The sequence below is a fragment of the Parcubacteria group bacterium genome (assembly GCA_016181765.1).
Classification (GTDB): Bacteria; Patescibacteriota; Patescibacteriia; order UBA2169; family UBA2169; genus CG10-46-32.
The window spans coordinates 1-55,726 of sequence record JACOYR010000005.1; the positions used below are offsets into that span (position 1 = coordinate 1).

Below are 55,726 nucleotides of genomic sequence, written 5' to 3' on the forward strand. Positions count from 1 at the left end.
TGTGACACGGATATGATAATGTCCTAGTTGAGGGAAATAGAAATGTCCTACCTGGTGTAGGATGATACTGTTAATCAGTAGCAGTATCATCATATGGCATGTCTACTCCCCATGAGCAAAAAAGAAGTAAATCGCTACGATGTAATGAAACGGCTTTTGCGCAAAGAGATGAATGGTTCCGAAGCCGCCCAGTTGCTCAAGCTCACCTCCCGCCAAGTCAGGAGGCTCAAGAGCCGCATCAAGGCATTGGGCGCCACAGGACTCATCCATAAAGCGCGCGGCCGGAAAGGCAACCGCGCCCTGCCGGAGAACGAGCGCGCCAGGATTGCCTCGCTGCTCCACAAGCGGTACGCGGACTTCAAGCCGACCTTTGCCTCGGAGAAGCTCGGCGAGCTCCACAACATCCACCACGACCCCAAGACCATACGAAGCATCATGATAGCCGAAGGCTTGTGGAAGCCAAAACAGAAGCGCGCAAACGACGCGCACCGCCAGTGGCGGGAGCGCAAAGCTCGTTTCGGCGAAATGGAGCAGTTTGACGGCTCCTACGAGCATTGGTTTGAAGACCGTGGTCCTGAATGCTGTTTACTCGCCGCCATAGACGATGCCACCGGAACGATCACCCGGGCGCAGTTTGACTGCCACGAGGGTGTCCTGCCGGTGTTTGGCTTCTGGAAAGGGTATGTAGCCGATCATGGCAAGCCACGCTCCATTTACCTTGATAAATTGAGCACCTACAAGCAATCCAGCGACATTGCCAAGCAGAACCATGATGCCCTATCCCAGTTTGAGCGGGCCATGACTGACGTGGGTATTGAGCCCATACCCGCCGGAAGCCCGCAGGCCAAGGGGCGGATTGAGCGCCTGTTCGGCACCCTGCAGGACCGGCTCGTCAAAGAGCTACGCTTGGCCAACATCAGCTCCATTGAAGCGGCCAACGAATTCCTGGCCGCCGTGTTCATCCCGAAGTTCAACCAGCGGTTCGGCGTTGCTCCGCGGTCAACGGGCAACCTGCACGCGTCCCTCTCCCCAAAGGAGCGGGCGCGCCTTGACCGCACCTTCTCCCGGCACACGTCCCGCATTGTCAGAAGCGACTTCACCGTGAGCTATCACAACCAATGGTATCAGCTGGCCGAGCATCAGCCGGTTACGGTCTGCAAGAAGGATTCCGTCATCATAGAGGAGCACACCACCGGCGAGATCAAAATCAGGCGCCGCGATGCCTGTCTCTCCTACGCCATCATTCCCAAGGGAGCGCCGAAACAGAAAGCCCCGTTATGGGTGCTGGCCGCGTCTGCGCCTAAGTCAGTGAGCAGGAGAACCCCGGTCAAGCCAGCCCCGGACCATCCATGGAGACGATTCACCTTTGCAAACCAATCATCATTATCACACCGTGCCAAACTGCCCGACTAGGACATTTCTAAATCCTTCAAAGTAGGACATTTCTATTTCCCGTTGACATGCTGTCTTTTTGTTTTGTAAAATTAATACGATTTGCTACACTTAGGTTCCATGGAGTACATTACTGACATGCACCTGCACTCGCGGTACTCGCGCGCCACGAGCAGGGATTTGAACATTGAGGGATTGTATAAAGGCGCGAGGCTGAAGGGCATTGATATTATCGGCACCGGTGATTTTACGTTCCCGGCGTATATACAGGAAATGGAAAAAGAGCTTGAGCCCGTGGGCGGGGGGCTGTACTCGTTCAAGCGCAAGAGCCAAGTCGGGAGCGTGCCCGTCAAAAATGACCGTGACCCGAAGTTTATCATCACCACGGAAATTTCCAACATCTACAAGCGGCACGGCAAAGTCCGGCGCATCCATACGGTCATAGTCGCTCCAGGTTTGGACGAAGTTAAAAAATTAAATAAGCAGCTGGATAAAATCGGCAATATCAAATCAGACGGCAGGCCCATCCTGGGCATGGACGTGGCGGACATGGCAAAGATCATCTGGGGCGTGTCAGAAGATTTCATCATCATTCCGGCGCATGCGTGGACTCCATGGTTTGCGATCTTCGGGTCCAAGTCCGGGTTTGATTCCATAGAAGAATGTTTCGGCGATTTAACGCCGAAGATATACGCCATTGAAACTGGTTTGTCATCTGACCCGGCCATGAACTGGCGGCTCTCGCAGTTGGACAACATCTCAATCGTTTCAAATTCAGATGCGCATTCCCTGCCGAACCTGGGGCGCGAAGCTACGGTGTTTGAGCTTGAAGCGGCGTCAATCGCAAACATAAAAACCGCCCTGCGCAAAGGCGCATCAACAAAAAACAGGCTCGCGTATACCATTGAGTTCTATCCGCAGGAAGGCAAGTACCACTACGACGGACACCGCGACTGCAAGTTCGTGTGCGATCCCAAAGAAACCAAACGCCTAAAAGGCATCTGCCCAAAGTGCAAAAAGCCCCTTACTGTTGGCGTTGACTACCGCGTTTCCGAATTGGCGGACCGCGAGGAACCCAAAAAGTTTGGTGAATTCAAATACATTGTGCCCTTGCAGGAAATTATCGCGGACGCGTTTGCGCAGAAAAAGGGAACCAAGCGGGTGCAAGAAACGTACGGCGCGCTGATTGCTTCCGTTGCTGACGAATTTACACTGCTGCTGAAAACGCCGCTTGCGGACATAGAAGCGTTCGGCATTTCCGAAATTGCGGAAGGCGTGCGCAGAGTCCGGGAGGGCGAGGTGCACATAGAGCCGGGTTACGACGGGGAGTACGGCGTGGTTTCGGTCTTTCGTCCGGACGAGCAGATATCTGCAAAAAGCAAGCAAAAAACCCTTTTTTAGGCCCAACATAAAAATGAAAAACCCGTCTACTATTTTTGCAGGCGGGTTTTTCATTTTTGTTTTAGCGCTTCTTTCGGCGATGGGTCGTCTTTCGCTTTGCAGTGCTGCGGCGCTTGGTGCTCTTGCGCTTTGTCGTTCTGCGCTTTGCAGTCTTGCGCTTGGCCGTTGATTTGCGGCGTTTTCGTGCTGCCATATTTTTATCTTCGGTTTATGTTTGTTTGCTGCGCGGTACGACTACACCGCGCAAGTTGTTATTTGCATTATACCACGCACGGAAATAAAGCAATACTCCTTTTTTGTAAAGCTGTGGACAACTTTTATTGCGAAGTTGTTTGTTATTATTGTTGCAGCTGTTTTTTGATCGCCTCTCCCCTTTGAATGCCGGCCTCCACCTCCTGTTTAATCTGCGCGAGCGCCGCGTCCGGAATGTTGAAGTCAGTCGGCATGTTGACACTGCCGATGTCCGGAGTCATATCAGGAATCATGGAGCTGATGTCCGGCGCGCCCGGCGGCATTTTGATAATCGGGTTAATGCCGGTAGGCAGGCCGATTTCGTTTAAGGTAATGTCCAACACTACATCCGGTCCTCCGGTGCCGGTCGGGTACGGAAAGGCAATCGGCATAACCGGCAAATCAATGCGGGCAGACAAAACCATAGTGAGCATGTCTGGCGTTTTGTTGAACGATTTAATGGTGACGAACGGCGGCAGGTACGGGGCTATCATGCTTTTGTCCAAGTACTTTACAACCTCGTTTCCGATTTTTTGTTTTATTTCCTCGTCACTCGGGATTTGGCTTAGCGCTTCAGCCGGAAGGTCGGCCGGAATGAGGGAGGCGTACTGGCTCTTAAAGCTGTCGTATACCAGGTCAATTTCTTTTTTTAGGTCCACAGTAACGTCCACTTCAATATTTTTAACGCCCATTCTGCCCGACGTGTACGTACCGGCCGGAATATTAAGCTGGCCCAGGTTGACGATGTTTTTCCCGGGGTACAGTGTTTTTACGCCGCTTGAGGGCAGCACCACTATTGCCTTGCCTTCGTTGTTGGTGAACACGAGGTCATCAAGCTCCACCCGCACCTCAGGCACGCTTACCGATGGCCGAAGGTTAGGCGGATCCATAAGAAAGACGTTGACTTTGCCAAACAGAAATTGGAAATACGGCGAGAGCAGTATGCCGACAACAATCGCGCCGGCGACGAACTTTGGTAGTTTAACCGTTGCAACCCCAATAATGGCAATGGCCAAAGCAACCGCCCCCATTATCGCTAGCTGCGAGCCGCTGGCAAAGGTGCCATAGTACTTTTCGGTTGCAAACGAAGCAAGATATCCAAGAACCGGAACAAGGATTGCCCCCAATGGAATTGACCAGTATTTTTTCATAGTCATTTTGTAAATGATATAACGATATTATTATAGCATTATTTAAACAAAAATCCATCCGCTCCCGAGCGGATGGATTTTTGGTGGACCTGAGGAGACTCGAACTCCTGACCTTCGCCTTGCAAAGGCGTTGCTCTACCAACTGAGCTACAGGCCCCCGCGACGCAGTCGCGGCGTGCACACGACTGGTTTTTGGTCTGTTTTAGATTCCCGGACTCAAGAGCCTGCCCACAGTTCCTTCCAGGAATCCCTGGTGCAGATTCGTAATGGCGAGCATGCCCGCAAAAATAATCCCCAAGCCGATGAGCTTGTACAAAAGCCGGGTGCCGCCCATGGTGCCGAGCTTTGATTCGGCCCAGTTGCTGTATCCCGCAAACTGGACCACTGCTTCCGTTTTCCAGATGAGCAGGAATCCCAGGAGCACCAGGATGATTCCAATTATTATTCTCATATGTTTGTATTTTTGTCTTAGATGGCTCCTGGTGGACGGTGAGGGGATCGAACCCCCGGCCTTCTCGGTGTAAACGAGACGCTCTAACCAGCTGAGCTAACCGTCCTGGTGCCCGTACGGAAAGCCCGGCATGCGCCGGGCTTAGAGTCAGATGCTTACGCTTTGATTTCTCTCAGCCGCTTTTTTGTTGTCCGCAAATAGTAAGGCTTTGCCTGCCGCGTGCGGTACGTCCGCACCAGCTCAAACTTCGTGAGCGAGGGCATTTTTAGAGGAAAGATTTTTTCAACGCCGATGCCCCCGGAGACCTTGCGCACCGTAATGGTTGCGCCGGCTTCGGTGCCGTGCTTGTGCGCGAGCACCATGCCTTGAAACACCTGGGTGCGCTCTTTTTCCTCGCCTTTCGGGTTTATGTCAACAATTTTCTGGTGCACCCGGACCAGCATGCCGGGCGCGATGTCCTGTGGGTTGATTTCCTCGTAGTCTAATTTCCCCTTTTTAACTTTGGGCTTTTCAGCTTCGGAAACCACTTCTTCCAGAGCGGTTTTCTCTTCTTTAGATTCCTCTGCAGGCGCCCCTTGCGGGGTTTCAAGGGTATTTTCTTGTTTTATCTCATCTGCCATATGATTTGCCTCAATAAGTAGAACCATTACAGATTAGCGCTTTTCGCGGGATTTGTCAATAATCGCGCTCTTGAAGCGATGTGGTTCAAACGGCTTAAGCCTTTTTACCCGGACAGAGAGTCCCCGCTTTTGCAGAGCCTCTTTCAGGCCTTTGGTGTAGGATGTTTGGTCATACCCCAGGGCAATGATGTCCGGCTTGAGCGATGCCACAAAATCGTACACCTCGGCAGGGTCCCCATCAATGCCTAAAAATACTCGGTCAATTTCTTGGCACTGCTTTATCAATTGTACGCGTTTTTTTTCGGATCTGCGCGGCCGCTTTCCTTTAATGCGCGCAACAACAACGTCCCTGCCAACAATGCAGATCAGCCTATGCCCGAGTGCTCGCGCCTGTTGGAAGTAGTTTTTGTGCCCGGGATGCACGCCGTCAAACGTGCCTGACACAAGTATGGTTTTTAATGGGATGAGATAATTGAGTACGCCATCATTGATTTCTGCGGCGTCTTTTAATTGAAAATCGCCAATTGCAGTGCGTTTTAATTCTTCAACATAGGCCCCTGTTTTGAGCTTTTTTCCGATATCAGCGGCAAGCGTGCGTATAAAGGTGCCGGATGAAACGTGGCAGCAGATTTTTAGAAGATCACCTTTCAAAGATAAAAACTTGATGTCGTGCACCTCAATTTCAACCGGCTTTCGTTTCACTTCTTTGCCCTGCCGCGCCAGCTTGTACAAACGAACGCCGCCTATTTTTTTTGCTGAATGCATCGGCGGCACCTGTGTTTGTTTGCCAATGAACGAATGCAAGACTGATTCAATATCATTTTTCGCGATGGACACTTTCCGCACGTTTGATAGTGTGCCGGTCCGGTCCTGCGTATCTGACGTAGCGCCCAGCTTCAATGTCGCCTCATACGTCTTATCCAGCCCCACATAATGCCGCAATAACTTGGTCGCTTCGCCAATGCCAACCAAAAGCAGGCCGTTAGCAAAGGGATCCAAGGTGCCTGCATGGCCGATCTGTTTGATGCTAGTAATCCGCCGGAGCTGGTAAATCACATCATGGGAAGTCGGGCCAGGGGGCTTGTTGATGAGTAAAAAACCGCTAATCATAGCTCACCCTTTTCCTTTCGTGCGTTTCCGAATCTCTGTAATCTGGTCCCGAATGGAGGCGGCTTTTTCAAAGTCAAAATTACGGGCCGCAAGCTCCATCTTTGCCTCAAGCTCTTTTATCAAAACAGGAATCTCCTCGTCAGACATCTTTTTCAGATCAATGCCAAGGTCCCCTGGTTTTTCTTTTTTGCGCTGGCCTTTGAGGTACACGTCTTTCACCGCTTTCCGGATGCTCTGCGGGGTAATCCCGTGCTTCCGGTTGTACGCTTCCTGAATGCTCCGGCGGCGCGAGACCTCGGAAATGGCGCGCTTCATAGAACCAGTAACCGAATCAGCGTACATAATCACGTGCCCTTCGCTGTGGCGCGCCGCCCGGCCCATGGTTTGGATTAAAGAAGTGTCGCTGCGCAAAAATCCTTCTTTGTCCGCATCCAGAATCACGACCAAAGAGACTTCGGGCAAGTCCAAGCCTTCGCGCAAAAGATTGATGCCAACCACCACGTCGTACACGCCGAGCCGCAAGTCGCGCAGAATGTCCAGCCGTTCAAGCGTTTCCACCTCGGAGTGCAAATAGTGCACCTTGATGCCCATTTCCGCGAGATACTCCGCCAGTTCTTCAGCGAGCCTTTTCGTCAAAGTCGTCACCAGGACTCTCTGGCGCTTGTCGGTCCGCTTTTTGATTTGCTCCAGCAAATCATCAATCTGGTTTTTGGTTGGCTTTATCTCAACCAGAGGATCAAGCAATCCGGTCGGCCTAATCAGTTGCTCTGCAACCCGGTTTTGGTCCGAGTAATTGATGTGGCCTTTTGCGTCCATCTTGACTTGTTTGGCCGAGCGCGCAAGCTCGAATGGACGCGGGGTCGCGGAAACGTAAATCATCTGGTTTGTCCGCCCAACAAATTCATCAAACTTCAATGGCCGGTTATCCAAGGCCGAAGGCAGGCGGAACCCGTAATCAACCAATGTCTGCTTGCGCGCCCTATCGCCGTTGTACATGCCCCCGATTTGGGGAACCGTGATGTGGGATTCGTCTATAAACAAAAGATAGTCCTTGGGGAAATAATCCAAGAGCGTTGAAGGCGGCTCCCCGGGCTTTCGGAAGTCCAAATGGCGCGAATAGTTTTCTATGCCGTTGCAGTAGCCGATTTGGTCCATCATTTCCAGATCAAACGCGGTGCGCTCCTGGATGCGTTGTGCCTCAATCAACTTGTCCGCTTTCTTAAAATACGCAATCCTATCCCGCAGCTCATCGCGGATATTTCCCTGCGCTGCTTTAAGCTCTTCGCGCTCAATCACATAGTGTTTTGCCGGGTAGATGCGCACTTCTCCTGTACGGGCGCCCTCATCAAACACCGCATCTCCGGTCAACGGGTCAAACGCTTTGATGGCATCAATTTCATCACCGAAAAAGTCAATGCGGTACGCGAATTCCTCGTACCCGGGCTGCACTTCAAGGACATCTCCTTTTACGCGATAAGTGCCGCGCTTCAGGTCATAGTCGCTGCGTTCATACTGCAGGCTCGCGAGGAGCCGGAGCGCATCATTCCTGTTGATGGATTCGCCCGCCTTAAATTCAGCGCGCATATTTTCATATGAATCCGGCCTGCCCAAGCCGTAGATGCACGAAACAGACGCCACAATCACCACGTCTGTGCGCGTCAAAAGCGCGGTGGTGGATGCCAGGCGCAAGCGGTCAATCTCCTCATTGATTTGTGTTTCCTTTTCAATGTACGTGTCGCTTTTTGGCACGTACGCCTCGGGCTGGTAGTAGTCATAGTACGAGACAAAGTAGTGCACCGCGTTTTTCGGGAAAAATTCCTGGAACTCGCTCGCGAGCTGTGCGGCTAATGTTTTATTGTGGCTGATGATGAGCGTGGGTTTTTGAACGTTTTGGATGACGCACGCCATTGAGTAGGTTTTACCGGATCCGGTCACCCCCAAGAGCGTCTGGTCGCGGAAGCCCTTTGCAACGCCGCCCGAAAGATCCGCAATGGCTTGCGGCTGGTCCCCTGTTGGCTTGAATGATGACTGGATTTTGAACTTCATGAGTGTGTTGCCTGAAGACACTAAACCATTAAATGTCGCTTTAGTCAAAGCTTTCAGAAAGCGTTTATTAGAGCTATACTATTCTATATGATTGCATCCATTTCAGGAAAAATTATCAAGAAAACAGGCGCTACGGCCATTGTGGATGTGCACGGCGTGGGATACAAGGTGAGCGTCCCGGCCAGTGAACTGGCGGAGCTCAAAACCGGCTCTGAAGCCGCGTTTTTTACGCACCTCGCGGTTAAAGAAGATGCCCTGGATTTGTACGCAAGCCGCGACCCCAGAGTCATTGAGTGGTTTGTGATGCTCTTGAACGTGAAAGGAATCGGCCCCAAGTCAGCGCTTTCCGTGATGTCCGTGGCGCGTCCGCAGGATCTTTCCGCGGCCTTGCAGGCCGAGTCTCCGGACGCATTGGTGAACTGCGGGGTGAGCAAGAAAGTCAGCGAGCGCATTGTGCTGGAGCTCAAGGCGAAGGCAAAAGATTTGATAGACGTGCAGGATGCGGCCACCAAGGAGTCCATCATTCTTGGCGGGGAAGCCTTGCAGGCTTTGGAGGCCCTGGGCTACTCCCGCGAGCACGCACGCGAGGCGCTCAAAGATGCGGAAGGCGATGATGTGGGCGCCAAAGTGAGGAGCGCGCTGAAAGTCTTGGGCAGGTAGTATGTGGCGGGAAGTTGATGATAAAGTCACATGGAATGATGCGGTCAGCGTCCAGCCAAACGCGCGGTTTTTGCAGTCATGGGAATGGGGCGAGTTCCAGGAATCACTCGGCCGCGCTGTTAAGCGCCTTTCCTGGAATGATGAAGTCCTCGTGCAGGCGATTAAGATGCCTTTGCCTCTGTCAAACCACTACTGGTACATCCCGCACGGGCCGCTTTTATCCAAAAGCGCGCCAGGCTGGCAGGATGAGCTCAAAGAAACTCTAAATGACGGAGCGCTGTTCGTGCGCGTGGATCCGGTTAATGATTTTGTGATTAAAGGCGCGCGAATTATGCGCGCAACCCAGCCGCAGTGCACGCGGATTCTGGATTTGTCGCAATCCGAGGATGCCCTGAAGAACCGCATGCGCCAGAAGACGCGGTACAACATCCGTTTGGCGGAAAAACGCGGGGTTAACATCAGCACAGGTTCAATCAGCGATTTTTTGCGGCTCAACGCCGAAACCAAAACACGGGACAAGTTCGCTTCACATCCGGACGAGTACTATCAAAACATGGTCGCGTCACTGCCGAAAGATTTCATCAAAATTTACCAGGCGTCATATCAAAACACAATCATCGCCAGCAATATAATCATACTGTACGGAGATACGGCAACCTACACGCACGGCGCTTCATCAAATGAACACCGGGAGACAATGGCTCCGTATCTTTTGCACTGGCGCATCATCCAAGAACTTAAAAAACAGGGGATCAGGCATTATGATCTCTGGGGCATCAATCCTGCAGATGAGTCGCACCGCGCATACAAAAAATCCTGGCAGGGCATTTCCAGGTTTAAGGAAGGGTTTGGCGGCGCGGCCGCGTGCTATCCGAATTCGTTTGACGTAATCTACAACTCGTGGTTGTATACTATGTATACATTCTTAAGAAAATTCCGTTAGTATGATCAGAAAAATCGTCATTCCCGCGGCAGGCAAAGGCACGCGCATGCTGGACCTTGCAAAGGACCGCCCAAAACATTTGATTGATGTGCTTGATAAGCCGTTCCTCTATTACGTGCTTAACAATATCCAGAACGCGGGGTACGAAGAAATTGTTCTGGTGGTGGGCAACCACGCGGAAAAAATGGTTGAGTTTAGCCAAGGCATCGGCAAAGAGTTTCCCTTAACGCTCATTGACCAGTTCAAGGCGATGGGCGCCGAGCGCTATGGGACTGCGATTCCGGTACTTGCCGCAGCCGAAGCGGTTGGGGACGAGAATTTCGTATGCATCTATGGAGATAATTTGTACAGCCCGCGCGATTTGGCTGCCATCCGGGAGCTGGATGATGAGTACGCCTGGCTTTCTCTGCTGGAAGTTCCGAATCCGGAAAAGTACGGCGTGCCTATTGTAGAGGGTGATGTGGTGCGCGATTTTGTGGAGAAGCCTAAAACATTCATCTCAAACTGGGTGTCAATCGGATGCTATAAGTTTACGCCCGCCATTTTCGCGGAGGCGGCCAAGGTGGGCAAGTCCGAGCGCGGGGAGTATGAGCTCACGGACGCCATTTCATCATTGGCGAAACAAGGAAAAGTGCGCGCGCGGAAGATGCTGGATTACTGGATGGATTTCGGCAATCCGGATGATATCAAAAAGGTGGGTGATTTTTTACAGCAGAAAAAATAATTCCCCCTCCTTTATTAAGGAGGGGGCGAGGGGGTGGTTCTTATTTACAGTATTTGCAAAATTTCCCTTGGGCTTGCGTACTCGCAAGTTAAGGGAAATTTTGAAAGGAAGAGGCGGGCGGAGGGTGGAGCGGACTGGCGATAGCCAGTACGCGTAACCCACAGTCCCGACTCTGACGCCGCGCTCCCGTCGTTCAACGGATAGGACACAAGATTCCGGATCTTGTAATAGAGGTTCGATTCCTCTCGGGAGCACCAGTGGTCTACGAAGATACTTTTTTGCCTACTATAATAGTTTTATGAAGTTCGGCATCATCCTGCAATCCAACAAACCCGAACACGCCTGGAATACGTTCCGTTTCGGCATCACCGCGCTCAAAGCCAACCACCAGGTGGAGATTTTCTTGATGAGCGAAGGCTCGGAATTGGACGCCATCCAGGACACCAAAGATTTTGACATCTCTGCAAAAGTGGCGGAATTCAGAGAATTGAAAGGCGTAATATATGCGTGCGGTTCCTGCCTCAAGGTTCGCGGAAAGGAAGCGGGCAGCGTGTGCCCGGTTTCCACGATGTCCGATTTGCTCAACATGGTTGAGGATTCGGACAAAGTCTTGGTGTTTGGTTAAATGTATGATTAAGATCGTTTTTATCGCAGGTCCTTACATAGGAGACGGAACAGTTGAGGCTATTGAGCGCAATATCCGCGAAGCGGAAAAATATCAGATTGCGCTCGCCAACAGAGAAGTCGGCTTTTTCTGCCCCCACAACCACACCGAACATTTTAGCAGCAAGAAAGGCGCTACTCCGCCCGAGAAGTTTTACTATGATCTGGATTTTCAATTTCTTATGCGCGCGGCAGATGCAGTTTTAGCCATGCCGAATTGGGAAAAATCGCGGGGCGCAAAAAGAGAAGTGGAGTGGGGGTTGGAAAAAGGAATGAAGGTATTTTACCCGAAGGACCCAACAGATATTGAGGAGATTGTACAATGGGCAAAACCGAATGAAAGTATTACTTGCTACAAATAACCAAGGCAAAGCCGCCCGGTTTAAGCGCCTGCTGGAACAGGCGGATGCAGGCATTGAGCTGTGCACGCCAAAAGAACTGCACATTGACGGCATTGACGTTGACGAAACCGGCGCCACGCTTGCCGAAAACGCGGAACGCAAAGCCCGGGCATATGCCGGAATGGCGGACATGCCCATTCTTGCCAATGATATCGGCCTGTATGTTGCGGGCGAGGGCTTTATGGACGCCCCTAAAAGGACGGCTCTGGGAGGGGTACAAGAACACTACTTAACACAAGAAGAGATAGCCCGCAAACTTTTGAATTTTTGGAAAGGCATTGCCCAAAAACACGGCGGGAGCGTGGATGCGGCCTGGGTTGAGGCGTTCGTGGCCGTGTATCCCGACGGAAGCGTAAAAAGAGCCAGTTCCCGCAGGGAGATCATCCTCACTGACCGGGAGCTCGGAGAAGTGCCCCTGCACTTGCCGATTCGCGCTTTGTACTATTCAAAAGCAACAAACAAACCCGCCATTCAGCACACAGAAGAAGAGGAGTGGTTAGAGATGCAGCCGGTAATTGATGCGTTGATTGCGGTTTTGGCTAAGTAGGGATAAAAAGACAACGAGGACACGGGTCCAGTATCATTTCTTGTTTTTACTGCGGTTTCGTGGTACTATGGCGCATATGCAGGCCGTAACCACAACCACGGTGCGCATCCCGGAATCAGCCCTCAAAAAAGGAGTGGTGCTTTTGGATTTGGATGAGTACAACCAGCTTCGCGAACAAGCGGTGCCCACCTATTATTTGACCGGCAAGGCGGCCGAGGATTTAGATCGTGAAGTTGAGAAAGCATTGCAGGAAGACCGGGAAGGGAAAACCAGGCGGATTAAGTCGTTGCGGGATTTGCGTTGATATGAATTGTTATGGAAATTTTTACCACGCCGAAATTTGACAGGCGGTATAAGAAGCTCCCGATTCACATACAATTGAAAGCTGAACAAAGGGAAGATATATTCGCGCAAAACGTGCATGATCCGCGCCTGGAGACACATAAATTGCACGGCAAAGACAAGGATTGCTGGGCGTATTCAATTGACCGAAATTACAGAATAAAATTTTTATTTAAAGACGGGGGGAATATTTTGTATATAAATGTCGGTACCCACGACGAAGTCTATTGATAATTAAAGGGCGCGTTTCGGCGCTTTTTATGTTGAAGCAATGTGTCAAAAAATTTATCCCGCGATTGTTCCTCTCCGCGTACCACAAGGCGCTCGCCATCGCCGCGAACATCATCTATTGGTTTCCCTCGCACCAGCTCATCACCATTGGGGTCACGGGCACCAAGGGAAAATCCTCAACCGTCATCATGATCACCCGCATTTTGGAGGAAGCGGGGTTTGCGGTCGGGTCCATGAATACCGTGTTTTTTAAGATCGGCGGCAAGGAGTGGCAGAATAATAAAAAGCAGGGCATGCTCGGCCGTTTTGCCCTGCAAAAAATGCTCCGCGCTATGGTGCGCAAAAAGTGCACGCACGCAGTGATAGAGGTTACGAGCGAGGGCGTTGCCCAGCACCGGCACTGGGGTATTGCGTTTGACGTACTGGTGTTCACCAACCTAACGCCCGAGCACATTGAGTCGCACGGGTCGTACGAGCGCTACCGCGCGGCCAAGCAGCTCGTTTTCAGGAACCTCTCAAAAACGCGGCGCAAAACCATAGGTGGAAGCCAGGTCAAAAAAGTGATTATTGCGAACGCAGAGGATGCGGAAGCTTCGCAGTTCCTCAAGTTCAAGGCGGATGAGAAATGGTCAGTGAGCTCGGACCCAGCCTGCCTTCCCGTGCTCAAGAACAATTTTGAAGCGCACCTGTGCGCCGATGAGGTGAAGGATACAGAACAGGGGGCGTCCCTCTCATTGGAGGGGCGCTACATCCAGCTCCCGTTCCACGGAGCGTTCATGGCGCGCAACGCTTTGCTCGCCATTGCCGCAAGCCGCTCGCTCGGGGTAGCGCTTTCCGCGTGCGAGCAGGCGCTTGAGAACATGGGGCCCATCCCCGGCCGCGTGGAAATGCTCAAAACAAAATCCAACGCCACCGTGATTATTGATTACGCACACGAACCGCAGTCTTTTGAGGCTATTTTCAAGCTCGGCCGATCGCTTGCGGGAGCGCACCGCGTCATCAGCGTGTTCGGCGCAACCGGCGGAGGCCGCGACGCCGCAAAGCGGCCGGTTATGGGCGCGCTCGCCGGCTGCCACTCGGATATAATCATCCTCACCACGGATGATCCCTACGACGACGACCCGCAGGCTATCATCAACGACATTTTGCCGGGCATCGCGCAATCGCCAAAGAAGTGGAACCAAGGGAAAAATCTGTGGAGTATTGTTGACCGCGCCCAGGCCATCAAGCGCAGCCTCGCGCTCGCCCAATCCGGGGACATTGTCCTGCTTCTAGGCAAGGGGTCAGAGCCGGTCATGGCAGTCGCGCACGGGAAGCACGTACCCTGGAGCGACCGCAGCGTGGTGGAATCATTAACATCGTAGGCTATGCCGTGGTTCAGGGCACGCTATATCCGGTCTCACAAGCTCAAACTCGCCATATGCTTTTGGGCGTTCGCGTTTTTCGTGTGGCTTTTGTTTTATGTTGGGGCATCCTTTCAGTCTGTTCTTGGTTCTCCGGAAGCTGCGCGCGCATGGGTGCTTGGGTTCGGCCGCGCGGCGCCGCTCGCCTTTTTCGTGCTGCAGGTTCTGCAGGTTGTGGTGGCTCCGCTCAACGATTTCGTCATTAACGTTACCGGCGGATTTCTGTTCGGCCCGTGGCTCGGGTTTGCCATAAACTACACCGGCTGGATACTCGGGGCCGTGGTTGTTTTTTTTCTCGCCCGCAGAGTCGGCATTCCGTTTGTCCGCCTGTTTATCCGCGAAGATAAGATTGAGCGATACAACCGGATTGTCGCACAGGGGCAGTACCTCATATTTGTGCTGTTCCTTTTGCCCGGTCCGCCGGATGACCTCTTGGTGTATGTAGCCGGGCTCTCGCGGTCCTTTAAGTTCCGGACATTTTTGTGGATGATTGTTGTTTCCAAGGTTCCCGGAAAACTAGTGACGAGCTTCATTGGTTCAGATGTTGCCGGGCTTGATGTCAGCGCGTTTTCGGTTTTTCTGTACGCTCTTTTTGTTGTAGGCAGTTTGCTTGTCGTGGCGCGGCATAGGTCAGAACTGCGCCAGCTCTGGCCCCGTACTAAGGGCAATCCGATAAATTTGTCAAAATAGAAATGCTGTGCTAAAGTGAGGACTCTTTGAGTTATCCACAGATGCTGTAACATTTTGGCCATAGCCTCCTTGACAGGTATTGTCAAAATAGATACAATATCCTCTGTCATGCATCAACTATTCCTCGTTTTTGTGAAACAGTGTTTTTGTTTCCCAAAACAGACTTTGCTGTCAAGCACAGCATGCCGGTAAAAGCCTTATTTTAGCCAAAATAAGGGATTTTTTATATTATGACCCAAAAAAGCCAGGCCATGGATGCATCAGTGCGATTTTCCCCGAAAACAGACCGGAAGTTTTTTACGACCCTGCACGATGCTATTCCGCTCCCGGACCTTATTGAATCCCAGAAACAATCCTATGACTGGTTTTTGAACGATGGTTTGCGCGAGCTGTTTGACGAAATTTCGCCCATTCGGGACTTCATCGGCCGGGATTTGGAGCTGTACCTGGAGGACTACTACCTTGATGACCCCAAGTTTGACGAAACCACGGCGCGCGCCAAGAACGTCAGCTACGAGTCCGCCATCCGGGTGCGCGCCCGGCTCGTGAACAAGCGGAGCGGGGAAATCAAGGAGCAGGAGATTTACCTGGGCGATTTTCCCATGATGACCCCGCGCGGCACGTTCGTCATCAACGGCATTGAGCGCGTGATCGTGTCCCAGCTCATCCGCAGCGCCGGCGTATTTTTCACGTCCGAGATGGTGCGCGGGACCACGCACTACGGCGCCAAGATCATTCCGAACCGCGGGGCGTGGCTGGAACTGGAGACCGATGCAAACGGCGCCGTCTGGGTGAAGATTGACCGCAAGCGCAAGGTGGCGGTCACGTCGCTTCTGCGCGCGTTCGGGTACGGATCCGAAGGCGAGATCCGCGCGCTCTTCCCGGGCTTGGCCGTTCGCGAGCAGGCCATGCTTGATGAGACGCTCAAGCGGGATTCCGCCAAGAATGAGGACGAGGGGCTCAAGGAAGTGTACAAGCGCATCCGCCCCGGCGACCTTGCCACGGCGTCCAACGCCAAGCAGTTGATCCATGCCATGTTTTTCAATTTTGACCGGTACGACTTTTCAAAGGTGGGGCGCTACAAGATCAACGAGCGCTTTAAGCTCTCGGTGCCGAACGACAAAGAGCACCGCATCCTGCGCCAGGAGGATCTGGTGCTCGTCATCCGGGAGATCATGCGCTTAACGCGCACCCAGGAGGCTGCCGATGACATTGACCACCTCTCAAACCGGCGCGTGCGCACCGTTGGAGAACTCGTGCAGAACAAGCTGCGGGTCGGCCTCGCCCGCATGGAGCGCATCATCAAGGACCGCATGTCAACCTTGGACATTAACACCATTACCCCGAACCAGCTCATCAACGCGCGGCCGGTGATCGGCTCCATCAAAGAGTTTTTCATGTCTTCCCAGCTTTCGCAGTTCATGGACCAGACCAACCCCCTCGCCGAGCTTGAGCACAAGCGCAGGCTCTCGGCCATGGGCCCGGGCGGGCTTTCGCGCGAGCGGGCAGGGTTTGACGTGCGCGACGTGCACCGCACGCACTACGGCCGCATCTGCCCCATTGCGACTCCGGAAGGCCCGAACATCGGGCTCGTGGGGCATTTGGCTTCGTACGCGCGCATCAACCAGTTCGGATTTTTGGAAACGCCGTATCGCACCGTGGTTGTGGACGAGGATGGCCGCGCGCGCGTAACGGCGCAGGTGGTCTATTTGTCCGCGCTCCAGGAATCGCAGAGCGTCACCACGGCAGCGACCGTGCCCATTGACGAGAGCGGGCACTTTACAGCCGAGAAGGTGGAGGCGCGCGTGAAAGGGGAGCCTATGTTCGTTCCAGCTATCGAGGTGCAGTATATGGATATTTCGGCAAAGCAGATTGTGAGCATTGCCACTTCCTTGATTCCGTTTTTGGAGCACGATGACGCGGTCCGCGCGCTGATGGGAACGAACATGCAGCGCCAGGCCATTGCCGTGGTGCGCCCCGAATCCCCGATTGTGGGCACGGGCGTTGAGTACCGCGCAGCCATGGACTCGGGCCAGGTGCTGCTCGCGGAGGATGACGGCGAGGTGATTGGCGTGCAGTCCGACAAGATCACCATCAAGCACAAGAAAGAAATCAAAGAGTACCGCTTGGGCAAGTTCGTCCGCTCCAATGCATCCACCAGCATGAACCAGAAGCCCATCGTAAACCGCGGCGACAAAGTGGCGGCCGGCGAGGTGATTGCGGACGGCGCGGCAACGGAGGGCGGCGAGTTGGCGCTCGGCCAGAACGTTTTGGTTGCATTCCTCTCCTGGGAAGGCGGCAACTACGAGGATGCCATCCTGATTTCCGAGCGCCTGGTGCAGCAGGACCGGTACACCTCCATCCATATTGACGACTACACCATTGACGTGCGCGACACCAAACTCGGGCCCGAGGTGATCACGCGCGACATTCCGAACGTGGGCGAGGACAAGCTTAAGGATCTGGACATAGAGGGCATTGTCCGCATTGGCGCCGAAGTTTCAAGCGGCGACATCCTGGTGGGCAAGATTACCCCCAAGGGCGAGGCTGAACTTTCCGCCGAAGAAAAGCTCTTGCGCGCCATTTTCGGAGAAAAAGCCAAAGACGTGCGCGACTCTTCCTTGTACCTTGAGCATGGAGAGCACGGAAAGGTTGTTGACATTAAAGTTTTTTCCCGCGAAAACGGGGACAAACTCCCCTCGGGCGTGCTCAAGACCATCCAGGTGTCCGTGGCAAGCCTGCGCAAGGTCCAGGTAGGGGACAAAATGGCGGGCCGGCACGGCAACAAGGGCGTCATTTCAAAAATCGTGCCCGTGGAAGACATGCCGTTTGATGAGAATGGGCGCCCGATAGATATCATCTTAAATCCTCTTGGCGTGGCAAGCCGCATGAACCTCGGGCAGATTTTAGAGACCCACCTTGGCTTGGCCGCGCACACGTTGGGGTACAAGGTCGCGAGCCCGGCGCTTGACGGGGTGCCGGAGAGCGTGATTCGCGAAGAGCTTTCCCGCGCCGGGTACCCGGAGGATGGCAAAATTCAGCTCTACGACGGCAAAACCGGATTGCCTTTCAACCAGAAAGCCACGGTCGGCTACATTTACATGCTCAAACTGAACCATTTGGTTGAGGACAAAATCCACCAGCGGTCAATCGGCCCATACTCGCTCGTCACCCAGCAGCCACTGGGCGGGAAAGCCCAGTTCGGCGGCCAGCGGTTCGGAGAAATGGAAGTGTGGGCATTGGAAGCCTATGGCGCGGCCCACACCCTGCAGGAAATTTTGACCATCAAATCCGATGACGTGCCGGGCCGGTCCAAGGCGTACGAAGCCATCATCAAGGGCGAGCGCATTGAGAAGCGCAACGTGCCGGAGTCATTTAACGTTTTGGTGCGCGAACTCAAAGGCCTAGGCCTTGACGTAGAGCTTTTGAAAGGGGGGAAAGTGGTTAAAGAGCAAGAGTCCAGCGAGCGGGACGAACGCCGCTATTCATAAATTATGTCTACCCCATCATCCACAAAAACGCTTTCTTCAGGGTATCCGACCAGCCGCATGGTTGATTTTGACGCCATCCGGCTCCGGCTCGCCTCGCCCGACGAAATCCACGAGTGGTCGTACGGCGAGGTGCAGAAGCCCGAGACTATCAACTACCGGACACAGAAGCCGGAAAAAGACGGCCTCTTTGACGAGCGCATTTTCGGGCCCACCAAGGACTGGGAGTGCTACTGCGGCAAGTACAAGCGCATCCGCTACAAGGGCATTGTGTGCGACAAGTGCGGCGTTGAAGTGACGCGCGCCTTGGTGCGGCGCGAGCGCATGGGGCACATTGACCTGGCGGCTCCGGTGTCGCACATCTGGTTTTTGCGGGGCGTGCCCTCCAAGATCGGATTAGTGCTTGATCTTTCGGTGCAGGATTTAGAAAAGGTCATCTATTTTGCGAGTTTTATCGTGACTTCGGTTGACGAGGAAAAGAAGAAAGCGCTCATTGAGCAAGTTGGCCAGGAGTTTAAGAGCAAGGGCGCGCAGCTTTCCCGCGAGTTTGAGAAAGCGCTCTCCGACAGGCACTCACAGCTCGCCGCGAGCGGCATATCCGGCGCCGAACTCTCGGACCGCGCCAAACAGGAGAAAGCAATTCTTGAGAAGCTCTTGGCGGAAAAGCGCGATCAGCTTGAACGCGCCTTTGAGCTTGCGTGCGAAGAGCTCAACGGGCTTTCCCCCATGCAGATCGTATCAGAGAGCGCGTACCACGACCTTTCGCTTAAGTACGGGCATATTTTTGAGGCCGGAATCGGCGCCGAGGCCATCCATTACCTGCTCTCAAACGTTAATTTGCAGGCGTCCATTGCGGCCATGGACAAGCAGCTTGAGAAGGCAAAAGGCGGCAAGCGCAAAAAGATCATGCGCCGCGCCAAGCTGCTCTCAAGCCTTTTGAAGACCGGCATAGCGCCCCAATCCATGGTGCTCACCGCGATTCCGGTGATTCCTCCGGATTTGCGGCCCATGGTGCAGTTGGACGGGGGGCGGTTCGCCACGAGCGATTTGAATGATTTGTACCGCCGCGTCATCAACCGAAACAACCGCTTAAAGCGGCTCAAGGAACTGAACGCTCCGGAAGTCATTGTGCGCAACGAAAAGCGCATGTTGCAGGAAGCGGTAGACGCGCTCATAGACAACGGTGCCAGGCACGGCAAGACCGTGACCGCTTCAACGGGCCAGCGTCGCGTACTGCGGTCCATCGCGGACATGCTCAAGGGCAAGCAGGGCCGGTTTAGGCAGAACTTGTTGGGAAAGCGCATTGATTACTCGGGCCGCTCGGTGATCGTGGTCGGCCCCAAGCTCAAACTGCACCAGTGCGGCTTGCCCAAGACCATGGCTTTGGAGCTCTTCAAGCCGTTTGTCATCAGCCAGCTCATCAAGCGGGAGACCGTGCACAATGTACGGTCAGCTAACCGCTACATTGAGGCTGGGCACGCGGACGTGTGGGACATCCTGGAAGAGGTCACGCGAGATGCGCACGTGCTCCTAAACCGCGCCCCCACGCTGCACCGTTTGGGCATCCAGGCATTCCAGCCCGTGCTGATTGAGGGCAAGGCAATCCAGGTCCACCCGCTCGTCTGCAGCGCTTTTAACGCCGATTTTGACGGAGACCAGATGGCCGTGCACGTGCCCCTGACCACGGAGGCCCGCAAAGAGGCTGCCGAGATCATGCTCTCCGCCAAAAATCTTTTGAAGCCGGCAACCGGAGAACCGGTAGTGACTCCGGGGCTTGATATCGTGTTCGGCTGCTACTTTTTGACTCAAGTTGATGAACAAACAGAACCCTACCAGGGAGTGTTTTCGTCTTCCAGCGAGGCCAAGCTCGCCTATGACTCCGGGTACATTACCTTGCACCAGCGCCTGACCGCCTCCCACGAAGGAGAACGCATGGAAACCACGGTCGGCAGGCTCCTCTTTAACGAAATCATGCCGGAAGGCATTACCTACATAAATACGGTTACCAATAAAAAGGTGCTTAAAGATATTACGGGCCAGTGCTTCTACCTCCATGGCCTGGAGCGCACCGCAAAGATGCTTGATGACATGATGCGCCTGGGGTTTTTCTACGCGACCCGGTCCGGCATGAGCTGGGCCATGGCTGATCTGCCGAATTTGGGCCAGAAGCGCGAGCTCCTCGCCCAGTCTCAAGCCGAAGTGGATTTGGTCGCCTCGCAGTACGAAGAGGGTTTGCTCACGGACGATGAGCGCCACGCGCGCGTGATTGAAATTTGGGCCCGCGTCAAAGACCAGGTAACCCTCGCCGCCCAGAAATCGTTTGAAGGCAATAAGCTGAATCCTGTGTACACCATGATTGAGTCCGGCGCGCGCGGCTCCTGGGGCCAGACCACGCAGATGATGGGCATGAAGGGTCTCGTGACTTCGCCCAGCGGCGCCACCATGGAGTTGCCGGTGAAGGCGAATTTCAAAGAGGGATTTGACGTTTTGGAGTACTTTATTTCCACGCACGGCGCGCGCAAGGGCTTGACGGATACCGCCTTGCGGACCGCGAATGCCGGGTACCTCACGCGCCGGCTTATTGACGTGGCCCAGGACATTATTGTTTCCGAGGATGATTGCGGCGACACCGGAGGGTGGGAGATAACGCGGCTGGATTCCGAAGCCTTAAACACCACGGTTGCCGAGCGCCTGCTCGGGCGCGTGCTCGCAGAGCCCGTTACCGGGCCGCGCGGCAAAGTGCTTATTGCCGCCGGGGAGTTCGTATCGCGCAAGGATTTGGAAAAAGTTGCGGGCGCGAGCCTTGAGTTCGCCAAGATCCGTTCGGTGCTTTCGTGCCACTCGCGCCGCGGCACCTGCCGCAAGTGCTATGGCTATGACCTGGGGTACAACACTCCGGTTGAGCTCGGTACTGCGGTGGGCATCATTGCCGCCCAATCCATCGGGGAGCCGGGCACCCAGCTCACCATGCGCACGTTCCACACCGGGGGCGTCGCTTCCAGCCAGGACATCACTCAAGGGTTGCCGCGGGTGGAAGAAATTTTTGAGGCTCGCCGCATCACCAAGGGCGCCGTGGTTTCCGAAATCACGGGCACGGTCCGGCGCATTGCCGAAGAGGGCGGCATCCGCACGATTGAGGTGGTGGCGAGCGCCAACCAGGAGGAGAAGTACGATTTGGAAGAGTACGGGGAAGAGAGCTGCAAGGTTTCCGATGGCGACCGCGTCAAAAAGGGAGACGTGCTGTTCTCGGACGGGGACGACGTGGTGAACGCGGTTCTTGACGGCACGGTCAAAAAGACCAAAAAGTTTTTGCGTGTGGTTGCCGCCGCAGGCGACGCGGTGGCGTATGCGGTCCCGGGCGTGTTTGCGGCGCTCGTTTCGGAAGGCGATCTGGTGAATGCCGGAGACGTGCTCACCGAGGGGAGCGTTGACCTGCACCAGCTCTACGAGCTCAAGGGCGAGGATGCGGCAAAGCGGTACATCATGGCCGAGATCCAGAACATCTACTCAAGCCAGGGCCAGAAGCTCAATGACAAGCATCTGGAAATCATCGCGCGCCAGATGTTTTCGCGCGTGTACGTAAAAGAAGCCGGAGACACGGATTTTTTGCCCGGCGAAATCGTGGACCGCGCGAATTTCAATGCGGTAAACCGCGACATGGCAAAAGCAAAAAAACAGCAGGCAACCGGCGAGGTCCTGCTCCTGGGCGTTACCAAGGCATCGCTTTCCACCGAAAGTTTCCTCTCCGCGGCATCGTTCCAGGAGACGGCCCGCGTCTTGATTGATGCGGCCATTTCCGGCAAAGTGGACCATCTGCGGGGCCTCAAGGAAAACGTCATCATCGGCCGCCTCATACCGGCGGGTACCGGCTTCCAGGCCTCTCTGGACCGGAAGTAAATTTTCTTTATTTCTTGATTATACGATAATTCGTTGACCGGCCTTGGCCGAGGCGTTCAACTTTCTTTAGTTTCAGCAATTTAGTCAGTGCCTGCCGGACCGTGGGCTGGGCAACAGCAGTGGCTTGGGCGATCTCGCCCGGCGCGGCCCCGTCAACCTTTTGCAGATATTCCCAAACCGCGAGCTGTTTTTTGGTTAATAGCTTCTCAATGTTTTCTTTGGATAATAAATCCAGGGCCATGGCTGATTGTTTCAAGATAATATCCAAAAAGAAATCAAGCCACGGAGTAATACTCTCTTGATTGGCGCCAAAGGTTTTTTGGCTTTTGCGGAGCGCTACATAATATGCTGGCTTATTGTCTTCTATCAGCTTTTCATGGGAAACATATGGCATATACTCGTAGCCGGCTTGCAGAAGGAGCAGGTTAGTCAGAATCCGCGACAGCCGACCGTTGCCGTCTTGAAAGGGATGGATTTTCAGGAAGGAGACAACAAAGTGGCCAATAGTCAAAAGCGGGTGATAGGCCTTGGTTTTGAGCGCGTCAGCCGTCCATGCCGCCAGTTCTTGCGTTTCTTTCGGAGTAAGATAGGCAGGCGTAGTGTCAAATAGAACCGCTACGCTCTGGCCGCTGGCATCAAGCATCTGCACTCTGTTTTCCTGTTTTTTGTAATCACCGCGATGCGCTTCATCCTTGGTCGCGTATTTAAGCAATTCTTTATGGAAGTGCTTAATGTTATTCTCGCTGAACGGCAGATTTTTCCAGCCATCAAAAACATGCTCCAGCAGTTCATAATAGCCCCGGGCTTCCTGGGAATCGCGATCCGCGAATTTCTGCACGGCCAAGCCGGACATGAGTTTTTCAATGTCCTCGTCAGAGAGCTTGGCGCCTTCAATGCGGGTTGAGGCCCCGGTTGAAGTAATTAAAACCGACCGCTTGAGCCGACCCAGCGCTTGCGGGGAGAGCTTGGCTCCGGCAATCCACTGGCCTTGCAGATGGTCAATTTTCGTGATTTTCTGCCAGATTGAGTCTGGAATTGATTTGAGCCTTTGGTCAAATTGCTTGATTTCGAGCATAGGATAATATGATATTTTAACTATATCAGATTATATCAGAATAGATAACAGCTTACAAGGCAAGGGTTGCTCTGGAAATATTATCCCGCCTTGCGCGGATCGTGCTTGCCTTGCTGAGCGGGCACCTGTATCGCTGCTTGCCGGTGCGCGTGGCGTCCCACCGCTGCATGGTAATGTGATGAAGAGAACATGTTTTTTTTCATAGAGAGTTACTTTCCCTAACCATATCAGATTCTGCCTAACATTAGAACAAAACAGGCGTTTTTACCAACACGGAATTTCCATTAACTCCAAATAGTTGGATATTTTGCTTATATCCGATTACTTCATTTTGTTTTTCTTATACAATCTTTTCATGCAGTTTTTGTAAACGCGTTCCTAATTTGAAGTACCGATCTTGTGCAGCATTGTACAGTCGTGAGTTTTTTGAAACCTCTTTAAGGCTGATGTGATTGTTTTTAAAGCTGCGGCTTGCGGTATAAAACTTTTTTTGATTTTCGCTCAATATTTTTGCCGCGTCTGCTACAGCTTTTGCCCAGTCAACGAGGGCATCATAGACTTGACGCTCAGAGACTGAAAGATCATTGTAAAAATGCATCTTAATTTCCGTTTCAAGGCCTATAACAACATTTGCCCACTCATTTGCTATTATTTTTGACTCTTTGGAGATCTCATCAAACGGTACCTTAAAGAAAAGACTCTTTAGCGTTCCAGATTTTTTAAGAGCTGAATCAGAAAAACTAATGAATTCAGTGAGTTTTTCATTCAAGGATTTCAGTACTTTATCAAGTTTTTGTCTAGGTAATTAGTGCGAAACGTAACCAAAATAGATGTTTAAGAATAGTTTGAACAAATTGTCCGACTTGATTTGTCGCATGATTAGATTTTCGGAGTGCTACGATAGAGATGATGACACTGATTACTGCACAAATTGCAATAATTGATTCTATGTAGATCATATGGTTGATTTTACGGGTAAGGTTAGGTATAATGAGCGCACCTCATATCAATCATACACCACGTATGAAACAAGGCAAGCAGGGCAGAGGGGCGGTATTCACAACAGCATCTTGTATATATTTAAATATATATTATAATATATACATATGAGCAGGCGAACCCAAAAGGAAAAACACATACGAAAGCTCACGCGCTTGGGCGGAAGCGTAGTGGTATCCATTCCGGCCGAGGATATTACCGCGCTTGCGTGGCGCGAAAAGCAAAAAGTCACAGTCAAGAGAGTCGGCAAAAAGCTCGTCATTGAGGACTGGAAGGAGTAGGTATGCGCGTTCCTGCGTTGCGCGCCCGGGGCATTTCCACGCTCATCCTGGTTGTGCTGGCAGCGGCAGTCGGTTTTTTGTACGCCAAAAAAAATCAGCTTCCCCTCATCGGTGCAGAGTCCCGGGAGGCAGTAGTTGTTGACTATGCCATAGACGGCGACACCATCAAGCTGCCGAGCGGGGAGCGCGTGCGCTTGATCGGCATTGACGCTCCGGAAAAGGGGCAGTGTTTTTACGAGGAGTCGCGGCAGTTCGCCCAGTCGTTCCTGGACGGCCGCACCGTCATTCTAGAGCGGGATATTTCCGGTGAGGATGATTACCAGAGGCTCTTGCGGTATGTGTTTTTTCCGGCCCCGTCAGAGAGTGAGGATCGCGAGTTTGTAAATGATGCGCTTGTGCGCCAGGGGTATGCCCGGGCAGTGGCCAGCCCGCGGGCTTCCGCAAGGCAACCAACTGCCCTTAGGCCGGATCATCTAGCGTCCGCATTAAATCCTCAACCATGCGCAATGCTTCCGCGGTTGAGCTTTTTACCGCGGCAAGCTGTTCTTTGCGCTCTTGGTTTTTTGTTTCGCTGTTATCCGCAAGCAAATGCGCGGCCCATTTGAGGTGCGTCAGTTTGACGCGGATATCATGCAGCCCGGATGTGGCGTGTTCGCGCTTTTTTTTATACTGATACTCAAGCTGTTCAATTGCTTCGCGCAGCTTTTTATCCCGCTCTTTGAGGGATTGTATTGTTTTGTCTTTGTCATCCATACTGGTATGATACGCCATTTTTTACGCTATCACAAACCGAGTGTCCTGTTTTTTGAGCAACCCTTCGGTTTGCATCTGTGCGAGAATACGCGCCGCGCGCACGGGATCAGCATCCAGTTCTCTGATAAGCTGCGTTTTGGTTTGATGCCGCTTTTTAAGCAGCAGTTTTATGATGTTTCCGCGAATTTCCCGGTTTGAGCCGGCAAACCGGGATTGCACGCTATGGTGGCGGCTCGCGCGGCTCGGGTTGGGAACTGTTTTTTTGAGGTGGGCCCCATAGTCCATGAGCGCCGAATACCACTTCCGTGGGTTGCGCACGTCAAGCGCCTGCCCAATCAGGGGCTCAAGCCGTGCGTCATCCACACCTTTTTTGTTTGGAAAAAAGTGGTGCAAAAATACGGAGCGGATGTTTGTTTCAATCATGGCGTGCGGCTGGTTGAACGCGAACACCAGCACGGCCCGCGCCGTGTACGGCCCGAGCCCCGGAAGTTTTTGGAGAGCGCCCGCGTCTTTGGGGATGCGGCCGTTGTGTTCTGTTATAATGGCGCGCGCCGCCTCCCAGAGCATTTTGGCGCGGCGGTTGTACCCGAGTCCCTGCCATTGCCGGATGACTGATTTGAGCCGGGCTCGCCCGAGTGCGCCCACCGTGGGGAAGCGCTCCATAAAGAGGGGGTATTGTTCTGACACGCGCTCTGCCTGGGTCTGCTGGAGCATGATTTCCGACACCAGAATCTTGTACGGGTCGCGGGTGTTCCGCCACAAAAAAGGCCGGGCCCCTGTCGCATAGTGCCTGTAGACTGTTTTCCGGAATGCGCGGATTTGCTCCTTAGAGAGCTTCTTCGGTTGTGGTCGCGGTTTCTTGGTCATCCGGGCTTGTCGCGAGTTCTGGTTCCCCAACAATTGAAACGAGCAAGTCCCTGAACGCTTCATAGCTCTGCGGGTTCTCAATCCGCTCGCCGTTCAGCACAAACGTGGGCGTTCCATTCACCCCGAGCCGCCTGCCTGCGCTTTCGTGCGCGCGGACCGCGTCTTTTACGGCGCTTGATTCATAGTCAGCCTCAAATTGCGCCGCATCCAATCCTATGCCATTGGCGTATTGCGCGAACAAATCAAACGGATTCCCCGCGCCGGACCATGCGCTCTGGTTCTCAAACAGCGCATCATGCATTTCCCAAAAACGCCCCTGTATGCCTGCCGCTTCTGCGGCGCGGGCCGCAGGCTCGGCGTTCGGGTGGATCGCGTTCAGGGGAAAGTGCCGGTACGCAAACCGCAGGTCCTCCCCGAATTCTTGGGTCAGCTGTTTGATGATGGGGTAGTAGGCGCCGCAGGCCGGGCACTGGAAGTCGCTGTACTCAATGATCTGTGCCGGGGCGGCTTCGCTTCCGTGGGTCCAGTCGCGCGCCGCTATTTCGGAGGGCGGGGGCGCTTCCGCGCTGCCCTGCGAGTTTGAACTCGCTACAAGCCACGCGAGTCCCAGGGCGATCACGGCAATCGCGGCAATCCACGCTGCCCATGTTTTTACCGTCCTCCCGCGTTCCGCGTGCTGCCTCTGTTCGCGCTTTTCCAGTTTTTTGAGGGCCCTGCGCTGCTTTTTGGTCAGCGTATCCGTCGCGGAGGCGGACTGCTCGGTTTTTTGGTTTCCCTGTGCGGATTGTGTTTGTTCTGGTTCCATAGTGAGGAATGATTAGGGGGCTGTTGCGATGGAGCGCGCGTTTTTGGCCTGCTCAAGGGCACATACAGTATACCCATTCTGCTTGAGCTTGTCTAAAAGCAGGTGCGCACTCGGAGGGCGCTGTCAATTTTTGGCCTGTTTGACAATGTGCGGCTTTGCGGGTAGGATAGTTTGGAGTACCTGCAGTATCCGGCCCGTGGGGAGCGGGTCGGCATACAACGTTCATTCGCAATTCGGGGAGGAGTTGGGATGCCTTTGCGACATGTGGTTGAAGCCCAGCAGTTTAGCCGCGGGTTTCTGGATGATGAGCTTTTTCCGGCAGTTAACGCGATGAGAGATCGCGTTAGGCGCCGGGATCCAGATCTGCTGCGGTGCCTAACCGGCCGTGTCATGGTGACGTTGTTCTATGAGCCCAGCACCAGAACCAGGCACTCGTTTGAGTCTGCGATGCTTCGGCTTGGCGGAAGCGCGATCAGCACCGAGAACGCTCTAGATTTCTCTTCAGCAGTCAAAGGAGAAACGCTTGCGGATACGGTCCGGGTTGAGGCGTGCTACGCGGATGTCATTGTACTGCGGCACTTTGACCGATGGTCAGCCAAAATCGCCGCGGCGTATTCTCCGGTTCCGGTCATCAATGGCGGCGCAGGTCCTGGGCAGCATCCAACCCAGGCATTACTGGATGTGTACACGATCCAGGATGAAATCGGCCGACTGGACAACATCGCCATTGCCATGGTGGGGGACCTCGCAAACGGGCGCACGGCCCGTTCGTTGTGCTACCTGCTTGCCAAGTACGAATATCCGAGGATCTTTTTCGTTTCGCCGGCGCGGATGCGGATGCGGAAAGATGTCCGGAGGTACCTCCAGCGGCGCGGCGTTCGCTTTGAGGAGTGTGATGACATCAGAGAAGTTGCCGGCAGAGTAGACGTAATCTACATGACGCGCGTGCAGCAGGAGCGTATGCGCGGCAAACCTGTTCGGCTCAATGGTCGGTTTGTCATGGATGCCTCGGTCCTCAAGCTTATGCGTCAAGACGCACGAATCATGCATCCCCTGCCGCGCACCGGCGAGATCAAGAACAGGGGCAGGGTAGATGCGGATCTGCGCGCCGCGTACTTCAGGCAGGTTCACAACGGGCTCTGTGTGCGCATGGCTTTGCTCAAGATGATTCTGGCGCCGGACGCGCCGCTGTAGAGCGCCTTCTTGCGGCCGCGCAGTTCCTTCCACGACGGGATGTCCTCCTTTGGGCTTCCCGTCCTCTTTTTTTTATGGTATGCTTTTTTCATGCGTACTGCACAGAAATTAGCATCCTCCCATTATGCCTTGGTGGCCGCGCTTCTCATTGCGGCATTTATTGTTACATGCCGCGGCCTGGTGGCCGGGGGCATGGCCGCGCCCATGGATCACGGGGCGCACCAAACCCAAAAGCAACCCCACGCACTCTGCTGCTCTGTGGAAGACGCGGCTGGGAGCGCGGTGCTGCACAGCCAGTTCCAGTCCGCCCTTCCCTCGGCGTACCTGCTCTTTGCGGCGCTTGTCTTTATTTTCTTTTTTCCGCTTGTCCGCGCGCTCGTTGTTGTGGCGCCTCCCTATGCGGGCTCACTTGAACGCAGGTACGGAGGCACGAGGCTTTATTCCAAGTACGCGGAATTGTTCTCGCAGGGAATTTTGCATCCAAAAACATTTTAGGTTTTGACGAACGCGCAAGAGCTGCTGCGGTTTTTTGTCGCGTTTTTTGCGTTGCAGCGATTACTGTTTAAGCATTGATACGTATGAGAAAGATTATTATAGGAGTTGCGGCTGCGGCGGCGCTCGGGGGGATTGTCCTGTTCCAGCGCTCTCTTCTTCCTGCCTCCCCCCGCGGTGCGGGCGATGGTGCGCCAATGGCTGCGGTGGTGCACAAGACTCCGACGTGCGGGTGTTGCGCCAACTACATCACCTACCTCAAGCGCAAGGGGTTTGAGGTAGAAGTCCAAAACCATGACGATCTCACGGCCATCAAAGAGCAGTATGGCGTCCCGGGCGGATTGGAGAGCTGCCACACCACGGTGATCGGGGACTATGTTTCCGAGGGCCATGTTCCGGTTGAGAGCATTATGAGTATGCTTGCCGAAAAGCCGGCGATCGCGGGCCTTGCCTTGCCCGGCATGCCCGCAGGCGCTCCGGGCATGGGCGGGGTGGCGCGCGGCGAGTTTCCGGTGTACGGCTTTACCGCTTCCGGGGATGTTTCGCGGTACCAGGAGTAGCGTATGAAGCGAACTACGTACTATGCGCTTGCTGCTGCGGCGTTCGGGGCAGGCGCGCCAAAGTTGGTACTCGCGCACTGCCCCTTGTGCACTGTAGGCGCGGTTGCCATTGGCTTGGGCGCGTACCAGCTCGGCGTTTCCACGCTGTCCGTGGGCATTGCCCTTGGAGCAGCGAGCCTTGCCCTCGGCATGTGGATGGCGAAGCTCGTCCGGGTCCGGTATTTCCGCGGTCAAGGCCTGGCAATCGCATTCCTGGTGTTTGTTACGACTGTCGTGCCGGTTGCCCCGTTTTTGCCCGGCGCGCGCGGGCTCTACCTGGCAGGGATCGGGCAGTACGGAACCACGCTCGTGATTCCGAATGTGCTCATTGGCGCGGTTGTGGGCGGCCTCCTGGTTCTCGGGAGCCCGCATGCTTCTCGCGGCCTTACCCGCCTGCGGAACGGAAAGCACGTGCCGTTCCAAGGAGTTTTTGTTGTCCTGCTGTTGCTTGCGGCCGGCATCGCGCTTGTTGAAGTAATCGCCTAACCATATGGCTGATGCTACTACCATTGAACGTTTGAACGAGTTTGTGGCGCGCGTGGACGCCATGAAAAAGCAGGACAAGATGGATTTGTCTTCTGACCAGGATTTATCCATTGCCATCATGAACCTCGTTTCCATTGAAGAGCACTTTTTCTTTACCGGCGCAAAAACCGGCAAGCACGAGTATTATGATATGATCAAAGAGGTGCGCGAGATGCGCAAGGAGCTGTTAAAAAAGATCATCAGAGAGTACGAGGGCGAGGTGTGGTGCATCTCAAAGCACTTGCTCGCGGCATGCATGCGGCTTATGGAAGTCGGCACCAAAGCCCTCGGACTCGGCCGGAACAGCGAGGCGTATGATCTGTTCGGCAAGGCGTACAGCCTCTACTCGCTGTTCTGGGGCATCAACCTGAAGCTCGTGCCAATCAAGGACGCCAAAAAGATTGATGAGCGCGCGCTCAACGTTCATGACGCCAAACCGCAGGGCTTTCTCGGTTCGCTCGGGGCCATGGTCAAGAAAGTGTTTGATTGCTGCATTGAATAATTCGTTACTTGCATTCATATGAAACTACCTACATCAGTTTCGTTCTGGCGCACCACAACGCTTGTCGTGCTTGTGTTGTTCCTCTTTAACGCGTTGTTTGTGGTCCGCATTACGCCCCGGTTCACCCGCAGCGCGCCCGCGGCAGCGCCCCAGGGCGCATCGCGCGCTACCGAGGATTCAATCAGCGCGTATGCCGCGGCCGTGATTCCCGAGCAAGGGGTGGTGCTTCCGGTTGCCTGGGGAGACCTCGGTAGCAAGATGATCGCAAGCGGGGTCATTGACCAGCAGGCGTTTGAGTCAATCTACCAAAACCGCGGCGGCCTCACCGAGGAGGAGCAGGCCATGCTTTCCGGAACCCTTGCCGGGGATGTGCGCATTACTCCACAAAACGCGGGCGTGCTCTTGAATGTGCTGTGGGCGTTCGGGCTTGCCAATAAGAACCCGGTTCTGGACCAGGGCCCCATGCAGGATCCGGAGTACGGTGGCGCGGGCAGGTTCGCCTCAACCGGAGGCTGGACGCTTGCGTCCGGGGATCCTATGGACCATTACAGCATGCACGAGTTCGTAACGCTCACTTCGGAACAACAGCAGATGGTTGAGCGGGTCGCCCAGGGAATCTATAGGCCGTGCTGCGGCAACTCGGTGTACTTTCCGGACTGCAACCACGGCATGGCAATGCTCGGATTGCTTGAATTGATGGCCGCAAACGGAGTTGCTGAAGCGGATATGTATCGGTATGCGCTTGCGGTGAACGCATACTGGTTCCCGGAGACCTACCTCACCATTGCCAAGTACTTGGGCACCCAAGGCCTCTCGTGGCAAGACGCCGCTCCGAAGGAAATCCTGGGGTACGATTTCTCGTCAAGCGCCGGGTACCAGAACATCGCAGCCCAAGTTGAGCCGGTTTCGTCCGGCGGCGGGGGCGGGTGCGGAGTGTAGGCGCAAGACGGGCATGATATACTGTATTCATTAGTACTTAACAAACAAAACATATGCGATTACGTTCTCTGTTCGCAACGTTTGCCGCATTTGCGGCACTGGTTCCGGCTTCGGCATCCGCTGAATCGGACGGTTCTTTTAACTGTTCCGGATTCGGCTCCGGATTCGGGGGCATGATGGGCAGCTGGGGAGGCGGCATGATGGGCTACGGCGGAACCGGGCTCGCCATCTCAACCGTCACCACGGTATTGCTGTGGCTGGTGCTCGGACTCCTTGCGGCCTACCTTTGGAAGCGGGTGAAGTAGGCGCCATACGCCGGCCGGATGCAGGCGTTCCATTGGCGCTTCGTCCGGCTCCGCATGGTCCGTAATTTGTTAATGGTTTAAATTTATGGATTTACTCGTTGGCACATCACTGGCGGCGGCGTTTATAGCCGGGTTGGCCGCTCTGTTCGCTCCCTGCTGCATTACGGTGCTGTTGCCGTCTTATTTTGCCTCCGTTTTTAGAGAGAGAACGAAAATTTTTTTTATGACTTTTGTTTTCTTTTTGGGCGTGCTGGCGGTATTCTTGCCGCTGGGGCTCGGCGCGGCTTTTTTTGGGCAATTTTTAAGCCGCTACCACAACGCAATATTCGTCTTCGGCGGGATTTTTTTGCTGGTGCTCGGGCTGATAATAATTTCCGGCCGGCACCTGGCCCTGCCCTGGCACGTTAATCCCGCCATTAAAAATTACCATCCTTTTTCCGTATTTATTTTAGGAATTTTATCCGGCATCGCCACCACTTGCTGCGCGCCGGTCTTGGCCGGCGTTTTAGCCCTGTCCGTCCTGCCCGGTTCCGTGCTTTGGGGTTTGGCCTATACCTTAAGTTACGTTTTGGGAATGGTCGCGCCGCTGTTTTTTTTGGCATCCATTTTGGACAAGAGCGCGGCGAATAAAAAAATGATGGTATTGCGCCGGAGCATCTCATACCACCTTGGCTCGGCAGAAATCAATGTGACGATGGGCGAATTGGTTTCCGGCGCCATGTTTACCCTGATGGGCATGTTGATTTTGTTTTTATCCTTCACCAATCGCCTGGCCGCGCATTCGGCGTGGCAGGTTGATATCAACATTTATTTGACAAAATTGTTGCATTTGATTAACGGTTTTATTGCCGCGGTTCCGGAGTATGTTTGGGCGGCCGTTGTTTTCACCTTGTTTATTTTTATAGTTACAAGAGCGGTTAATTCATTAAAAAAATAATCTTATGAGCAGAAGCCACAGCGATTGCGAGCCGGAGAAAGCAAAAGGACAATTTAACAGAACAAACGTCGTCATTTTGGCGGGGATTGCTTCTTTTACCATTATCGTGGTGGCTGGCATGTGGTTTTTTGCCGGCCCTGGCCCCATAGCCACGGTTGAGCCGCCGGTTCAACTCGCGCCCGCGGTTGCCGGGGACAGCATGGCCGACCACCATCCGCAAAGCTCTCCGGAGGCGGCGGGGCCGCTCAATGATTTGGTGGGCAAACCTGCGCCGGATTTTTCTCTGCTGGACGGCGCGGGAAGGAAGTATGATAAAGAAAATCTAAAAGGCAAAAACGTGGTTTTGTTTTTTAACGAGGGGTTAATGTGCTATCCCGCTTGTTGGAATCAGATAGTGGAATTGAACAAAGACCCGAGGCTGAATACCGCCGATACTGTAGCTCTGTCCGTGGTGGTTGACTCGCCCAATGATTGGCAGCAGGCCGTGGAAAAAATGCCCGATTTGGCCGAAGCCACGGTTTTATTTGATGTCGGAACAGAGGTATCGCAAAAAATGAACATGCTCACCACGCCGTCCTCCATGCACTATGGTTCTCTGCCCGGGCACAGTTATTTGATTTTTGATAAGGCCGGGATTGTGAGATTTGTTCTTGACGATCCAACAATGAGCATTCAAAATAGCCGTTTATTTGGTGAACTGCAGAAGTTATTATAGTATGCACAGGCTGGCTTGTTGACAAATAGGGTATAGGGGTATAAGATATATGTATGGTGGACCAAAAGCTAAAAAAACGAGCCATTCACCGGGCCAAAATCATTCGCGGCCAGCTGGATGGGCTGATTAAGGCGATTGAGAAAGAGGCCTACTGCCCCGAGCTTTTAGGGCAGTCGCTCTCCATGCAAAGATCGCTCAAAAGCCTGGACGCTTTTCTCCTGGAGAACCATCTGCGCACCCATGTCAAACACCAGATGCAGAGCCCGGGCGACGAGGAGAAAGCGGTCAAAGAATTAATCAGGATTTACACGTTATCCAATAAATAAATATCGTAATATATGCACGAGCATAAGGCCGAGCAAAAAAGATCCAAATGGAAATGGATTGTAATCTGCTTTATTATTTTGGCCGCCGTTCTCATCTTGGCTGGCCGTAGAGTTAATCTGCTTGGCGCTTGGCCATATCTTCTGATTTTGGTTTGCCCGCTGTTGCATCTGTTCATGCATAAAGGCCATGGGCACGACCATGATGATGGCAAATAACTATGTCGCAAAATATTGTTAAACCCGTACTTTATGGCGCGCTCGCCAGTTTGATTCTGCTGGGAGTATATTTTGCGGCGCTGACGCTGGTTTCCGGCTGGCCTTTTGCCCAAAGCCAGTTTAAGCAATTCTGGTATTTTATCGTCAGTCTGGCCTTGGGATTCGGCCTCCAAGCTGGGCTCTATACTTATCTCAAGCAAGCCATCCGGTCGCACGGCAGCCAGGGAGCGGGCGGCGCCGTGGCCGCGACCGGCGCCACTTCAACCCTGGCCATGGTCTCGTGCTGTGCTCACTATCTGGCTAACATCATACCGATATTAGGTATTGCCGGCGCTCTGACTATTGTGGCCCAGTACCAAACAGAGCTGTTCTGGGTCGGCATTGCTTTCAACGTGGCCGGCATCGCTTACATTACCAATAAAATCATAAAATATCAGCGGCAACATGAAGCTAAATAAAATCATCCTGGCTGTAATCATCTTCGTTGCTCTGGTTCTCGTGCTTTTGGTTATTTCAAGAAATGACGAGGAAACGCCGCCGCCGGGACAACCAGCCGCGACTTGGGAAACTAAAACTGACGAGCGGCCGCCGGTTACCGTTACCGTGACTCCGGTTGAATTCGGCAGCGGTTCAAAAACATGGAAGTTTGATGTTGTCTTTGACACCCATTCCGGAAGCCTGGATGACAACATTCTCACGGCGGCGTCTCTTATTGATGACAAGGGCAACGCCTATCAGCCGATTTCTTGGGAAGGGCCGGGGCCTGGCGGGCACCACCGCGAAGGAGTTTTGGTATTTAGCGCAGTCAAGCCAGTCTCGTCATTTATAGAATTAAAGATTAAAAATGTTGGCGGCGTTGCCGAGCGTTTGTTTAGGTGGAGCTTAAAATAAATTATAATGTCCAAGCTCACTTTTATCATTTATTTAATTCTGTTCGCGGCGTTGCTGTTGCACCCGCATCTTATCGAACACATCGGCCCAATATCCAAACCGTATGTGGAGTCTATTTTGAATGTTGTCATTATCGGGCTGGGGCTTCTTACTTACTATCTGCATCAGCGCCGACTTGCCCGCCAGGAGAAAGCCCTAAATATCTCTAAAGCAAAATTACTGGAGTCGTTTAAATATATCGGCTTGGTCAACCGCCAGCTGCCTCTGTTGCGGCAGGTCAGCACGGACCTGATGGCGAATAATAATGGCGCCAAACAAGGCAAAAAGACGGTGTTTGATAATCTTTTGGCCATCGCCGTTGTTTCCATCGCGAAAAAGAAATGGGGAGTCTTGCGGTTTATCGCTGTTGATAGCTACCAAACAGTTAAAGAATTTATACACACTCATAACAAAGCGCTTGTTGCCAGCCGCATCAGTAATCGTGAATTAGTCGTGGCGTCTGGCCAGAGTAACTTTGCCACCGCTCAAGATTTCTATAGTATACATACCAGCGACCAGGCGGCAGTGGTTAAGGCCTATTTAATCTTTCCCCGCGGCTCCGGCGCCGAGGACCTGGCCAATGAATATTCGGTCTTGCAGGCCATTACCGACCAGGCGCAGCTGTTTTTTAAATATTTGTATGTCTAAATAATTAAACAAGGAGACAATGTTATGCAATTGCAACAAAATAAATTAGCCTTGGCCGGAGCCGAGGCGGTTTCCGTTCTTTATCTGGCCTGCGTCATCTTGGTCTGGATTGCGCCCGCGTTCGCGGTTAAGTTCTTCAGCTACCTGTTCCATGGCATCAACCTCGCGGCCATTACCACTGACGCGGGGCTGAATCTGGGCGCGGTGATCATCGGCCTGGTTGAAGCCTTTGCCTACACCTACGCAAGCCTGTACCTGTTCGCCTGGTTCTATAACCGCTCGGTGAAATAACCATGCCAGAACACGATCACAGTTGCTGCCACCATTCGGCAGATACTCCGGTACTGCCTGTCGGCAACGGCACGCAAACCTATACCTGCCCCATGCACCCGGAAATCCGGCAGGATCGGCCCGGCATGTGCCCGGAATGCGGCATGAACCTCGTTCCAGCAAAAGAGAAAAAAGGGGCAATGGACCACGCTGGCCACGACAAGCACGCCGGCCACTCAACGGCCTTGTTTTTGCGCAAGTTTTGGGTGAGCTTGATTCTCACTGTTCCGGTGGTGTTGTACGCGGATGTTGTTGAGAAGATTTTCAAGTGGTCGCCGCCGGCTTTTTCGGGTTCTGACTTTCTGCCGTTGGTTCTCGGTTCAATCGTGTTTTTCTACGGGGGCTGGGTATTCCTTGCCGGAGCTGGGCGCGAGATCCGCGGCCGCCTGCCGGGCATGATGACGCTCATCGGCATCGCCGTTTCAGCCGCTTATTTTTGGAGCGTGTACGCGGTTTTTGCGGGCGCAGAAGCCCTATTCTGGGAGCTCACGACATTGATTACTATTATGCTCCTGGGCCACTGGCTTGAGATGCGGGCCGTGAGCGGTGCCCAAGGCGCGCTCAGAGAACTCTCAAAATTACTTCCGGACACCGCAGAAGTAATCCGCAACGGCCAGCCGACAACGGTTCAGTTGTCCGAACTTAGAGAGGGTGACGTTGTCCTAGTGCGGCCTGGAGCCAAAATTCCTGCGGATGGCCGCATTGCTGATGGTGAATCAGACGTAAATGAATCAATGGTTACCGGAGAATCAAAGCCGGTGGCTAAAAAGGAGGGCGATGCGGTGATTGCCGGAACCATCAACGGCGACGGCGTGCTCAAGATCAGCGTTTCAAATATCGGCGAGAAAACGTTTCTGGCTGGCGTGATGCGCCTGGTTGCCGAAGCCCAGGCATCCAAATCGCGGCTTCAAATCCTCTCGGACCGGGCCGCGCTCTATTTGACCGTTGTCGCCGTTTCCGGGGGCCTAGTGACGCTCGTTGCGTGGCTTGCCGCGGGCGCGGAAGTCGGGTTTGCGGTTGCGCGGCTGGTTGCGGTGCTCGTCATTGCGTGCCCGCACGCCCTGGGACTTGCGGTGCCCCTGGTTGCGTCCATTTCCACCACCAAAGCTGCGCATAACGGTTTTCTTGTAAAACAGCGCCTTGCCTTGGAGGCGGCGCGAAGCGTTGATACGGTTTTGTTTGATAAAACCGGAACCTTGACCCGCGGCGAATTCGGCGTGGTATCCTATTCTTCAGACGAAGCGTTGGCGCTCGCGGCATCAGTTGACGCGCACTCCGAGCACCCCATTGCTCGCGGCATTGTTGCGGAAGCCAAGAAACAGGGGCTCGGGCTCCGGGAAGCAAAAAATTTCAAGCGCATCCCCGGTGTCGGCGCCGAAGCCGAAGTGGACGGCAAAAGGGTCTTTGTCGGCCACCGCGGAAAATCTGATATACAAGTGGAACTGGACGGCGCTGCAGTCGGCACCCTTGCTGTTGCAGACACCATCCGCGTTGAGGCAGCCGAAGCCCTGCAAGAGCTCAAAGGCATGGGTATGCGGCTTGCCATGATCACCGGCGATTCCGAGGAAGTGGCGCAACAGGTGAGTAAAGAACTTGGCATTGACGAATACTTTGCCCGCGTCTTGCCGCACCAAAAGTCAGAAAAAGTCAAAGAGCTCCAATCACGCGGTTTGAGAGTGGCTATGGTTGGCGACGGCATCAACGACGCTCCGGCGCTTACGCAGGCTGACCTCGGCATTGCCATTGGCGCGGGAACCAATGTGGCCATTGAATCAGCCGGCATTATCCTGGTCCGGAACGATCCGCGGGATATTGCCAAAATAGTCAGGCTGTCCAAGATGACGTACGCAAAGATGATCCAGAACCTTTTCTGGGCGACCGGCTACAACGTCGTTGCACTGCCGCTCGCGGCCGGCGCGCTCTCCGCGTGGGGCATCATTCTTGAGCCGGCCCTTGCCGCGGTGTTCATGTCCGCGAGCACGGTCATTGTGGCCGCCAACGCCCTGCTCCTCAAACGCGCGCCCTTGGTATGATGCGGGGAATCGCCATAGTATTCTCGCAGTGGCGCTACGCAGCGCTCGCCGCATCCATTGCGCTGGGGTTGTTTTTGTTTATCGCATGGCTGCCGAACCGCGCGTTGCTCGGATTTGCGCTTGGGTCTGAAACTATTTCATTTTGGAAGCTCATCTGGCAGAGTCCGCAGTTTTTTGTGGCCAATGAAACGCGCACGAGTGCGTTTATCGCGCTGGCCGTCATCATCCTCTCGGCAACCAACACTGCTCTGCTTGCGTATTATCTCAAGCGCAGGATCCATTCACAGCGCGGCGCAGGCATTGGCCTTGCCGGAACCGTGGTCGGGCTCTTGGGAGTCGGATGCGCGGCGTGCGGCTCAATCATCCTCTCATCAATTTTCGGCCTTGGCGCTGCTGCATCCTTTTTGGGAGTGTTGCCGTTTGGGGGCCTTGAGTTCGGGGTTGTTGGCATTCTCGCGCTCGCTTTTTCAATCAGGCTCTTGAGCCGGCGCATTCAAGATCCGGATGCCTGCGCCGTGCCGGGGCGCGCCACAAACCCCCCATTCCACTAAACGGGATTTGCTCGCGGAAAAATCCGAATGTTTCAATTGGTCGGGGTACTGGGATTTGAACCCAGAATCCCCACGTCCCAAACGTGGTGCCTTAGCCAATTAGGCCATACCCCGGCGTCAGCCGCGCGCTTCAGGTTCCAGATACTCCTTTGAGTACAAAGCAGTATCTTTCACCTTGCGCCCGCGTCTTCCTTTCAAATTTCTGCTTAACCTCGGCGAGTACGCCTCGGCCCAAGCAGAAATTTGTGAAGACACATGTATTTTCTGGTGGGCGATCGAGGAATCGAACCTCGGACCTCGTCATTATCAGTGACGCGCTCTAACCATCTGAGCTAATCGCCCGTGGTGCCGCGGGGGTGAGTCGTCATCACCCCGTTAATACGGGGGCCAGGCGCTTCCCGTCCGCCATATGGCAGACGGTACTCCCAAAAGGGATAGTCTCTACACCTTTCCGCCTCATCGGCGGACTTGGCTCGGGATTGCCCGCATGGGGTTTCCCCGAATTCACCTGGTTTGCTGTAGCCTATTACTAGGCTAAGGCCCAAAGATTTAGGCCTTCGCTCTACCGCTGAGCTACCGCGGCACGCGGTAATTATCAATTCTTTTCTTTCTGGTGGACGATGGAGGATTTGAACCTCCGACCTCGTCGATGTCAACGACGCGCTCTAACCAACTGAGCTAATCGTCCTCGTCAGAGTCGGACTGCGGGTTGCGCGTGCGAGCAAGCTCGCCCGCTCCACCCTTCGCCCGCCTCTTCCTCTCAAATTTTTTCTTAACTTCCCTCGCGTTCGCTCGGTCAGCCCAAGAAAAAATTTGTGAAGAATCACCCAACCAGAATAGCAGAAACGCCTGGATTTTTCAAGGGGTAAAAAACAACCCGCCCTTTTGGGGCGAGCTGTTTTTTCTTGAGTGATGATATGGTTGCAAAACGTCCGCTAGAGCATATGTGGGTACACTACTCACATAGTGGCTCTAACCTGCCCCTTGGTTTTAACCTTGTAGAGGCGACACAAAGGCTGTACCCCGTACGCTCGGAGAGCGGTACGGGTTCGACCAGCAATAGTTCTGCGCATGACCGCAGAACGGTGATCTCCCTAGAAAGGAGTTGTTCCATCCACAGCTTCCGCTACGGATGCCTTGTTACGACTTAATCCCTGTCATCGGTTTTACCTTGGGCCCGCTAATGCGGACCTTCAGGTACCCCCGACTCCCTTGATTTGACGGGCGGTGTGTACAAAATTCGAGAACGTATTCACCGTGCCATGGCTGATACACGGTTACTAGCGATTCCGGCTTCATGGGGGCGAATTGCAGCCCCCAATCCGAACTGAGACCAGTTTTAGGGGATTAGCTCCGCGTTGCCGCTTGGCGTCCCTTTGTACTGGCCATTGTAGCGCGTGTGTAGCCCAAGGCGTAAGGGTCATGCTGATTTGACGTCGTCCCTTCCTTAACCGAACGTCTCACGACACGAGCTGACGACAACCATGCAACACCTGTCACTCGGTTCCCGAAGGCACTCCTCCGTTTCCGGAGGATTCCGAGGATGTCAAGCCTTGGTGAGGTTCCTCGCTTACTATCGAATTAAACCACACGCTCCACCGCTTGTGCGAATTCCCGTCAATTCCTTTGAGTTTTAGCCTTGCGGCCGTACTCCCCAGGCGGGGTACTTAACGCGTTTGCTTTTTTAGAGGCGGCACTGGGAGGGTCGAGCTCTCAATGCCTAGTACCCATCGTTTACGGCGTGGACTACTGGGGTATCTAATCCCATTCGCGACCCACGCTTTCGTCCCTGAGTGTCAGGACAGTTCCAGCACGCTGCCTTCGCATTTGGTGTTCTGGCTGAGATTAACGGATTTTACTCCTACACCAGCCATTCCACGTGCCTCTCCCTGCCTCAAGCTGCGCCATCTCTCCGGCAGCCCTACGGTTGAGCCGTAGGATTTGACCAGAGATGCGCGCAACCACCTGCGGACGCTTTACGCCTAATAACACCGGACAACGCTTGGGACCTTCGTATTACCGCTGCTGCTGGCACGAAGTTAGCAGTCCCTTATTCCCCAGGTACTGTCAGAAATTCATCCCTGGGAAAAGCAGTTTACGACCCGAAGGCCTTCATCCTGCACGCGGCGTCGCTCCGTCACCCTTTCGGGCATTGCGGAAGATTCTCGACTGCAGCCTCCCGTAGGAGTCCGGGCAGTGTTTCAGTCCCGGTGAGGCGGGTCGTACGTTAATACCCGCTATCCGTCGTAGCCTTGGTAGGCCGTTACCCTACCAACAAGCTGATGGACCATAGGCCCCTCCCTTGGTGATAAATCTTTACTCGTTGCACTTGCGTGCAACGAGACTATGAGGAATTATCCAACCTTTCGGTTGATTATGCCTCGCCAAGGGGTAGGTTACCAATGTGTTACGCACCCGTTTGCCATGCCCTTGCGGGCATTCGACTTGCATGCCTAAGACACGCCGCCAGCGTTCATCCTGAGCCAGGTAGAATAGACGTTTTGCAACTATATCATTGCTCAAGTTTACCCCCGCGAAAGCGGGGGTTAGTGGCGCTTACCAAGAGTTTTGGGAAACTCTGGTAAACATGAGTTGTCAAAGAGATAAAAAATGCCTGCCCAAGAGGCAGACACACGACAAGATACAGTCTCGTTTTGTTGATAGTATTGAATATATCCTATCGTGTGTCTCCTGAACTGAATTGATTACTGCTAACTACTCGTAGTATAGCGCAGGCGCGTATAAGTGTCAAGAAGGGGGTTGTGGACGTTTTGTGGGCTGTTTTCGCTTGCTTTTGCGCCATTTTGCGATTTCGGCGTGGTTTCCGGAAAGCAAAATTTCCGGCACTTTCAACTCTTTTTTATCATCAGTGATAAAAATTTCGGGCCGGGTATACTGCGGGTACTCGCTGGAATTCTCGTCGCTAAAGGATTCTTCGCGGGATGACTCATCTTTGCCCAGCACGCCCGGAATGAGCCTGCTCGCGGCCTCAACCACGGCCAGGGCAGGCAGTTCTCCGCCGCTTAAGACAAAATCGCCGATTGAAATTTGCTCATCAACAAATTCAGCAACACGCTCATCAATGCCCTCGTACCGGCCTGCGATGAGGATGATTTGATCGTATTGGGTTAGCCGCTGCGCATCTCTTTGTGTGAATCGTTTACCTCGTGGAGTAAGGAGAATGATTCTAGTGTCATTGCGAGGAGCCGCTCGTATGTCGTTGATGGCTCGGTATAGCGGCTCCGCCATCATGACCATGCCAACTCCGCCGCCGTACGGCGAATCATCCACGGTGCGGTGCGTATCGCTCGTGTAGTCCCGCAGGTTGTGTATGTTGATTTCAACCAGGCCATTTTTTTGCGCGCGAGCTAAAATAGACTCTTTTAGGTAAGAGTCAAAAATGTTGGGAAAAATTGTAATGATGTCAAATGTCATAAACCAAAAACCGTACTGGCATAAACCTAGCACGGTTTTTGTAATTTTTCAATCAGAGCGCGCGAGCCTCTTCGGCTGGCAGGTTACAGCTTGAGGTCGTCCACGGCGCTGGTGTCAATCGGATCCTCTTTCGGTGCTGCGGCCGCGGGCCGGGAGTAGTCGCGCCGCTCGCCTTCTTCGCGCGGCTTGCGTGGCGCACGGGTGGAGCCTTCGGGCTCGTGGATTTTAAGGTTCACGCGCGCGTTGTTCTTGGCGCCCACGACCCGGAGCAGGGTGCGGATGGCGCGCGCGGTGTTGCCGCTCCTGCCGATGATCTGGCCCATGTCTTCGGGGTGTGTTTTGAGGGTGAGGAGCACTCCCATTTCATCCACGGTACGCTCTACCTGGATGTCATCCGGGTGATCCACCAATGACTTTACCACGAAGTCCAGAAACTGTTGATCTAGTTCTGCCATACTGATTACCTACTTGTTAAACGACTGCGTGTGCCAGCCGTGGCGCGTGATTGGCGGGCTGACGAAACCCCCGCGCCTGCCGACAGCAGCTTTTTGGAGTATACCACAAATTTATGCCCCGTCAATTTTTGGCGCTTCAGCTGGCGTTTGTTCTTTCGGCGCTTCAGCCTTAGGCGCGGGAGCGGCTTCTTTTGTTTCTTCGGCTTTTTTCTTGGGCCTCCATGCCCGGACTTTTTTTCCTTCTATCACGCCCTGCTTCACCAAAAGGTTGTGCACGGTTGCTGAGGGTTGCGCCCCTACGGAGAGCCAGTACTTGATGCGGTCCGCTTTCAGGCTTATAGTCTTGGGGATAGCGACCGGATCGTAGTTGCCCAGGATTTCGTTGTGGCGGCCGTAGAGGTCGCGCTTGTGCTCGGAAACAACCACCCGGTAGGAGGGGCGGTTCTTTTTGCCGATTCGTTGGAGCCTGATTGCTAACATAATGAAGATACTATATGAAATCCGTATTCCTGTCAAGCAACGCTCGCGAGCGCTTTTTCCAGGTCAACGGACAGGAGTTTGGAGACGCCGTTGTCTCCCATGGTTACCCCATAGAGGATGCTTGATTGCTCCATGGTGGCGCGGTTGTGCGTGATGGCGATGAACTGGGTGTCGCGCGAGAGTGTTGCCAGAATGTGGGCAAAGCGTTCGCTATTCGCCTCGTCCAGCGCCGCATCCACCTCGTCCAGCACCACGAACGGCGAGGGGTTGGCGCGGATGATGGCACAGATTAAGGCGATTGAGGTGAGCGCGCGCTCACCGCCCGAGAGCACGCTTATGGAGCTTACTTTTTTGCCCGGGGGCGATGCCTTGATCTCAATGCCTGTTTTTACGCTCTGCGCCAGGCTCTCTTGTTCTTTTTTGGTAAGCCCGGCAGCCAGGTCCTCGGAAAGCATCTCCAGCTCGTTCTGTTTGTACATTACGAGCTTTGCGGAACCGCCATTGAACAGCGTTTTGAAATACTCGCTGAATCCGGCTTCAATTTTTTGGAATGCGCTGGTGAATTGTTTTTCAATGGTTGCGTCCAGTTCAAGAAGCGCGCGTTTTGTTTTTTCAAGCCCCGTGTCCAAATCCTTAAGCTGCAGAACCAGGAAGTCGTGCCGTTTTTTTGCTTCGCGGTACTCGCTGTCCGCTGACTCTTCAATCCCGCCGATCATTTCCAGCTCACTCTTGATGGCGGCAATTTTTTCCCACGCAACGCCGCTTTGCGCGCCCGGACCGGGATGGTAGTTTTTGATGGCGATGCACAGATCGCGCGCAACTTCGCGGTCAATTTCGCTCTGGAGGTCAAGGCTGCGGGTTTCAACTTTCGCGGCCTCAACGTCAATGGCGCTTGCATGCGCCGCCGCCTGGTGCAAGTCCCTCTGGAGCTCCTGGTACTTCCGCTGGGTTTCAAACACGTCGGTGGTCGCTTTTGACTCGGCGTGCCTGAGCTTGTCCACCAGATTCTGTTTTTCCGCAACTTCCTGTTCGGCTCTCGTGAGGTCGCCGTGCAGCGCTGCGATGTTCCGGGTAAGTTCGGAAATTTTTTCCGAAATCCGCGAGGTACCCGCGTTCGTTTCATTGAGAACGCTTTTGAGCTCGGCCGCGAGGGAGGCGGCTTTCGCTTTGAGCGCCTTGAATTCGGCAAGCGACGAGGCGCGTCCGAACGCTTCCAAAAAAGAAACGTGCCGCCGCGCGCTCGCAACGAGCTTTTCGGCGTCAATGCCTGTTGGGTGCTCTTTTTCCACGCGCTTAAGAACTTCAAGCTCGCGCTTGATCCCGGCAAGCGCTCCGGTAACCTCGTTTTTCTTGGCGAGGGACTCGCGGTACGCGGATTGCACCTTGTCGTACCCCCCCACCACGGCGCTCTTTTGCTCTTTTTCCAGTTTGGCAAGCCGGTTCTGTAGTTCGGAAAGTTTTTTGGCGAGCGCGAGGTGGTCTTTTTCAATGCCGCGCTTCCGGTCCCGCAGGGCCTCGCGCTTGGTTGCGGTATCGTGCCAGAGCGAGCCGTAGTAGCTTGTCTGGAGTATCGCGAGCTCTTTTGAGAGCTGTTCGCGTTTTTTGCGTTTTTCCATCTGGTGCGCAAGCAGCTTGACGCGCGGGGAAATTTCCCGGATCAATCCCCGCACCTCGGCGAGATTCTCTTCAGTAGCCTTGATTTTGCTTACTGCGCTTCCGCGCTTGATTTGGAACTGCTTAACCCCGGTCGCCTCGTCAAAAAAATTTTTCCGCTCAAACGGGGACGCGGAGAGGATTGCGTCGGTCATCCCTTGTCCGATGACGCTGTAGGAACGGCCCCCGAAGTTTGCTTGCGCGAGCAGGAGCTGGATATCCGCCAGGCGCACTTTGGAATTGTTGATGCGGTACTCGCCCGTGCCATCTCGGTATACGCGGCGCTTGATGACCAGTTTTTCGTACTCAACGTCCGTTTTTTTGTCCTCATTGTTCAGGTAGAGGGCGACTTCGGCAAAACCCAAACGCGCGAGTTTTGCGGAACCCGAGAAGATCACGTCTTCGCTTTTCTTGCCGCGCAAGAGCTTTAAGCTCTGCTCGCCCAGCACCCAGCGCACCGCGTCCGCGGTGTTGGATTTGCCGCTGCCGTTCGGCCCCACGATGGCGGCGATTCCCGGGGAATGCGCTCCGGCCGACCGCACCGGGAACTCTAGGACCGCCTTGTGCGCAAACGATTTAAATCCTTGTAGTTCAAGTTTCTCTAGGTACATGGCTTTTGTTTTTGTCCTCCGGCAGCGGTCACCAGCCCTTTGCGGCAAGGCCCGCGTGCGCTGCCGCGGTCTCGGCTTCCTGCTTTGAGGTGCCCGACCCTTGAGCGATTTCATGACCCCCGATTTTTACGGCGACCGTAAAGCGCTTGTTGTGGTCCGGCCCGCTCTCGCTCGTTACATGGTACGTGGGCGTTGCCGAAAGTTTTTCTTGGGACGCTTCCTGGAACGCGGTTTTGGGGTCCCGGTACAGCTTATGGAGAAGGATGTCCGGGAGTTTTGAAATGATGTATTTTTCTACGAATTGTTTCGCGCTCTCGTACCCCTGGTCAAGGTAGACGGCCCCGATGGCCGCTTCCATGGCATTTGCCAGTATGTAGTTGCGCGCTTTGGCATTTGCGTCTTTGCTCTCCCCCTTGGAAAGGTAGAGGTACTCTTCAAGGCCCGCTTCGCGGGAGGAGGCGGCGAGCGTGGTTGAGTTCACGAGCGCGGCGCGCCAGTTGGTGAGTTCGCCCTCGGGGTTCGGGTAGCGGCCGTAGAGGTGCTCGGTCACCACCAATTCCAATACCGCGTCTCCCAGGAATTCAAGGCGCTCATTGTGGTCAAGCTCAAACGACGGGTTTTCGTTCAGGTACGACCTATGAACCAAAGCCTGTTGCAAGAGCCTTGAGTTGTTGAATCGTACGCCTAATGAATCTTCTAGGGGGGACAGGTCGTGCATACCGTTCAGTTACTCCTTAACGTCTTTTTGTTCCACTTTCCGCGGCGCGTCGTTCGCCACCTTGGGGTGGTTCTGCGCCGCCATGTCTTTGTAAATGGAGCCCAAAACGCCGTTGACGAATTTTCCGGAAGCGCCCCCTCCGAACGACTTGGCGAGCTCAATGGCTTCGTTGATGGCGACTTTCGGCGGAATGGCGGTATCCAGCGTGAGTTCGTAGATGCCAATGCGAAGCACGTTTCGGTCAACGACCGTTATTTGTTCAAGAGGCCACTCGGGTGCGTACCCCTCAATGGTCTTGTCTATCTCGGCCCTGTTTTTTTCAACGCCGGCAGCGAGGTTGCGCGCAAAATCCTGGTCAGCGAGCCCGGGCGCCAAATTCACCAGGTTTTTTTCCGTTATACGGCCAAGCGCGTTATCCTCTTTTCCGTGAAAATCCCATTCATACAGGCTTTGCATGGCAATGGTTCTGGCGAGGTGCCTGTTGGACATACTACTAGGACTTCGTTATGGGGGATGCCTTGGAAACTTTGCGGTACTCGCCGCATTGCGGGCACACCCGGTGGGGCAGGACGAACGCGCCGCAGCCCGCGCATGCCGAAAGCGCGCTCGGTTTGAGCGCGTGGTGCGAGGCGCGGCGTTTGCCGTGGGAGCTGGTTCTTCGTTTGGGAGGTACTGACATAGTATGGGTACTATACTGAATATTTTTTCTTTTTGCAAGTATCCCCAGGCTACCCACACCTTGTGCGCATGTTGTTTCATTTTACAGCCGCACAAAGTGTGATATAGTAGAAACCGTCTAAAACGCCCCTATGAATCCGGAACAACTCTGGCAAGCAACCCTCGGGGAACTGGAACTCTCGGTTTCCAAGGTGCACTTTACGACTTGGTTTCGTAACACCTTTATCGTTGAGTGGAATGAGGATCAAGTAGTGGTCGCGGTGCCCAACAATTTCACCAAAGCGTGGCTTGAGAACAAATACCACAAATCCATCCTCAAGGTGCTCCAGAATATCACCGAGAACCGGATTGGGCGGATTGAGTATAAGGTTGAAACATCCCCTCGGCGCGCGGCGCAGCTCGTGTCTTTGGTTTCTGCGCCGCAAGCCGAGGCTGATCCTGCTTCGGAATATGCGCTCTCCCCTGTTGCTGCCGCATCCTCCCGGACGTCCGGGGCGGCGCCGGCTTTCAACCCGCGGTATATTTTTGCGAACTTCGTGGTGGGAAAAGGCAATGAGCTCGCGTATGCGGCAAGCGTGCGGGTCGCCAAAGAGCCGGGCACCAAGTACAATCCCCTGTTTTTGTACGGAGGCGTGGGCTTGGGCAAAACGCACCTCATGCTCGCCGTGGGCAACGAGCTCGCGCGCACCAACCCGTCGCTCAAGATTCTCTACATCTCCGGAGAGCAGTTCACCAACGATTACGTGGGCTCATTGCACAGCGGCACCGTGGAAGAGTTCAAGCAGAAGTACCGGACTCCGGATCTGCTCTTGGTGGATGACATTCAATTCATTGGCGGCAAAGAGCAGACCCAGGAGCAGTTTTTCCACGTGTTCAACATCCTGCGGGACTCGCACCGGCAGATTGTACTTACCTCGGACCGGCCGCCTAAAGCCATTCCCGCGCTTGAGGAGCGGCTCATTTCGCGGTTTGAGTGGGGCATGATCGCGGACATCTCAAGCCCGGATTTGGAGACGCGCACCGCGATTCTCGCATCCAAGAGCAAGGAGCGGGGAATTGTGCTGTCCGAGGAGGCGCTGCGGTTTTTGGCGAGCCACATCCAGAGCAACGTGCGCGAGCTTGAGGGCGCTCTGAACAAGCTGCTCGCGCACTGCGAGCTGCACAACATTGAGCCGAACATGGATGTGGCGCGCGAGGTTGTTGCGTCCATTACCTTGAGCCAGCGCAGGGGCACCGTGAGCTCGCGGGAGCTCCTCAAAATCGTGTCTGAATACTTTGATATTTCACTAGATGACCTCACGGGGCAATCCCGGCGCAAGGAGCTCGTGGTGCCGCGGCAGATTACCATGTTTTTGATGCGCGAAGAGATGGACGCCTCGTACCCGACCATCGGCAACGAGCTCGGCGGCCGCGACCACACCACGGCCATGCACGCGTACGCCAAAATCAAGCGCGACTTTGACAGCGACGAGCGCGTGCGCCAGGACATTGGCTCAATTCGCCAACGGTTGTATAATGGATAGGTAAGATTGATGATTGTGTCGGAGCCGCGTGTGCTCCCAATTCAGCAGGGAACCCGCCCCTGTCCGAGGCGTAACTCGGACAGGGGCACCCTGGGTGAATTGTCCGCACACGCGGCTCCTCTAAGTCCGTATGTCTCAGAATAACCCATCCATTGAGGACCTCCTCAAAAAACAAAACGCCCCGCAACCGGACGAGCTCGCGGAACAGAGCCAGGACGAAGGCGCCGAACAGCAGCTCTCGGAGAAAATCGGGCAGATAGAGCATGCGGGCATAGAGCGTGAAATCGCGCAAAAGGCCCGGGAGCTCGGTTTGGGGTATATTGATTTTGCCAGTTCACCCATTGACCGCGAGGCCCTGCCCTTGCTTTCCCGGGAAGAGATGCAAGCGTTGTCCTCGGCCGTATTTTTGAACCGCGCGGGCCAGTTGCGCATGGCTTCCACCAATCCCTCGGATGCGGTTCGGCAGAAGATGGGCGAGCTCGCCGCAAAGCACTATGCGGAAGCGAAACTGTATCTGATTTCCGAGGACAGCCTCACAAAAGCGCTCCATGAGTATGACCGGATTCCCAAAAAACCAAAGCCGCAAAAGGCGGTTGCCATAACTGCGGATGACTTATCAAAGTACGAGGCTGATGTTCGCGACCTTTCATCCCTGCCCGAGAAGCTTTCTAAAATTCCCCTTACCGATGTGATGACCATTATCCTGGCTGCGTCCGTTGCGGCTGAAGCCTCTGACATACACATTGAGGCCGAGGAAAAGGGGATTAAGCTCCGGTTCAGGCTGGATGGGGTCCTGCACGAGCAAGCAGAGCTTTCGCGCGAGGTGTGGGAGCATCTCATCTCCCGCATCAAACTGCTCTCCCGCCTCAAGATCAACATTACGGACAAGCCCCAGGACGGCCGCATCTCCATTGAACTGCCCAATGATAAGCTGGACATCCGCGTGTCCACGATCCCCACGTCGTACGGGGAGAGCGTGGTCATGCGCCTCCTGCGCTCAAGCGCGGTTGGTTTGCAGTTTGAGGACCTTGGCTTGCGCGGTAAATCGTTCAACGATCTTAAGCGCGAGGTGGAGCGGCCGAACGGCATGATCCTCGCGACCGGCCCAACCGGAAGCGGAAAAACCACCACGCTCTACGCCATCCTCAATAAGCTCAATGACGAGGAAACAAAAATCATCACCCTGGAAGACCCCATTGAGTACAAGTTGGAGGGCATTAACCAGAGCCAGATAGACAAGTCGCGGGACTATGATTTCGCAAAAGGTTTGCGTTCCATCCTGCGGCAGGACCCGGACGTGGTCATGGTCGGAGAAATACGGGATTTGGAAACCGCGGACACAGCCATCAATGCCGCGCTCACCGGGCATTTGGTGCTCTCCACCCTGCACACAAATGAGGCGTCCGGCGCCATTCCGCGGTTTTTGGCGATCGGCGTTAAGCCGTTTCTGCTCTCCCCGGCGGTCAACGCTGTCATCGGCCAGAGGCTGGTGCGCAAGATATGCGAAAAATGCAAAGAGAAGGTTGATTTGGACAGCGCAACGCTCTCGCGCGTGTTTGAGGTTGCTAAAACCATTCCCGCAACCGCGGGTGCATCCATTGACCTTGCGGGCGCGGCGTTCTATCGCGGCCGCGGGTGTAATGCGTGCCACGCGAGCGGGTACAAAGGCAGGATCGGCATTTTTGAAATTTTCACCATCACTCCGGACATTGAGAAGCTGATCCTTGCGGGCAACATTTCCGAGAACGATGTCAAGCTCGCCGCCCAAAAAGCGGGCATGCTCACCATGGTGCAGGACGGCATACTCAAAGCCGCGGACGGCATTACCACGGTTGAGGAGGTGTTTAGGGTCACGGAATAGACAAAAAAAGAAGGAGTTCAGCTTTAAGGGCAACTGAACTCCTTGTGGTGCGCGGCGAGCGGTCAAACCCGCAGCCTGCGCGGTTTGCGTGGCGCTACTAGCCCTCCAGGGCCGCGAGGACCTCATCCAGGGCCCAGATGCGCTCTGCGTCCTCCAGGAGCGCATCTATGATGAAGGGGTGGGCCTTCACGGTGTGGCTGTCAATGAACTCAAACCCCGGCGACCACCTGCCGTCGCGGTCCTTGACGAACATGCTTTTGTCCTCAATGACCGTGAGTTCGTCTGCGCCCCCATGCGCGCCTTTGTACCGATAGTACGGCATAGTTCACCTCCCCATGGGTGCGCTGTGTGTAGAATCAATGAACCCAAACTACAGCCAAAAGTATAGGCCGTAGTTCCGTAATTGTCAAATAAAAAGACTGATACTAGCCATTTTTTTCTAGTTTACTCCGTGCGTCTTTGAGTTTTTTCTTTTTTTGTTCTACCACGGCTTTGGGCGCGTTTTTGGTAAACTGCTTATTGGAGAGCTTTGCTTCCAGGCCAGTGATGTACTGCTCAAGATTTTTTCGCGCCTTTGCCAGTCGGGCTTCTTGATCGTGCAGATGATCTTTGCCGATTTTGAGGTAGATGTCAAACGAGCTAGTGTGCACCCGGACGTATTCCTCTTGTCCCGCGGGCTTGGTGGGCAGTACTTGGATGCGGATTTTGGTGAGCCGCTCAACGACAAGCTCCTGTTCTTGGAACAGGTTTTTATATGTTGCCGTGGTGATGGCTGCGTCCAAAATTTCTGCGTAGGGAAGGTTGTGCTTGGCGCGCAGGTCGCGCAGGGATGTCACAAGCTCCTGGAGCGCTGTAAAGTTTTCTTCAATTTTTGGTTTGGCTAGCTTGGGTTGCGCCTTGGGCCACGGTGAGCCAGCCAGAAATTTGTCGTCCGCATCAACCAGTTTTTCTTTTTTCAAGAGCTGATAAATCTCTTCGGTTACAAAAGGGGTAAACGGGTGCAAGAGCTTGAGGCCGTCAAGCAAAATAGCTGGAGCAATGGTGTGCGATTGCTGTTTTGAAATTTCCAAATACCAGTCCGCAAGCTCGTGCCAGAGGAAGTTATAGATTTTTTCCCCGGCTGCCGAAAATTCAAACCGTTCAAAGTACTGATCCACGTCCGCAATCAAATTCTGCAAGCGAGATTCAATCCACTGGTCAGCCAAGGTGGGTGTAGCGGCGTGGACGCTTCCCGTGGCTTTGACGCTCTGATGCATCAAAATAAACCGCGAGATGTTCCAGATTTTGTTTACAAAGTTCCGGTAGCCGGCGACTTTTTCTTCGTAGAGCCGCGTGTCGTTCCCGACCGTGGTTCCGATCACCAAGGAGAGGCGAGTCGCGTCCGCGCCGTACTGCGCGATCATGTCTAAGGGGTCAATGCCGTTTCCCAAGGATTTGGACATCTTGCGCCCCTTTTGGTCGCGCACCAGGCCGTGGAGGTACACTTTTTTGAACGGCACTTCCCCGAGCGCATACGTGGTCATCAAGATCATGCGAGCAACCCAAAAGAACAGGATGTCATACCCGGTTTCCATAATACTCGTGGGATGGAACGTGGCCAGGTCAGCGCCCTTCTTTTTGTTGCGTTTGATCCATGAGTCCAGGGTATCGTTTTTTTTGGGCGCATCCAACAAGGTTGAAAATGTCCATAACGCGGACGAGAACCAGGTATCAAGAGTATCCGGATCTTGACGCAACATTTTGGAACCGCAGTGCGGGCAGGCTTTTGGTTGTTCAATTTGTATAATCGGATTTTTACATTCCAATTTACATTGATGTTTGTCGTCGCCGGAGCAGTACCACACCGGAATGCGGTGCCCGAACCAGATTTGGCGCGAGATGCACCAGTCATGCAGATTCTCCATCCAGTGGAAGTATGTTTTGTTGAACCTATCAGGGATGATTTCAATATCCCCGGATTTCACGGCGCGGATGGCCATTTCCTTGAGTGACGTCTTTTGTGCGGGAATTTTTTTATCCACATCAACAAACCACTGCTCGCTCACGAGCGGCTCAACCGGGGTATCACAGCGGTAGCACACGGAAAGGTTATGCACGTAGTTCTCGTCAATTTTTTCCACCAGGCCTTTCTTCTGCAGGGCCTTGACGATTGCCTCGCGCGCTTCCGCAACCAACATGCCCGCGAACGCGCCGCTGTTCTTGGTCAATTTTCCGTCCGGCCCGATGATCTGCTTGATTTCAAATCCGTGCTTTTGCGCCAACTCAAAGTCCACAAAGCTGTGCGCCGGAGTGATGGTCATGGCGCCGGAACCGAAATCCATGTCAGCGGCAATGTCCGCGACAAACGCGGCCTTTACGGTGCCGTCAATCCAAGGCACGTCCAATGTCTTTCCAATATACTTCTTGTACCGCTTATCATCAGGATGAACGATAATCACCTTATCAAGCACTTTGGTTTCCGGACGGGCCGTACCAATCACAACAGGTCCGTACTTGAGGTAGTAGAAGGGCGCATACTGTTCTTTGTATTCCACCTCGTCATCAGCGAGCGTGCTTTGGCAGCGCGTGCACCAGTTCACAATCCGGTGGCCGCGGTAAATCAGCCCGTCATTGTGCATTTTGATGAACACTTCCGAAACAGTTCGCGAGAGGCCTTCATCTAAAGTATATCGTTCGTGCGACCAGTCGCAGGACGCGCCCATTTTCCGCACCTGGTTTTTGATGGTGCTCTGGGAGTCCGCGACAAACGATTCAACCTCTTTCAGGAACGCTTCACGCCCCAGTTCCTGCTTGGTTTTTCCCTTTTTTTCCAGCAGGTTTTTTTCCACTTTGTTCTCGGTTGCGATGGACGCATGGTCAGTGCCCGGCACCCAGAGCGTCTTGCGCCCATTCATGCGCGCATGCCGGATCATGATGTCTTCAAGAGCGAGCATCACCGCGTGCCCCAAGTGGAGGGTGCCGGTCGCGTTTGGCGGGGGCATGGCAATGGAAAACGGCTTGCCGCGAGCGTTCATATCAGGACGAAACAAACCCGAATCCTCCCACTTTTTATAGAGGCCATCTTCAACCTTTTGCGGCTCGTACGCTTTTGGGATGTTTTTGTCGGGCATATTAGGCGAGGAGGGTTGAGAGGTACGTTTTACCGGCGGAGCTGAACAGTGCTTCTATGCTCTGTTTCAGGCGCGCGAGATTTTTTTCTTTCGTAAGGAGCGGCTTGATTGCGGAGAGTTTCGCGGCAGCCGCAAAAGCCTGGCTCGCGAGTTTTGCCTGGTCAATGTCAATGCCGAATTTTTTACTCGCCAGCGCGGTGAGTTGTTTGATGCCCCATGATTTTTTTTCGGCAATGTAGAAAAGATCAACCGCGTCTTTTGGTTCGCCGCGTTCGTAGAGCGCGAATATCTTGTTTGCGGCAATGTCTTTGAGCTGTGCGACGCGCACCGGCCAGGGCGCAACCTTTTTTGGCTTCATAATCGCCGGAAACGGGAAATAGACGAATTCAATCTTGAGTGTTTTGCCGCCTTTTTTCAGTTGGTACTGTTGCCGGTTCAGATGGGTCCGCTGGCTTAAGCCCGCTAGTTTAAGTGAACGCTTAATGCGTTGCATTGTCATCAGCACAACTTCTTCGGCAATCAAGTCATCGGAAAAAAAATCCAAATCTTCGGACTCGCGGTGATGCAGGTAGTGGGCGGAGAGCAACGTGCCGCCGGTCCAATAAAAATAGTTCGCCAAATCGCTTTGGCCGATGGCGGCAAGGAGCTGGTTTTGCAGGGCGGTGAGTTTCATGCGAGCGCGCGCGTTAAAAATTTTTTCATTCCCGGCGCAAGGGAAAGCCGCGGGAGATGTTTTTTGATGTCTGCCTTCCGCAGCCCTTTCCAGTCGCCCCAGTTGATCCGGCGCGCTAAGTACCAGCGCATGACCCAAGGGTCGGAAAAGTCCGCGGCGCTGATGTCATAGTCCCAGACGGCTGAAGTTTTTTGGCGGTTATAGGGGTGCTTCATATAGTTGAATTTTATCATATTTCAAGCTATAAAACAATGTCGATGCTTAAGATGTTTGGTTGATTTTTTGGCCTTTTCAGACTAGACTGATGATATGGAAATTACAGTTATTAGAGACAAAATAAGTCGTGAAAAAGTTCGCCAGTCGGCTCAAGCCAGCTTTGGCGATATGGTTAAGGCGGTAGTGGACATAAAACAAGGCTCTATGGCGTTAGGCGGGGAGTGGCACTGCGAAGCCGAGGCGGTTTTATTAGAACACGGCTCAAAGCAGGAAAATTTGTGGGGCATCAATATTTATCCTGATAATAATGATGAAAGTTTGATTGCTTTCGTTTCACTTATAAACATTCGACCACGCGTTGGTAATCGATCAATGGAGATTCAGGATCTGATGATTCGCGAAAAGATCAAAGGTATTGTGACGCGTTTAATTGTCTAGATTATGGATATACAAAAATGGCAATCTATGTCTTGGCCGCAAAAGATGGGTAATATCGGCAGTGAAATTACGCGCGCGCGGATATGGGAAGAGAAGAATAATCGTCCAGCCGCCAGGCAATCTTTCGAAAGAGTTTTAGAAATGCTGCAAGCTTCGGCCGGCAATGCGGAAACTGATTTATTGCGCGAGGTGGTGGCTGATTTGGTTAAAGACGGAGAACAATACCAAGTGACACCTAAAGAGTTAGAAGATTATTGTTTACCTTTTGCGTTATTGGCGCGCAAGAATGTATGAGTAAATTAAGCGACAAATATTTATTCGCCCACGAGGAGACGCACATAAATTACCTTTCCATTTTGCTTAATGGTCGGGCTTTTGCGCACCCCATGTTTAAACATTTTTTTGGGATGCCGTATTTTTATGACCACTGGATGATTTTTGTAAAAGGTGATGAGCGCTGGTATTGTAATGCCAAAATGTTTGACGCTGTAAGCGAAAGAGTAGCGCAAAAAATCACCAAAGATAAATCATTTAGCCGTAAAATAGTTAGCCGCTCTAAAATAGTCGGTAGCCGTCTTTATGGCCAATGTTACGCTGCGTTAAGAGAAATTAAAAAAGGCCAATTGCCGGTCCGCCGCTGGATGGAAATTTTTGAGTTATTTTATCAGCTTTGCGCTCTGGGTTTGGGAGCGGTAATGTCTGATTTAGAACATAACCGTTTGTCACAAAAATTAGACACGATTGTTAATGAGAAAATAAGCCAACATCGTCTTAAGCGGTCGTTGGGAGAGTATATTGCCATTTTAGTGCAGTCAGACATGTCGACTTATACACTGGCTGCTAAGAAGGAATTATTGAAGCTAGTTAAAAATAAGCCAACGGACGCGGCTTTGAACAAATATCTCAAAAAATATTGCTGGCTGAATTATGGCCACCGCGGTCCGGCCTTAACTAAAGAAGATTTAATGCAACAGTTAGAAAAACTTTCAAAAAACGTTGCGGAGCGAAAAAATTTAACTATGGCGGTTGATCGGCGCGGCCAGATATTGCGCCAGGCGCGGTTGATGCAGGAGCTGCATTTGTCCGCGGCCGAGAAGCGGCTCTTTACTGTTGCCCGGGATTTTAACGGCATTAAAGCTTATCGGGCGGATTTAATGTTTTTAACTTTTTACGCCCTCAATCAAGCGGTAAATGCGCTGTCGCGGCAACTAGGCGCGCCAGTGAATGATTTATATTCTCTTTTGCCGCAGGAGTTCTTGGCAGCTTTACGGACTAAAAAAATTCCCAGCCCGCAAATATTAAGACAGCGTTTTGATAAATCCGTAGTCCATATAAAGACTTTTGATAAGCTGGAAGTTTTTTTAGGCAGCCAAGCGGACGCCTTTGTTAAAAAGCATACGCCTAAAACCGGGGAAACGAGCACAGCTAAAGTTATAAAGGGTTTTGTGGCTTCATCAGGCAA

At 53.6% G+C, this 55,726-nt stretch carries 58 protein-coding genes, 6 tRNA genes and 1 rRNA gene (1 of these 65 cut by a window edge); 39 read left to right on the forward strand and 26 right to left on the reverse strand.

What is annotated here, in order from left to right; translation table 11 throughout:
• Window positions 1–111: 111 nt before the first annotated feature.
• On the forward strand, window positions 112–1,413 hold the full coding sequence (locus HYT31_03960; protein MBI2050935.1) for an ISNCY family transposase: 1,302 nt from the start codon (window positions 112–114) through the stop codon (window positions 1,411–1,413).
• A 99-nt stretch (window positions 1,414–1,512) separates the two neighbouring features.
• Window positions 1,513–2,793, forward strand: a complete 1,281-nt coding sequence (locus HYT31_03965) for a DNA helicase UvrD (GenBank protein MBI2050936.1) — start codon at window positions 1,513–1,515, stop codon at window positions 2,791–2,793.
• Between the two features lie 338 nt (window positions 2,794–3,131).
• Here the strand turns inward: HYT31_03965 and HYT31_03970 are convergent, their stop codons facing one another.
• The 7 genes from HYT31_03970 to uvrB all read right to left on the reverse strand — a co-directional run bounded on the left by HYT31_03970 (window position 3,132) and on the right by uvrB (window position 8,402).
• A complete protein-coding gene (locus HYT31_03970) occupies window positions 3,132–4,175 on the reverse strand; it encodes a hypothetical protein (protein ID MBI2050937.1) in 1,044 nt (347 codons plus the stop codon).
• Window positions 4,176–4,256: 81 nt separating this feature from the next.
• Window positions 4,257–4,332: transfer RNA gene (locus tag HYT31_03975), tRNA-Ala, on the reverse strand.
• 45 nt (window positions 4,333–4,377) lie between these two features.
• Window positions 4,378–4,626, reverse strand: coding sequence for a hypothetical protein (locus tag HYT31_03980; GenBank protein MBI2050938.1), 249 nt, complete (start codon window positions 4,624–4,626; stop codon window positions 4,378–4,380).
• Window positions 4,627–4,655: 29 nt separating this feature from the next.
• Window positions 4,656–4,732 (reverse strand) — tRNA-Val (locus tag HYT31_03985).
• 49 nt (window positions 4,733–4,781) lie between these two features.
• A complete protein-coding gene (locus HYT31_03990) occupies window positions 4,782–5,246 on the reverse strand; it encodes a 50S ribosomal protein L19 (GenBank protein ID MBI2050939.1) in 465 nt (154 codons plus the stop codon).
• Between the two features lie 33 nt (window positions 5,247–5,279).
• Window positions 5,280–6,356: a tRNA pseudouridine(55) synthase TruB gene (gene truB / locus HYT31_03995; protein MBI2050940.1), complete on the reverse strand. Its 1,077-nt coding sequence runs from the start codon at window positions 6,354–6,356 to the stop codon at window positions 5,280–5,282.
• 3 nt (window positions 6,357–6,359) lie between these two features.
• On the reverse strand, window positions 6,360–8,402 hold the full coding sequence (gene uvrB / locus HYT31_04000; protein MBI2050941.1) for an excinuclease ABC subunit UvrB: 2,043 nt from the start codon (window positions 8,400–8,402) through the stop codon (window positions 6,360–6,362).
• A gap of 87 nt (window positions 8,403–8,489) precedes the next feature.
• On the opposite strand from uvrB, the gene ruvA reads away from it, so the two are divergent.
• The 13 genes from ruvA (at window position 8,490) to rpoC (ending at window position 22,391) form a co-directional block, all read left to right on the forward strand.
• Window positions 8,490–9,062 carry a Holliday junction branch migration protein RuvA gene (gene ruvA, locus HYT31_04005; protein ID MBI2050942.1) on the forward strand — a complete coding sequence of 191 codons (573 nt, stop codon included), beginning with the start codon at window positions 8,490–8,492 and terminating at the stop codon, window positions 9,060–9,062.
• Window position 9,063: 1 nt separating this feature from the next.
• Window positions 9,064–10,005, forward strand: coding sequence for a peptidoglycan bridge formation glycyltransferase FemA/FemB family protein (locus tag HYT31_04010; GenBank protein MBI2050943.1), 942 nt, complete (start codon window positions 9,064–9,066; stop codon window positions 10,003–10,005).
• A gap of 1 nt (window position 10,006) precedes the next feature.
• Window positions 10,007–10,729, forward strand: a complete 723-nt coding sequence (locus HYT31_04015; protein ID MBI2050944.1) for an NTP transferase domain-containing protein — start codon at window positions 10,007–10,009, stop codon at window positions 10,727–10,729.
• 182 nt (window positions 10,730–10,911) lie between these two features.
• Window positions 10,912–10,986: transfer RNA gene (locus HYT31_04020), tRNA-Arg, on the forward strand.
• Between the two features lie 41 nt (window positions 10,987–11,027).
• Window positions 11,028–11,354 carry a DsrE family protein gene (locus HYT31_04025; GenBank protein ID MBI2050945.1) on the forward strand — a complete coding sequence of 109 codons (327 nt, stop codon included), beginning with the start codon at window positions 11,028–11,030 and terminating at the stop codon, window positions 11,352–11,354.
• Between the two features lie 4 nt (window positions 11,355–11,358).
• The gene (locus tag HYT31_04030; GenBank protein MBI2050946.1) at window positions 11,359–11,754 is read left to right on the forward strand and encodes a DUF4406 domain-containing protein; all 396 of its coding nucleotides are present in this window, start codon (window positions 11,359–11,361) and stop codon (window positions 11,752–11,754) included.
• Window positions 11,729–12,340, forward strand: coding sequence for a hypothetical protein (locus HYT31_04035; GenBank protein ID MBI2050947.1), 612 nt, complete (start codon window positions 11,729–11,731; stop codon window positions 12,338–12,340). The genes HYT31_04030 and HYT31_04035 overlap by 26 nt, the downstream gene beginning before the upstream one ends.
• A gap of 67 nt (window positions 12,341–12,407) precedes the next feature.
• Window positions 12,408–12,644 (forward strand): hypothetical protein, encoded by a 237-nt coding sequence (locus HYT31_04040; GenBank protein MBI2050948.1) that lies wholly within the window; start codon window positions 12,408–12,410, stop codon window positions 12,642–12,644.
• A gap of 11 nt (window positions 12,645–12,655) precedes the next feature.
• Window positions 12,656–12,913 carry a type II toxin-antitoxin system mRNA interferase toxin, RelE/StbE family gene (locus tag HYT31_04045; protein ID MBI2050949.1) on the forward strand — a complete coding sequence of 86 codons (258 nt, stop codon included), beginning with the start codon at window positions 12,656–12,658 and terminating at the stop codon, window positions 12,911–12,913.
• Window positions 12,914–12,942: 29 nt separating this feature from the next.
• The gene (gene murE / locus HYT31_04050; GenBank protein ID MBI2050950.1) at window positions 12,943–14,277 is read left to right on the forward strand and encodes a UDP-N-acetylmuramyl-tripeptide synthetase; all 1,335 of its coding nucleotides are present in this window, start codon (window positions 12,943–12,945) and stop codon (window positions 14,275–14,277) included.
• 3 nt (window positions 14,278–14,280) lie between these two features.
• Window positions 14,281–15,006, forward strand: coding sequence for a TVP38/TMEM64 family protein (locus tag HYT31_04055; GenBank protein MBI2050951.1), 726 nt, complete (start codon window positions 14,281–14,283; stop codon window positions 15,004–15,006).
• A 251-nt stretch (window positions 15,007–15,257) separates the two neighbouring features.
• Window positions 15,258–18,497, forward strand: coding sequence for a DNA-directed RNA polymerase subunit beta (gene rpoB / locus HYT31_04060; GenBank protein MBI2050952.1), 3,240 nt, complete (start codon window positions 15,258–15,260; stop codon window positions 18,495–18,497).
• A gap of 3 nt (window positions 18,498–18,500) precedes the next feature.
• Window positions 18,501–22,391 (forward strand): DNA-directed RNA polymerase subunit beta', encoded by a 3,891-nt coding sequence (gene rpoC / locus HYT31_04065; protein MBI2050953.1) that lies wholly within the window; start codon window positions 18,501–18,503, stop codon window positions 22,389–22,391.
• Window positions 22,392–22,398: 7 nt separating this feature from the next.
• Here rpoC and HYT31_04070 read toward each other — a convergent pair whose 3' ends face one another.
• Window positions 22,399–23,466 (reverse strand): Fic family protein, encoded by a 1,068-nt coding sequence (locus HYT31_04070; GenBank protein ID MBI2050954.1) that lies wholly within the window; start codon window positions 23,464–23,466, stop codon window positions 22,399–22,401.
• A 340-nt stretch (window positions 23,467–23,806) separates the two neighbouring features.
• Window positions 23,807–24,235, reverse strand: coding sequence for a hypothetical protein (locus HYT31_04075; GenBank protein MBI2050955.1), 429 nt, complete (start codon window positions 24,233–24,235; stop codon window positions 23,807–23,809).
• Window positions 24,236–24,572: 337 nt separating this feature from the next.
• Here HYT31_04075 and HYT31_04080 point away from each other — a divergent pair, with 337 nt between their 5' ends.
• Together HYT31_04080 and HYT31_04085 are read left to right on the forward strand one after the other, a co-directional pair.
• Window positions 24,573–24,746, forward strand: coding sequence for a hypothetical protein (locus HYT31_04080; GenBank protein MBI2050956.1), 174 nt, complete (start codon window positions 24,573–24,575; stop codon window positions 24,744–24,746).
• A gap of 2 nt (window positions 24,747–24,748) precedes the next feature.
• The gene (locus HYT31_04085; protein ID MBI2050957.1) at window positions 24,749–25,351 is read left to right on the forward strand and encodes a thermonuclease family protein; all 603 of its coding nucleotides are present in this window, start codon (window positions 24,749–24,751) and stop codon (window positions 25,349–25,351) included.
• A 169-nt stretch (window positions 25,352–25,520) separates the two neighbouring features.
• Here HYT31_04085 and HYT31_04090 read toward each other — a convergent pair whose 3' ends face one another.
• Window positions 25,521–26,366, reverse strand: coding sequence for an A/G-specific adenine glycosylase (locus HYT31_04090; protein MBI2050958.1), 846 nt, complete (start codon window positions 26,364–26,366; stop codon window positions 25,521–25,523).
• Window positions 26,326–27,171, reverse strand: coding sequence for a thioredoxin domain-containing protein (locus HYT31_04095; GenBank protein ID MBI2050959.1), 846 nt, complete (start codon window positions 27,169–27,171; stop codon window positions 26,326–26,328). Before HYT31_04095 ends, HYT31_04090 begins: the two co-directional genes overlap by 41 nt.
• 249 nt (window positions 27,172–27,420) lie before the next feature.
• Between HYT31_04095 and pyrB the strand changes: the two genes are divergently transcribed.
• The 17 genes from pyrB (at window position 27,421) to HYT31_04180 (ending at window position 38,413) form a co-directional block, all read left to right on the forward strand.
• Window positions 27,421–28,365: an aspartate carbamoyltransferase gene (pyrB, locus tag HYT31_04100; GenBank protein ID MBI2050960.1), complete on the forward strand. Its 945-nt coding sequence runs from the start codon at window positions 27,421–27,423 to the stop codon at window positions 28,363–28,365.
• 90 nt (window positions 28,366–28,455) lie between these two features.
• Window positions 28,456–28,860, forward strand: coding sequence for a hypothetical protein (locus HYT31_04105; protein ID MBI2050961.1), 405 nt, complete (start codon window positions 28,456–28,458; stop codon window positions 28,858–28,860).
• Between the two features lie 83 nt (window positions 28,861–28,943).
• Window positions 28,944–29,417: a hypothetical protein gene (locus HYT31_04110; GenBank protein ID MBI2050962.1), complete on the forward strand. Its 474-nt coding sequence runs from the start codon at window positions 28,944–28,946 to the stop codon at window positions 29,415–29,417.
• 3 nt (window positions 29,418–29,420) lie between these two features.
• Window positions 29,421–29,942 (forward strand): hypothetical protein, encoded by a 522-nt coding sequence (locus tag HYT31_04115; GenBank protein ID MBI2050963.1) that lies wholly within the window; start codon window positions 29,421–29,423, stop codon window positions 29,940–29,942.
• A gap of 4 nt (window positions 29,943–29,946) precedes the next feature.
• On the forward strand, window positions 29,947–30,483 hold the full coding sequence (locus tag HYT31_04120) for a hypothetical protein (protein MBI2050964.1): 537 nt from the start codon (window positions 29,947–29,949) through the stop codon (window positions 30,481–30,483).
• Between the two features lie 18 nt (window positions 30,484–30,501).
• Window positions 30,502–31,422 carry a hypothetical protein gene (locus HYT31_04125; GenBank protein ID MBI2050965.1) on the forward strand — a complete coding sequence of 307 codons (921 nt, stop codon included), beginning with the start codon at window positions 30,502–30,504 and terminating at the stop codon, window positions 31,420–31,422.
• A gap of 53 nt (window positions 31,423–31,475) precedes the next feature.
• Window positions 31,476–31,727, forward strand: coding sequence for a hypothetical protein (locus tag HYT31_04130; protein ID MBI2050966.1), 252 nt, complete (start codon window positions 31,476–31,478; stop codon window positions 31,725–31,727).
• A gap of 85 nt (window positions 31,728–31,812) precedes the next feature.
• A complete protein-coding gene (locus HYT31_04135) occupies window positions 31,813–32,664 on the forward strand; it encodes a hypothetical protein (GenBank protein MBI2050967.1) in 852 nt (283 codons plus the stop codon).
• A 4-nt stretch (window positions 32,665–32,668) separates the two neighbouring features.
• Window positions 32,669–33,379, forward strand: a complete 711-nt coding sequence (locus HYT31_04140) for a redoxin domain-containing protein (GenBank protein MBI2050968.1) — start codon at window positions 32,669–32,671, stop codon at window positions 33,377–33,379.
• A gap of 53 nt (window positions 33,380–33,432) precedes the next feature.
• Complete coding sequence (locus HYT31_04145) at window positions 33,433–33,705, forward strand: metal-sensitive transcriptional regulator (GenBank protein MBI2050969.1); 273 nt, start codon at window positions 33,433–33,435, stop codon at window positions 33,703–33,705.
• Between the two features lie 12 nt (window positions 33,706–33,717).
• Window positions 33,718–33,921 (forward strand): DUF2933 domain-containing protein, encoded by a 204-nt coding sequence (locus HYT31_04150; GenBank protein MBI2050970.1) that lies wholly within the window; start codon window positions 33,718–33,720, stop codon window positions 33,919–33,921.
• 2 nt (window positions 33,922–33,923) lie between these two features.
• A complete protein-coding gene (locus HYT31_04155) occupies window positions 33,924–34,379 on the forward strand; it encodes a hypothetical protein (protein ID MBI2050971.1) in 456 nt (151 codons plus the stop codon).
• Entirely contained in the window at window positions 34,366–34,812 is a 447-nt protein-coding gene (locus tag HYT31_04160) for a hypothetical protein (protein MBI2050972.1), read from the forward strand. Before HYT31_04155 ends, HYT31_04160 begins: the two co-directional genes overlap by 14 nt.
• 6 nt (window positions 34,813–34,818) lie before the next feature.
• The gene (locus HYT31_04165) at window positions 34,819–35,499 is read left to right on the forward strand and encodes a hypothetical protein (protein ID MBI2050973.1); all 681 of its coding nucleotides are present in this window, start codon (window positions 34,819–34,821) and stop codon (window positions 35,497–35,499) included.
• Between the two features lie 24 nt (window positions 35,500–35,523).
• The gene (locus tag HYT31_04170; protein MBI2050974.1) at window positions 35,524–35,790 is read left to right on the forward strand and encodes a hypothetical protein; all 267 of its coding nucleotides are present in this window, start codon (window positions 35,524–35,526) and stop codon (window positions 35,788–35,790) included.
• A gap of 92 nt (window positions 35,791–35,882) precedes the next feature.
• Window positions 35,883–37,862, forward strand: coding sequence for a cadmium-translocating P-type ATPase (gene cadA, locus HYT31_04175; protein MBI2050975.1), 1,980 nt, complete (start codon window positions 35,883–35,885; stop codon window positions 37,860–37,862).
• Window positions 37,859–38,413, forward strand: a complete 555-nt coding sequence (locus HYT31_04180; protein ID MBI2050976.1) for a hypothetical protein — start codon at window positions 37,859–37,861, stop codon at window positions 38,411–38,413. The genes cadA and HYT31_04180 overlap by 4 nt, the downstream gene beginning before the upstream one ends.
• Window positions 38,414–38,450: 37 nt before the next feature.
• Here the strand turns inward: HYT31_04180 and HYT31_04185 are convergent.
• The 11 genes from HYT31_04185 to rpmF all read right to left on the reverse strand — a co-directional run bounded on the left by HYT31_04185 (window position 38,451) and on the right by rpmF (window position 46,444).
• Window positions 38,451–38,527 (reverse strand) — tRNA-Pro (locus HYT31_04185).
• Between the two features lie 151 nt (window positions 38,528–38,678).
• Window positions 38,679–38,755 (reverse strand) — tRNA-Ile (locus tag HYT31_04190).
• 269 nt (window positions 38,756–39,024) lie between these two features.
• Window positions 39,025–39,101 (reverse strand) — tRNA-Val (locus HYT31_04195).
• 402 nt (window positions 39,102–39,503) lie between these two features.
• Window positions 39,504–40,901 (reverse strand): 16S ribosomal RNA (locus HYT31_04200).
• A 260-nt stretch (window positions 40,902–41,161) separates the two neighbouring features.
• Window positions 41,162–41,848: a tRNA (guanosine(37)-N1)-methyltransferase TrmD gene (gene trmD, locus HYT31_04205; protein MBI2050977.1), complete on the reverse strand. Its 687-nt coding sequence runs from the start codon at window positions 41,846–41,848 to the stop codon at window positions 41,162–41,164.
• An 83-nt stretch (window positions 41,849–41,931) separates the two neighbouring features.
• Complete coding sequence (locus HYT31_04210; GenBank protein ID MBI2050978.1) at window positions 41,932–42,303, reverse strand: KH domain-containing protein; 372 nt, start codon at window positions 42,301–42,303, stop codon at window positions 41,932–41,934.
• A gap of 111 nt (window positions 42,304–42,414) precedes the next feature.
• Window positions 42,415–42,783, reverse strand: coding sequence for a 30S ribosomal protein S16 (rpsP, locus tag HYT31_04215; protein MBI2050979.1), 369 nt, complete (start codon window positions 42,781–42,783; stop codon window positions 42,415–42,417).
• 32 nt (window positions 42,784–42,815) lie between these two features.
• Window positions 42,816–45,047: an AAA family ATPase gene (locus tag HYT31_04220; protein MBI2050980.1), complete on the reverse strand. Its 2,232-nt coding sequence runs from the start codon at window positions 45,045–45,047 to the stop codon at window positions 42,816–42,818.
• Window positions 45,048–45,075: 28 nt separating this feature from the next.
• On the reverse strand, window positions 45,076–45,765 hold the full coding sequence (rnc, locus tag HYT31_04225) for a ribonuclease III (protein MBI2050981.1): 690 nt from the start codon (window positions 45,763–45,765) through the stop codon (window positions 45,076–45,078).
• 9 nt (window positions 45,766–45,774) lie between these two features.
• The gene (nusB, locus tag HYT31_04230; GenBank protein ID MBI2050982.1) at window positions 45,775–46,254 is read right to left on the reverse strand and encodes a transcription antitermination factor NusB; all 480 of its coding nucleotides are present in this window, start codon (window positions 46,252–46,254) and stop codon (window positions 45,775–45,777) included.
• A 4-nt stretch (window positions 46,255–46,258) separates the two neighbouring features.
• Window positions 46,259–46,444: a 50S ribosomal protein L32 gene (rpmF, locus tag HYT31_04235; protein ID MBI2050983.1), complete on the reverse strand. Its 186-nt coding sequence runs from the start codon at window positions 46,442–46,444 to the stop codon at window positions 46,259–46,261.
• Window positions 46,445–46,574: 130 nt separating this feature from the next.
• Between rpmF and dnaA the strand changes: the two genes are divergently transcribed.
• Complete coding sequence (gene dnaA / locus HYT31_04240; protein ID MBI2050984.1) at window positions 46,575–47,966, forward strand: chromosomal replication initiator protein DnaA; 1,392 nt, start codon at window positions 46,575–46,577, stop codon at window positions 47,964–47,966.
• A gap of 130 nt (window positions 47,967–48,096) precedes the next feature.
• A complete protein-coding gene (locus HYT31_04245; GenBank protein MBI2050985.1) occupies window positions 48,097–49,827 on the forward strand; it encodes a type II/IV secretion system protein in 1,731 nt (576 codons plus the stop codon).
• A 97-nt stretch (window positions 49,828–49,924) separates the two neighbouring features.
• Here the strand turns inward: HYT31_04245 and HYT31_04250 are convergent, their stop codons facing one another.
• The 4 genes from HYT31_04250 to HYT31_04265 all read right to left on the reverse strand — a co-directional run bounded on the left by HYT31_04250 (window position 49,925) and on the right by HYT31_04265 (window position 53,825).
• The gene (locus HYT31_04250; GenBank protein MBI2050986.1) at window positions 49,925–50,149 is read right to left on the reverse strand and encodes a hypothetical protein; all 225 of its coding nucleotides are present in this window, start codon (window positions 50,147–50,149) and stop codon (window positions 49,925–49,927) included.
• 103 nt (window positions 50,150–50,252) lie between these two features.
• Window positions 50,253–52,937: a valine--tRNA ligase gene (locus HYT31_04255; GenBank protein ID MBI2050987.1), complete on the reverse strand. Its 2,685-nt coding sequence runs from the start codon at window positions 52,935–52,937 to the stop codon at window positions 50,253–50,255.
• Between the two features lies 1 nt (window position 52,938).
• A complete protein-coding gene (locus HYT31_04260; GenBank protein ID MBI2050988.1) occupies window positions 52,939–53,610 on the reverse strand; it encodes a nucleotidyl transferase AbiEii/AbiGii toxin family protein in 672 nt (223 codons plus the stop codon).
• The gene (locus HYT31_04265) at window positions 53,607–53,825 is read right to left on the reverse strand and encodes a hypothetical protein (protein ID MBI2050989.1); all 219 of its coding nucleotides are present in this window, start codon (window positions 53,823–53,825) and stop codon (window positions 53,607–53,609) included. Before HYT31_04265 ends, HYT31_04260 begins: the two co-directional genes overlap by 4 nt.
• A 100-nt stretch (window positions 53,826–53,925) precedes the next feature.
• Here HYT31_04265 and HYT31_04270 point away from each other — a divergent pair, with 100 nt between their 5' ends.
• The 3 genes in view from HYT31_04270 to HYT31_04280 are tightly spaced (at most 3 nt apart) and all read left to right on the forward strand, a layout consistent with a single transcriptional unit that may run on beyond the window.
• On the forward strand, window positions 53,926–54,264 hold the full coding sequence (locus HYT31_04270) for a hypothetical protein (protein ID MBI2050990.1): 339 nt from the start codon (window positions 53,926–53,928) through the stop codon (window positions 54,262–54,264).
• A 3-nt stretch (window positions 54,265–54,267) separates the two neighbouring features.
• Window positions 54,268–54,558: a hypothetical protein gene (locus HYT31_04275; GenBank protein ID MBI2050991.1), complete on the forward strand. Its 291-nt coding sequence runs from the start codon at window positions 54,268–54,270 to the stop codon at window positions 54,556–54,558.
• Window positions 54,555–55,726: the 5' portion of a hypothetical protein gene (locus tag HYT31_04280; GenBank protein ID MBI2050992.1), read on the forward strand. It continues 286 nt past the right edge of the window; only the first 1,172 of its 1,458 coding nucleotides appear in the window; the start codon lies at window positions 54,555–54,557; its stop codon lies beyond the right edge, outside the window. Before HYT31_04275 ends, HYT31_04280 begins: the two co-directional genes overlap by 4 nt.

Bases quoted from the DNA above. Each gene is read 5' to 3' on its own strand.
- HYT31_04040 (MBI2050948.1), top strand. From the start codon at position 12,408: ATGGCGCATATGCAGGCCGTAACCACAACCACGGTGCGCATCCCGGAA.
- HYT31_04030 (MBI2050946.1), top strand. From the start codon at position 11,359: ATGATTAAGATCGTTTTTATCGCAGGTCCTTACATAGGAGACGGAACA.
- HYT31_04155 (MBI2050971.1), top strand. From the start codon at position 33,924: ATGTCGCAAAATATTGTTAAACCCGTACTTTATGGCGCGCTCGCCAGT.
- rpoB (MBI2050952.1), top strand. From the start codon at position 15,258: ATGGATGCATCAGTGCGATTTTCCCCGAAAACAGACCGGAAGTTTTTT.
- rpmF (MBI2050983.1), bottom strand. From the start codon at position 46,444: ATGTCAGTACCTCCCAAACGAAGAACCAGCTCCCACGGCAAACGCCGC.
- HYT31_04055 (MBI2050951.1), top strand. From the start codon at position 14,281: ATGCCGTGGTTCAGGGCACGCTATATCCGGTCTCACAAGCTCAAACTC.
- truB (MBI2050940.1), bottom strand. From the start codon at position 6,356: ATGATTAGCGGTTTTTTACTCATCAACAAGCCCCCTGGCCCGACTTCC.
- HYT31_04245 (MBI2050985.1), top strand. From the start codon at position 48,097: ATGTCTCAGAATAACCCATCCATTGAGGACCTCCTCAAAAAACAAAAC.
- trmD (MBI2050977.1), bottom strand. From the start codon at position 41,848: ATGACATTTGACATCATTACAATTTTTCCCAACATTTTTGACTCTTAC.
- HYT31_04070 (MBI2050954.1), bottom strand. From the start codon at position 23,466: ATGCTCGAAATCAAGCAATTTGACCAAAGGCTCAAATCAATTCCAGAC.
- HYT31_04045 (MBI2050949.1), top strand. From the start codon at position 12,656: ATGGAAATTTTTACCACGCCGAAATTTGACAGGCGGTATAAGAAGCTC.
- HYT31_04145 (MBI2050969.1), top strand. From the start codon at position 33,433: ATGGTGGACCAAAAGCTAAAAAAACGAGCCATTCACCGGGCCAAAATC.
- dnaA (MBI2050984.1), top strand. From the start codon at position 46,575: ATGAATCCGGAACAACTCTGGCAAGCAACCCTCGGGGAACTGGAACTC.
- HYT31_04250 (MBI2050986.1), bottom strand. From the start codon at position 50,149: ATGCCGTACTATCGGTACAAAGGCGCGCATGGGGGCGCAGACGAACTC.
- HYT31_03980 (MBI2050938.1), bottom strand. From the start codon at position 4,626: ATGAGAATAATAATTGGAATCATCCTGGTGCTCCTGGGATTCCTGCTC.
- HYT31_04210 (MBI2050978.1), bottom strand. From the start codon at position 42,303: ATGGCAGAACTAGATCAACAGTTTCTGGACTTCGTGGTAAAGTCATTG.
- HYT31_04085 (MBI2050957.1), top strand. From the start codon at position 24,749: ATGCGCGTTCCTGCGTTGCGCGCCCGGGGCATTTCCACGCTCATCCTG.
- HYT31_03965 (MBI2050936.1), top strand. From the start codon at position 1,513: ATGGAGTACATTACTGACATGCACCTGCACTCGCGGTACTCGCGCGCC.
- HYT31_03960 (MBI2050935.1), top strand. From the start codon at position 112: ATGAGCAAAAAAGAAGTAAATCGCTACGATGTAATGAAACGGCTTTTG.
- rpoC (MBI2050953.1), top strand. From the start codon at position 18,501: ATGTCTACCCCATCATCCACAAAAACGCTTTCTTCAGGGTATCCGACC.
- HYT31_04265 (MBI2050989.1), bottom strand. From the start codon at position 53,825: ATGAAGCACCCCTATAACCGCCAAAAAACTTCAGCCGTCTGGGACTAT.
- HYT31_04170 (MBI2050974.1), top strand. From the start codon at position 35,524: ATGCAATTGCAACAAAATAAATTAGCCTTGGCCGGAGCCGAGGCGGTT.
- HYT31_04115 (MBI2050963.1), top strand. From the start codon at position 29,421: ATGAAGCGAACTACGTACTATGCGCTTGCTGCTGCGGCGTTCGGGGCA.
- HYT31_04135 (MBI2050967.1), top strand. From the start codon at position 31,813: ATGGATTTACTCGTTGGCACATCACTGGCGGCGGCGTTTATAGCCGGG.
- HYT31_04025 (MBI2050945.1), top strand. From the start codon at position 11,028: ATGAAGTTCGGCATCATCCTGCAATCCAACAAACCCGAACACGCCTGG.
- murE (MBI2050950.1), top strand. From the start codon at position 12,943: ATGTTGAAGCAATGTGTCAAAAAATTTATCCCGCGATTGTTCCTCTCC.
- HYT31_04140 (MBI2050968.1), top strand. From the start codon at position 32,669: ATGAGCAGAAGCCACAGCGATTGCGAGCCGGAGAAAGCAAAAGGACAA.
- HYT31_04160 (MBI2050972.1), top strand. From the start codon at position 34,366: ATGAAGCTAAATAAAATCATCCTGGCTGTAATCATCTTCGTTGCTCTG.
- HYT31_04130 (MBI2050966.1), top strand. From the start codon at position 31,476: ATGCGATTACGTTCTCTGTTCGCAACGTTTGCCGCATTTGCGGCACTG.
- HYT31_04165 (MBI2050973.1), top strand. From the start codon at position 34,819: ATGTCCAAGCTCACTTTTATCATTTATTTAATTCTGTTCGCGGCGTTG.
- HYT31_04010 (MBI2050943.1), top strand. From the start codon at position 9,064: ATGTGGCGGGAAGTTGATGATAAAGTCACATGGAATGATGCGGTCAGC.
- HYT31_03990 (MBI2050939.1), bottom strand. From the start codon at position 5,246: ATGGCAGATGAGATAAAACAAGAAAATACCCTTGAAACCCCGCAAGGG.
- HYT31_04120 (MBI2050964.1), top strand. From the start codon at position 29,947: ATGGCTGATGCTACTACCATTGAACGTTTGAACGAGTTTGTGGCGCGC.
- HYT31_04275 (MBI2050991.1), top strand. From the start codon at position 54,268: ATGGATATACAAAAATGGCAATCTATGTCTTGGCCGCAAAAGATGGGT.
- HYT31_04105 (MBI2050961.1), top strand. From the start codon at position 28,456: ATGCGTACTGCACAGAAATTAGCATCCTCCCATTATGCCTTGGTGGCC.
- cadA (MBI2050975.1), top strand. From the start codon at position 35,883: ATGCACCCGGAAATCCGGCAGGATCGGCCCGGCATGTGCCCGGAATGC.
- HYT31_04260 (MBI2050988.1), bottom strand. From the start codon at position 53,610: ATGAAACTCACCGCCCTGCAAAACCAGCTCCTTGCCGCCATCGGCCAA.
- HYT31_04180 (MBI2050976.1), top strand. From the start codon at position 37,859: ATGATGCGGGGAATCGCCATAGTATTCTCGCAGTGGCGCTACGCAGCG.
- nusB (MBI2050982.1), bottom strand. From the start codon at position 46,254: ATGTCCAACAGGCACCTCGCCAGAACCATTGCCATGCAAAGCCTGTAT.
- HYT31_04220 (MBI2050980.1), bottom strand. From the start codon at position 45,047: ATGTACCTAGAGAAACTTGAACTACAAGGATTTAAATCGTTTGCGCAC.
- uvrB (MBI2050941.1), bottom strand. From the start codon at position 8,402: ATGAAGTTCAAAATCCAGTCATCATTCAAGCCAACAGGGGACCAGCCG.
- ruvA (MBI2050942.1), top strand. From the start codon at position 8,490: ATGATTGCATCCATTTCAGGAAAAATTATCAAGAAAACAGGCGCTACG.
- rnc (MBI2050981.1), bottom strand. From the start codon at position 45,765: ATGCACGACCTGTCCCCCCTAGAAGATTCATTAGGCGTACGATTCAAC.
- HYT31_04125 (MBI2050965.1), top strand. From the start codon at position 30,502: ATGAAACTACCTACATCAGTTTCGTTCTGGCGCACCACAACGCTTGTC.
- HYT31_04090 (MBI2050958.1), bottom strand. From the start codon at position 26,366: ATGACCAAGAAACCGCGACCACAACCGAAGAAGCTCTCTAAGGAGCAA.
- pyrB (MBI2050960.1), top strand. From the start codon at position 27,421: ATGCCTTTGCGACATGTGGTTGAAGCCCAGCAGTTTAGCCGCGGGTTT.
- HYT31_04110 (MBI2050962.1), top strand. From the start codon at position 28,944: ATGAGAAAGATTATTATAGGAGTTGCGGCTGCGGCGGCGCTCGGGGGG.
- HYT31_04080 (MBI2050956.1), top strand. From the start codon at position 24,573: ATGAGCAGGCGAACCCAAAAGGAAAAACACATACGAAAGCTCACGCGC.
- rpsP (MBI2050979.1), bottom strand. From the start codon at position 42,783: ATGTTAGCAATCAGGCTCCAACGAATCGGCAAAAAGAACCGCCCCTCC.
- HYT31_03970 (MBI2050937.1), bottom strand. From the start codon at position 4,175: ATGAAAAAATACTGGTCAATTCCATTGGGGGCAATCCTTGTTCCGGTT.
- HYT31_04150 (MBI2050970.1), top strand. From the start codon at position 33,718: ATGCACGAGCATAAGGCCGAGCAAAAAAGATCCAAATGGAAATGGATT.
- HYT31_04095 (MBI2050959.1), bottom strand. From the start codon at position 27,171: ATGGAACCAGAACAAACACAATCCGCACAGGGAAACCAAAAAACCGAG.
- HYT31_04015 (MBI2050944.1), top strand. From the start codon at position 10,007: ATGATCAGAAAAATCGTCATTCCCGCGGCAGGCAAAGGCACGCGCATG.
- HYT31_04035 (MBI2050947.1), top strand. From the start codon at position 11,729: ATGAAAGTATTACTTGCTACAAATAACCAAGGCAAAGCCGCCCGGTTT.
- HYT31_04255 (MBI2050987.1), bottom strand. From the start codon at position 52,937: ATGCCCGACAAAAACATCCCAAAAGCGTACGAGCCGCAAAAGGTTGAA.